This window comes from Terriglobales bacterium (assembly GCA_035691485.1).
Lineage (GTDB): Bacteria > Acidobacteriota > Terriglobia > Terriglobales > Acidobacteriaceae > JAIQGF01.
The window spans coordinates 171,004-228,674 of sequence record DASSIZ010000069.1 but is presented as its reverse complement, the minus strand read 5'-3'; the positions used below and the strand labels follow the sequence as shown (position 1 = coordinate 228,674).

Annotated in this window: 52 protein-coding genes and 2 tRNA genes (2 of these 54 only partly in view); 32 read left to right on the top strand and 22 right to left on the bottom strand. The window is 61.6% G+C overall.

The window, feature by feature from the left end:
* On the bottom strand, positions 1–1,304 hold the 5' portion of the coding sequence (locus VFI82_09465; protein ID HET7184903.1) for a peptidyl-prolyl cis-trans isomerase. 688 nt of this gene lie to the left of the window's left edge; 1,304 of the gene's 1,992 nt are visible here — the first part of the coding sequence; its start codon is at positions 1,302–1,304; the stop codon falls past the left edge of the window.
* A gap of 120 nt (positions 1,305–1,424) precedes the next feature.
* Here VFI82_09465 and VFI82_09460 point away from each other — a divergent pair, with 120 nt between their 5' ends.
* Positions 1,425–2,312, top strand: a complete 888-nt coding sequence (locus VFI82_09460; protein HET7184902.1) for a polyphosphate kinase 2 family protein — start codon at positions 1,425–1,427, stop codon at positions 2,310–2,312.
* Positions 2,313–2,460: 148 nt separating this feature from the next.
* Here VFI82_09460 and npdG read toward each other — a convergent pair whose 3' ends face one another.
* From npdG to cofG, 7 genes are all read right to left on the bottom strand, one after another.
* The gene (gene npdG, locus VFI82_09455; protein HET7184901.1) at positions 2,461–3,138 is read right to left on the bottom strand and encodes an NADPH-dependent F420 reductase; all 678 of its coding nucleotides are present in this window, start codon (positions 3,136–3,138) and stop codon (positions 2,461–2,463) included.
* A 29-nt stretch (positions 3,139–3,167) separates the two neighbouring features.
* Complete coding sequence (gene cofH / locus VFI82_09450) at positions 3,168–4,385, bottom strand: 5-amino-6-(D-ribitylamino)uracil--L-tyrosine 4-hydroxyphenyl transferase CofH (GenBank protein HET7184900.1); 1,218 nt, start codon at positions 4,383–4,385, stop codon at positions 3,168–3,170.
* A 50-nt stretch (positions 4,386–4,435) separates the two neighbouring features.
* On the bottom strand, positions 4,436–5,188 hold the full coding sequence (gene cofE, locus VFI82_09445; GenBank protein ID HET7184899.1) for a coenzyme F420-0:L-glutamate ligase: 753 nt from the start codon (positions 5,186–5,188) through the stop codon (positions 4,436–4,438).
* A gap of 73 nt (positions 5,189–5,261) precedes the next feature.
* Positions 5,262–5,405 carry a hypothetical protein gene (locus VFI82_09440; protein HET7184898.1) on the bottom strand — a complete coding sequence of 48 codons (144 nt, stop codon included), beginning with the start codon at positions 5,403–5,405 and terminating at the stop codon, positions 5,262–5,264.
* A 148-nt stretch (positions 5,406–5,553) separates the two neighbouring features.
* The gene (gene cofC / locus VFI82_09435; protein HET7184897.1) at positions 5,554–6,219 is read right to left on the bottom strand and encodes a 2-phospho-L-lactate guanylyltransferase; all 666 of its coding nucleotides are present in this window, start codon (positions 6,217–6,219) and stop codon (positions 5,554–5,556) included.
* On the bottom strand, positions 6,216–7,157 hold the full coding sequence (gene cofD, locus VFI82_09430; protein ID HET7184896.1) for a 2-phospho-L-lactate transferase: 942 nt from the start codon (positions 7,155–7,157) through the stop codon (positions 6,216–6,218). Before cofD ends, cofC begins: the two co-directional genes overlap by 4 nt.
* A 60-nt stretch (positions 7,158–7,217) precedes the next feature.
* Positions 7,218–9,167: a 7,8-didemethyl-8-hydroxy-5-deazariboflavin synthase CofG gene (gene cofG / locus VFI82_09425; protein HET7184895.1), complete on the bottom strand. Its 1,950-nt coding sequence runs from the start codon at positions 9,165–9,167 to the stop codon at positions 7,218–7,220.
* Between cofG and VFI82_09420 the strand changes: the two genes are divergently transcribed.
* The 4 genes from VFI82_09420 (at position 9,144) to VFI82_09405 (ending at position 11,404) form a co-directional block, all read left to right on the top strand.
* Positions 9,144–10,028 carry an XdhC/CoxI family protein gene (locus VFI82_09420; GenBank protein HET7184894.1) on the top strand — a complete coding sequence of 295 codons (885 nt, stop codon included), beginning with the start codon at positions 9,144–9,146 and terminating at the stop codon, positions 10,026–10,028. The genes cofG and VFI82_09420 overlap by 24 nt on opposite strands.
* A 42-nt stretch (positions 10,029–10,070) precedes the next feature.
* Positions 10,071–10,147, top strand: a tRNA-Arg gene (locus VFI82_09415).
* A gap of 23 nt (positions 10,148–10,170) precedes the next feature.
* Positions 10,171–10,247: transfer RNA gene (locus tag VFI82_09410), tRNA-Arg, on the top strand.
* A gap of 164 nt (positions 10,248–10,411) precedes the next feature.
* On the top strand, positions 10,412–11,404 hold the full coding sequence (locus VFI82_09405) for a hypothetical protein (GenBank protein ID HET7184893.1): 993 nt from the start codon (positions 10,412–10,414) through the stop codon (positions 11,402–11,404).
* On the opposite strand, the gene VFI82_09400 is transcribed toward VFI82_09405, so the two are convergent.
* Both VFI82_09400 and VFI82_09395 read right to left on the bottom strand, forming a co-directional pair.
* Positions 11,323–11,964 carry a hypothetical protein gene (locus VFI82_09400; protein ID HET7184892.1) on the bottom strand — a complete coding sequence of 214 codons (642 nt, stop codon included), beginning with the start codon at positions 11,962–11,964 and terminating at the stop codon, positions 11,323–11,325. The genes VFI82_09405 and VFI82_09400 overlap by 82 nt on opposite strands.
* A gap of 79 nt (positions 11,965–12,043) precedes the next feature.
* Positions 12,044–12,784, bottom strand: a complete 741-nt coding sequence (locus VFI82_09395; GenBank protein HET7184891.1) for a hypothetical protein — start codon at positions 12,782–12,784, stop codon at positions 12,044–12,046.
* Positions 12,785–13,297: 513 nt separating this feature from the next.
* Here VFI82_09395 and VFI82_09390 point away from each other — a divergent pair.
* Positions 13,298–16,234, top strand: coding sequence for a DUF3857 domain-containing protein (locus VFI82_09390; GenBank protein HET7184890.1), 2,937 nt, complete (start codon positions 13,298–13,300; stop codon positions 16,232–16,234).
* Positions 16,231–19,824, top strand: coding sequence for a hypothetical protein (locus tag VFI82_09385; protein ID HET7184889.1), 3,594 nt, complete (start codon positions 16,231–16,233; stop codon positions 19,822–19,824). Before VFI82_09390 ends, VFI82_09385 begins: the two co-directional genes overlap by 4 nt.
* Before the next feature lie 58 nt (positions 19,825–19,882).
* Here the strand turns inward: VFI82_09385 and VFI82_09380 are convergent, their stop codons facing one another.
* Positions 19,883–20,176 (bottom strand): hypothetical protein, encoded by a 294-nt coding sequence (locus VFI82_09380; protein HET7184888.1) that lies wholly within the window; start codon positions 20,174–20,176, stop codon positions 19,883–19,885.
* A 137-nt stretch (positions 20,177–20,313) separates the two neighbouring features.
* On the opposite strand from VFI82_09380, the gene VFI82_09375 reads away from it, so the two are divergent.
* The 13 genes from VFI82_09375 (at position 20,314) to VFI82_09315 (ending at position 31,708) form a co-directional block, all read left to right on the top strand.
* Positions 20,314–22,242: an ArsA family ATPase gene (locus tag VFI82_09375; GenBank protein HET7184887.1), complete on the top strand. Its 1,929-nt coding sequence runs from the start codon at positions 20,314–20,316 to the stop codon at positions 22,240–22,242.
* Complete coding sequence (locus tag VFI82_09370) at positions 22,227–23,039, top strand: GvpL/GvpF family gas vesicle protein (GenBank protein HET7184886.1); 813 nt, start codon at positions 22,227–22,229, stop codon at positions 23,037–23,039. The genes VFI82_09375 and VFI82_09370 overlap by 16 nt, the downstream gene beginning before the upstream one ends.
* Positions 23,039–23,251, top strand: a complete 213-nt coding sequence (locus VFI82_09365) for a gas vesicle protein (protein ID HET7184885.1) — start codon at positions 23,039–23,041, stop codon at positions 23,249–23,251. Before VFI82_09370 ends, VFI82_09365 begins: the two co-directional genes overlap by 1 nt.
* 92 nt (positions 23,252–23,343) lie before the next feature.
* A complete protein-coding gene (locus tag VFI82_09360) occupies positions 23,344–23,988 on the top strand; it encodes a GvpL/GvpF family gas vesicle protein (GenBank protein HET7184884.1) in 645 nt (214 codons plus the stop codon).
* Entirely contained in the window at positions 23,985–24,341 is a 357-nt protein-coding gene (locus tag VFI82_09355) for a gas vesicle protein K (GenBank protein ID HET7184883.1), read from the top strand. Before VFI82_09360 ends, VFI82_09355 begins: the two co-directional genes overlap by 4 nt.
* 268 nt (positions 24,342–24,609) lie before the next feature.
* Positions 24,610–24,930, top strand: coding sequence for a gas vesicle protein (locus tag VFI82_09350; protein ID HET7184882.1), 321 nt, complete (start codon positions 24,610–24,612; stop codon positions 24,928–24,930).
* An 18-nt stretch (positions 24,931–24,948) separates the two neighbouring features.
* Positions 24,949–25,248: a gas vesicle structural protein GvpA gene (gvpA, locus tag VFI82_09345; GenBank protein HET7184881.1), complete on the top strand. Its 300-nt coding sequence runs from the start codon at positions 24,949–24,951 to the stop codon at positions 25,246–25,248.
* A gap of 27 nt (positions 25,249–25,275) precedes the next feature.
* The gene (locus VFI82_09340; protein HET7184880.1) at positions 25,276–27,396 is read left to right on the top strand and encodes an ATP-binding protein; all 2,121 of its coding nucleotides are present in this window, start codon (positions 25,276–25,278) and stop codon (positions 27,394–27,396) included.
* Positions 27,397–27,439: 43 nt separating this feature from the next.
* The gene (locus VFI82_09335) at positions 27,440–27,862 is read left to right on the top strand and encodes a response regulator (protein ID HET7184879.1); all 423 of its coding nucleotides are present in this window, start codon (positions 27,440–27,442) and stop codon (positions 27,860–27,862) included.
* Entirely contained in the window at positions 27,813–28,736 is a 924-nt protein-coding gene (locus VFI82_09330) for a GvpL/GvpF family gas vesicle protein (GenBank protein HET7184878.1), read from the top strand. The genes VFI82_09335 and VFI82_09330 overlap by 50 nt, the downstream gene beginning before the upstream one ends.
* Before the next feature lie 99 nt (positions 28,737–28,835).
* The gene (locus tag VFI82_09325) at positions 28,836–29,171 is read left to right on the top strand and encodes a gas vesicle protein GvpG (protein ID HET7184877.1); all 336 of its coding nucleotides are present in this window, start codon (positions 28,836–28,838) and stop codon (positions 29,169–29,171) included.
* Between the two features lie 36 nt (positions 29,172–29,207).
* The gene (locus VFI82_09320) at positions 29,208–29,717 is read left to right on the top strand and encodes a DinB family protein (GenBank protein HET7184876.1); all 510 of its coding nucleotides are present in this window, start codon (positions 29,208–29,210) and stop codon (positions 29,715–29,717) included.
* An 80-nt stretch (positions 29,718–29,797) separates the two neighbouring features.
* A complete protein-coding gene (locus VFI82_09315; protein ID HET7184875.1) occupies positions 29,798–31,708 on the top strand; it encodes a multicopper oxidase domain-containing protein in 1,911 nt (636 codons plus the stop codon).
* Between the two features lie 141 nt (positions 31,709–31,849).
* On the opposite strand, the gene aspS is transcribed toward VFI82_09315, so the two are convergent.
* From aspS to VFI82_09300, 3 genes are all read right to left on the bottom strand, one after another.
* A complete protein-coding gene (aspS, locus tag VFI82_09310) occupies positions 31,850–33,697 on the bottom strand; it encodes an aspartate--tRNA ligase (protein HET7184874.1) in 1,848 nt (615 codons plus the stop codon).
* Positions 33,698–33,834: 137 nt separating this feature from the next.
* Positions 33,835–35,115 carry a histidine--tRNA ligase gene (hisS, locus tag VFI82_09305; GenBank protein ID HET7184873.1) on the bottom strand — a complete coding sequence of 427 codons (1,281 nt, stop codon included), beginning with the start codon at positions 35,113–35,115 and terminating at the stop codon, positions 33,835–33,837.
* A gap of 141 nt (positions 35,116–35,256) precedes the next feature.
* Positions 35,257–35,775 (bottom strand): gamma carbonic anhydrase family protein, encoded by a 519-nt coding sequence (locus tag VFI82_09300; protein HET7184872.1) that lies wholly within the window; start codon positions 35,773–35,775, stop codon positions 35,257–35,259.
* Between the two features lie 217 nt (positions 35,776–35,992).
* On the opposite strand from VFI82_09300, the gene VFI82_09295 reads away from it, so the two are divergent.
* The 7 genes from VFI82_09295 to VFI82_09265 all read left to right on the top strand — a co-directional run bounded on the left by VFI82_09295 (position 35,993) and on the right by VFI82_09265 (position 43,005).
* Positions 35,993–36,223 (top strand): hypothetical protein, encoded by a 231-nt coding sequence (locus VFI82_09295; protein HET7184871.1) that lies wholly within the window; start codon positions 35,993–35,995, stop codon positions 36,221–36,223.
* 282 nt (positions 36,224–36,505) lie between these two features.
* Entirely contained in the window at positions 36,506–39,208 is a 2,703-nt protein-coding gene (locus tag VFI82_09290) for a TonB-dependent receptor (GenBank protein HET7184870.1), read from the top strand.
* Positions 39,202–39,606, top strand: a complete 405-nt coding sequence (locus VFI82_09285; protein ID HET7184869.1) for a hypothetical protein — start codon at positions 39,202–39,204, stop codon at positions 39,604–39,606. The genes VFI82_09290 and VFI82_09285 overlap by 7 nt, the downstream gene beginning before the upstream one ends.
* Positions 39,607–39,654: 48 nt before the next feature.
* Positions 39,655–40,965 carry a radical SAM family heme chaperone HemW gene (gene hemW / locus VFI82_09280; protein ID HET7184868.1) on the top strand — a complete coding sequence of 437 codons (1,311 nt, stop codon included), beginning with the start codon at positions 39,655–39,657 and terminating at the stop codon, positions 40,963–40,965.
* Positions 40,962–41,330 carry a VOC family protein gene (locus tag VFI82_09275; GenBank protein ID HET7184867.1) on the top strand — a complete coding sequence of 123 codons (369 nt, stop codon included), beginning with the start codon at positions 40,962–40,964 and terminating at the stop codon, positions 41,328–41,330. Before hemW ends, VFI82_09275 begins: the two co-directional genes overlap by 4 nt.
* 69 nt (positions 41,331–41,399) lie before the next feature.
* Positions 41,400–42,491 carry a GntG family PLP-dependent aldolase gene (locus tag VFI82_09270; protein HET7184866.1) on the top strand — a complete coding sequence of 364 codons (1,092 nt, stop codon included), beginning with the start codon at positions 41,400–41,402 and terminating at the stop codon, positions 42,489–42,491.
* Positions 42,492–42,546: 55 nt separating this feature from the next.
* The gene (locus VFI82_09265) at positions 42,547–43,005 is read left to right on the top strand and encodes an SRPBCC family protein (protein HET7184865.1); all 459 of its coding nucleotides are present in this window, start codon (positions 42,547–42,549) and stop codon (positions 43,003–43,005) included.
* 33 nt (positions 43,006–43,038) lie between these two features.
* Here VFI82_09265 and VFI82_09260 read toward each other — a convergent pair whose 3' ends face one another.
* From VFI82_09260 to VFI82_09225, 8 genes are all read right to left on the bottom strand, one after another.
* Positions 43,039–43,512 (bottom strand): chemotaxis protein CheX, encoded by a 474-nt coding sequence (locus VFI82_09260; protein HET7184864.1) that lies wholly within the window; start codon positions 43,510–43,512, stop codon positions 43,039–43,041.
* On the bottom strand, positions 43,509–43,955 hold the full coding sequence (locus tag VFI82_09255) for a response regulator (GenBank protein ID HET7184863.1): 447 nt from the start codon (positions 43,953–43,955) through the stop codon (positions 43,509–43,511). Before VFI82_09255 ends, VFI82_09260 begins: the two co-directional genes overlap by 4 nt.
* 73 nt (positions 43,956–44,028) lie before the next feature.
* Positions 44,029–45,117: a chemotaxis response regulator protein-glutamate methylesterase gene (locus VFI82_09250; GenBank protein HET7184862.1), complete on the bottom strand. Its 1,089-nt coding sequence runs from the start codon at positions 45,115–45,117 to the stop codon at positions 44,029–44,031.
* The gene (locus tag VFI82_09245; protein HET7184861.1) at positions 45,117–47,228 is read right to left on the bottom strand and encodes a chemotaxis protein CheA; all 2,112 of its coding nucleotides are present in this window, start codon (positions 47,226–47,228) and stop codon (positions 45,117–45,119) included. The genes VFI82_09250 and VFI82_09245 overlap by 1 nt, the downstream gene beginning before the upstream one ends.
* Positions 47,225–48,124 (bottom strand): protein-glutamate O-methyltransferase CheR, encoded by a 900-nt coding sequence (locus VFI82_09240; GenBank protein ID HET7184860.1) that lies wholly within the window; start codon positions 48,122–48,124, stop codon positions 47,225–47,227. The genes VFI82_09245 and VFI82_09240 overlap by 4 nt, the downstream gene beginning before the upstream one ends.
* A gap of 6 nt (positions 48,125–48,130) precedes the next feature.
* Positions 48,131–48,589 carry a chemotaxis protein CheW gene (locus VFI82_09235; GenBank protein HET7184859.1) on the bottom strand — a complete coding sequence of 153 codons (459 nt, stop codon included), beginning with the start codon at positions 48,587–48,589 and terminating at the stop codon, positions 48,131–48,133.
* Between the two features lie 9 nt (positions 48,590–48,598).
* Entirely contained in the window at positions 48,599–50,605 is a 2,007-nt protein-coding gene (locus tag VFI82_09230) for a methyl-accepting chemotaxis protein (protein ID HET7184858.1), read from the bottom strand.
* A gap of 23 nt (positions 50,606–50,628) precedes the next feature.
* Positions 50,629–50,946 (bottom strand): energy transducer TonB, encoded by a 318-nt coding sequence (locus VFI82_09225; GenBank protein HET7184857.1) that lies wholly within the window; start codon positions 50,944–50,946, stop codon positions 50,629–50,631.
* Between the two features lie 397 nt (positions 50,947–51,343).
* Here VFI82_09225 and VFI82_09220 point away from each other — a divergent pair, with 397 nt between their 5' ends.
* The 5 genes from VFI82_09220 to VFI82_09200 form a co-directional block, all read left to right on the top strand.
* The gene (locus VFI82_09220; GenBank protein ID HET7184856.1) at positions 51,344–54,070 is read left to right on the top strand and encodes a PAS domain S-box protein; all 2,727 of its coding nucleotides are present in this window, start codon (positions 51,344–51,346) and stop codon (positions 54,068–54,070) included.
* Complete coding sequence (locus VFI82_09215) at positions 54,067–54,459, top strand: response regulator (GenBank protein HET7184855.1); 393 nt, start codon at positions 54,067–54,069, stop codon at positions 54,457–54,459. Before VFI82_09220 ends, VFI82_09215 begins: the two co-directional genes overlap by 4 nt.
* A complete protein-coding gene (locus VFI82_09210; protein ID HET7184854.1) occupies positions 54,456–55,883 on the top strand; it encodes a sigma-54 dependent transcriptional regulator in 1,428 nt (475 codons plus the stop codon). The genes VFI82_09215 and VFI82_09210 overlap by 4 nt, the downstream gene beginning before the upstream one ends.
* Positions 55,884–56,122: 239 nt before the next feature.
* Positions 56,123–56,809, top strand: coding sequence for a histidine kinase dimerization/phospho-acceptor domain-containing protein (locus VFI82_09205; GenBank protein HET7184853.1), 687 nt, complete (start codon positions 56,123–56,125; stop codon positions 56,807–56,809).
* Between the two features lie 109 nt (positions 56,810–56,918).
* Positions 56,919–57,671 carry the 5' portion of a methyl-accepting chemotaxis protein gene (locus VFI82_09200; GenBank protein HET7184852.1) on the top strand. It continues 684 nt past the right edge of the window, so only the first 753 of its 1,437 coding nucleotides appear in the window; the start codon lies at positions 56,919–56,921; its stop codon lies beyond the right edge, outside the window.

Below are 57,671 nucleotides of genomic sequence, written 5' to 3'. Positions count from 1 at the left end.
TTATCCTTGGCCGCCTTTTCCAAGCTGCCAGTCTTGGCCTCGGTCTCCACCTTGTTCGCCAGCGAGTCGGTGCGGGTGGCGGCCTTGTCGGAGGCTAGCTGCTGTTCGATCTGGGGTTTGACCTCATCCAGCGGCTTCACGTGCGCGTCCTGTTTGTCGTCCACGTGAATAATGTGGAATCCGAAGGTCGAGCGCACAATGCCGCTGGTCTGCCCTTTCCCCAGCGAAAATGCCGACTGCTCGAACTCCGGCACCGTCTGCCCGCGCTGGATCCACCCCAGCGATCCGCCGTTGTCCTTGCTGCCGGGATCTTCCGAGTTCTTCTTCGCGATCTCGGCGAAGTTACCGCCGCTCTGCACTTGCTTGAGGATGCCCTCCGCCTTTTCCCGCGCCGCCTTGACCGCCGCCTCGTCCACCTTGCCGTCGGCACCCGGGGTGGGGATCTTGATCAGTATGTGCCGCACGTTCACCTGCTCGGGTACCCGGTACTGGTCGCGATGCGAGTTGTAGTACGTCTGCAGCTCCTGCGGCGTGACTTGCACCTGTTGCTGAACTTTGTTGCTGTCGATTACGACGTAGCGTGCTTGCCGCTTTTCCGGAATTGCGTTCGCATACTGCTGCTTGTGCTGCTCAAAATACGTCTTCAGCTCGGCCTCGCTCGGATGCACCTGCTTGCTGAGGTCCTCCAGGGTGAGCACTGCGTAGTCGAACTTCACCTTCGTGTTTTCGCGGCGGTACTGGTCCTGGAGCTCCTGGTCCGAAACTGTGACGCCGCCTTCGACCGCCGCCCGCAGCTTGCGGATCAGCAGGTCGGCCTTGAGCAGCGACTCGAAATTCTGTACTCCCATCTGGAAATTCTGCTGCACGAAGTTCTCGTACCCGTCCTGCCCGACGAAATTGCCGCCCGGAAACAACGACGGTCCGAACGCGCCATGCTGCAATTCGTCGCGCAGCTCGGCATCGCTGACGCTGAAGCCCATGCGATGCGCTTCATCGATCATTGCCTTCTGGATAATCAGCTGTTGTGCCGCTCGCTGCATCAGGAAGGGCATGAACTGCGAAGGGAAACCGCGCGGAAACTGCTGCTTACCCATTTGTCGCGCTGTGTCCTGTACTTCGTTGACGGTGACCTGCTGATCGCCCACCTTGGCAATCACGTTGCCCTGCGGACTGCCGAAGCCGAATGCGTCGCCCAGGATTCCGCCCGGCACCAGCGTGATGACCATGGCCCCGCAGATGATAACGAGCAGCCCGCCAAGCACGATCTTCTTCGTCTTGCCGGGAGTTTGCAGAAATCGAATCATGTCTCTAGTAACTCCAGATAGGTACGCGTAATTTTTTCATTATAAACGAGAGCCGCAGCGGCGGATGTTTACGGCGGCGTGACTTGCCGCTCCCAAACGCGGTACGATCCCCACCCGCGCATGGCAAGGAAGCTGGGACAACTCGCGGCGCCCTATCGCATTGCCAGGGGTGCAGATTTCCGTCTCAAGGATTACGATCCCGCCCACACCGGCGGGCTCCGTTCCAAGGAGCACGCCGCTGCCGCTCTCCAGCAAGGGATCGAGCGGCTCACCGAGTTGCAGGACAAGCTCTACGCCCAGGACCAGTGGGCCGTTCTGCTTATTTTTCAGGGCATGGACGCCGCCGGAAAAGACAGCACCATCAGGCACGTCATATCAGGAGTCAATCCCCAGGCTGTCCAGGTCTACTCCTTCAAGCAGCCATCAGAGGAGGAGTTGAACCACGATTACCTGTGGCGCACCTCCCTGTGCCTTCCCGAACGCCGCCGCATCGGCATCTTCAACCGTTCTTACTACGAGGAAGTGCTGGTGGTGCGTGTCCACCCCGAACTGCTCAAGCGGAAAAAAATCCCTTTTTCCCTGATCACCAAGGACATATGGGAACAGCGTTTCGAGCACATTCGTTCGTTTGAACAGTATCTGGCCGCTAACGGGATCGTGGTGCGCAAGTTTTTCCTGAACATCTCCCACAAGGAACAAGCCAGGCGGTTCATGGCGCGCTTGGAGGAGCCGGAGAAAAACTGGAAATTTTCTGCCGGGGACGTCCACGAGCGCAAATACTGGAAGGACTACATGCAGGCCTACGAGGACATGGTCCGCAACACCGCCACCGCGGATGCGCCATGGTACGTTGTTCCGGCAGACCACAAGTGGTACGCGCGAACCGTGGTTGCAGCCGCCGTGGTCGAGACCCTGGAATCCCTGCACCTGTCCTACCCTAAGCCTACTCCGAAGGAGCGCAAGGAACTAAAACACGCGCGCCAGCTCCTGGAACAAGGGAAGATCTAGCTACTCAATGAAGTGTCCTGAGCGAAGATGCCCGGTTTGACGATGCGCGCCACCGATGCGCGCCACCGAGTCGAAAGACCTGCTTTCGCTATACGCGACCATCCACAGGCAATCAATTTCGCCGAACCCAAGCCGCAATTTGAAATTCTCAAATTTCCTCAATTCCGGTAATCCTCAGTCCCGCCGAGTGCGCTTTGTGCCGGATGTTGAGGGTAATGAGCAGCGCCGTGATTTGTTCCACGATGCGCGAATTCTCCAGCTTGCCGCCATCGATAGGGCGTACCCCCGGAATTTTCCGTGCCAGTTCGTACGCCACTTCCTTTGCATTGTCGCTGTCCGTACATACGATCACGTCGCATTCGACCGGCACCGCGGTCTCCAGCAGGCTTGCCGAAATGTTCTGAAAGGCGCCTACGACGGTGACGCCCGGCGGCGCCATCTCGGCCGCCTGCTGCGCTGCCGACCCCTGCCAGACCCCGAGCACGCGCGAGCCTTTGTCGCCCACGCCGCTAGCCAGCGGCACTGTTGCGCATACCAGCACCGCGCCCAGACGGAAGTGGCTGCGCAACTGCTTCAGCGTCGCGGCTTGGCCTTCAAACGGGACCGTGAGCACCACCACGTCGCTGGCGCCCACCGCGGCGGAATTCTCCATGCCTTCCACCGCAGTTTCAGTTTCCGAAAGCCTGCCAATCTCCTGCGCCGTCAAGCGCGCCCGGTTCTCGTCTCGCGAGCCGATAATGACGTGCAGCCCCGCTCGCGCCCAGCGCGTCGCCAGCCCGCGCCCCTCCGGTCCCGTTCCCCCGACAATTGCCACGGTAGTGATCATGTTCGAGCCCAGTACCGTCGTCCAGTTCATCATCGGAAACGAGCGACAAAGGTACCCGTTGTATTGCCTGACGGATTAACTTGGTCGAATAATTTCAGTTTGCTGTACGTGGTGTTTCTTTCCGCCGGCACGCGCCCCAACTCACGGATACGCCGGTGGAACTGCTCCGGGCTGAGATACTCGCCCGAGGTCGCTCCCGCCAGTCGCGAGATGTTCTCGTCCATGAGTGTGCCGCCGTAATCGTTGGCGCCGGCGCGCAGGCAAAGCTGCGCAGTCTCCCGGCTGAGCTTGACCCACGAGACCTGCACGTTGCGGATGGAACCGGCCAGCATTACCCGTGCGAGCGCGTGAATTTTCAAGTGCTCCGCCATGGTTGGTCCCGGTCGCGCCATCCCTTCCTGGAACAGCAGCGTGTTCTGGTGCACGAAGCCCAGCGGCACGAACTCGGTGAAACCGCCAGTCTGGGCCTGAATCTCGCGCAGCAGCAGCAGTTGGTTGACCCAGTGGCCGGTTGTCTCGATGTGCCCGTACATCAGCGTCGACGTGCTGCGAATGCCGCACTGGTGCGCGGTGGTGATGATCTCGCGCCAGCGCGCGGTGGAAAGTTTGTTGCGCGAGATCAGGGTGCGAACGTCGTCGTCGAGAATTTCCGCCGCCGTGCCGGGCAGCGTGTTGAGGCCGTTATCGCGAAGCATGCACAGGTAATCACGCGTGCTCATGCCGGTGAGTTCAATACCGTAAGCAACTTCCATCGGCGAAAACGCGTGCGTGTGCATGTCGGGAACAGCGGTTTTCACGGCGCGCAGAATGTCGCGGTAATAAAAAGGAGACAGGTCTCGCGGCAGGCCCCCCTGGATGCAAACTTCCGTGGCACCGCGGTCGCGGGCTTCGCGCGTGCGACGGCCTACGTCTTCGAGCGTAAGAAAGTAGGCGTCGTCCTCGCGCGGGCCGCGGCTGAAGGCACAAAACTTGCAGCCGACGAAACACACATTCGTGAAATTGATGTTGCGATTGACGACGTAGGTGACCACGTCACCGGCGATCGCGCGCCGCACCTCGTCCGCCGCAACGACCAGGGCGATCAGGTCGGTGCCTTCGGCGGAAGCGAGGCGCAGGCACTGCTCGCGCGTGAGGCGGCCGCCGTCGTGCGACGCGAGAACGGTTTCCAAGGACGCGCGAACTTCGGCGCACGTATCCTTGGCTACCTCTTCCCATTTCGCTGCGACGATTGGTTCGAAATTCGTCATTCGATCACATTCGATGCGTGACGTCGTCTGAAGATTGTAATGCCGGCTATTTACCGGAACAGGTCGCGTTCCCGTGCGCGGATCAAGTCCCTTCCGCTGCCCCTTCCCGGTTCGTACTCGAAGCCCCGAATGATACATGCAGGCATGCGCGACAGTTTGCCGCACGCCAGTCCTGCCATTCCGGCCAGTTCGTCGGCCGCGGCTTCCAGGCTGACGCGCAGCGCATAGCCGTAGGGATCGCGCTGCGCGCGGAAGTCGCGGAACGGCTTCATTCCGGCAACGCCGATCGCCACCTCTGCCAGACCTTCGCGCCAAGGACGGCCGAAAGTATCGGTAATGATAACCGGAACGGCGAACCCGAGGCGGCGTCGCAGTGCGTCATGAATTTGTCGAGCGGATTTGTCGGGATCGCGCGGCAGCAGCACGGCGCTGCGTCCGCCATCGACATTGGACACGTCCACGCCGCTATTGGCGCACACCAAGCCGTGCGCGGTCTCGGTGATGAGCACGTTGCGGCGCCGGCGAACGATCCTGGTCGCTTCCGCCAGCCCCAGTTCGACCACGCGCGCGTCGAGCTTGTGCTGCTGCGCGCGGCGCACCGCCGCCGGCCGCGGACGAACCTTGTCGAGGGCAATGATCTGACGCTCCGCCTTGGAAACTATCTTGTGGGTGATGACCAGGATGTCGCCGCGGCGGAAGCGCAGCCGCGAACGCTTCACGGCGTCGCGAATGATGTCAGGTATGGAATCTCCCGGCAGAATGTCGCCGATGCCGGGAATCGGAATGGCGGAAACGACGGGCATAAGCGCCCGATCAATGTATCAGGAGAAGCCGCCGATGGTTGTGGCGCGGCAGCTTGCCGCCGCCGGCAGTTGGCTAGGAATTGGCGCGCCGACGGATGGGCTCTTGCCGTGGCAGACCACAGGCGGTGCACTTGAAGTTTTCCACGCGGTCGGCGATGTAGGTACCGAGATACAGCGTAAAGGCGGAAAGAAAGGTCACTGCCACGACAGAAGCCATGTCCCCCTCCAGGGAAGAACCGCGAATCGAACGCGCCCACGATATCGCGGCACAGGGGTGAAGAATACGTGACGCGGGTAACGCAGCATGACAGAGGTAACAGGTGGGTTCAGCGCGGATCCGGGCTCACGGCCCGGGACTTGTCTTTTCACGCACTTGCTTTGCCGCGCCAACGCTCCGGGAGTTTCCACTCGCAGAGCAGTTTTTGGGTTCGGGTCCGCATGGGAAAACCGAGCAATTGGGCAAGATCGGCGGGGCGATCGATATCAAGCGCAATTCCCGGCAAATCCGCGTTGTCGAGCACAACACACGCTTTGCCGGTGGCAAGCGCCGCAGCATGATGCGGCTGGAAGCTGTCGTTGCCGAAGCGCAGCGGGAACAGGGCGGCGGGACGGCGCAGGACCGCGTTGGTGCCGCGGCCATCGGCGGCGGGCACCAACACCGAACCTTGTTCTGGCATTTTGGCCAGCACCGCTTCGACCTCGGATGAGCGGAGCAGCGGGATGTCGCCGGGCAGCACCAGGGTGAACTCGGCGCCGCGTCTCTGCGCTTCGGCAGTAGCCATGGCGATGGCCTCGCTCTCGCCGAGATTGTCATTGTCCACGATGATGTCGAAACCGTAATGGCGCGCCAGGCCAGCGGCGAATGCGTCGTTGCTGACGAGCGCAATTACGGGCCGTGGCTTCACCTCCGCCAGTGCCGCGCAGATGTCCTTCAGCATGGTACGGGCCAGCGCGGTGCGCTGCTCCTGCGTCAGCACCGAGGCCAGGCGCTGCTTGGCAGTGGACATTTCTTTGACTGGGACCAGGATCATTGCGGCTTGAGCGCTCCTGCGGGCATGACTGAGGCGATCGCCACGCGCGCCAGTTCGGCCTTGGCGTCGTCGGTGGACATGATCGTGTTCGTGAACACGGTCCTGACGTCACAGGGGTCAGAGACCGGTGCCAAACGATCGGCGGTGTCGGCGATCAAAATGTCGAGGAAATCCGCATAGGCTTCCGCCACGCCCGCCATGGAAACCGGAAGATGCTGCGCCTTCATCAGTTCACCCGCGGGACCGGAGACGGCAGCGCCGCCGACGATGGGGCTGACCGCGGCAATCTGCGCCGTGGTCTCACGAAGTGCGTCGCGAATTCCGGGAACGCTCAGGATGGGGCCGATGCTGGTGACCGGATTGCTGGGCGCGATCAGCACCGCATCGGCATCGCGAATGGCCGCGATCACTCCCGGCGCGGGCTGCGCCCGTTCGGCGCCGGAGAATCTCACCCCGGTGGCGGGCACGCGATAGCGCTCGCGAACGAAGTATTGCTGGAAGGTCAATTCGCCGCCGGGCGTGAGCACACAGGTTTCCACGCGATCGTTGGACATAGGCAGAATGCACGTGTGCAGGCCCATTTCCGACGCGAGTTCCGCGGTGGCTTCGGCGAGAGTATGGGAGGCCAGCAGCTCGGTGCGGCGAAGATGAGTGGCCAGGTCGCGGTCGCCAAGTTGGAACCACGACGGCGCACCGAGTCGCCGCATGCGCTCCATGCAGGTGAAGGTATCGCCCTCGACGCCCCATCCGCGCTCGCGGCTCAGCAGGCCGGCAAGCGCGTACAGAATGGAATCGACATCTGGGGAGACATGAAGTCCCCACCAGGTAAGGTCGTCGCCAGTGTTGACGATGACCGTGAGTTCCTCCGGCGCGATGACGCGCACCAAACCCTGCACGAATTTTGCGCCGCCGGTTCCGCCAGTCAGGACGGTAATCATTTCATTTTCAGCTTCAGCCGAGTAGCTAGCGGCTGGTGGCTCGTAGCAACTACAAATGTTTTACGCACTCGCGAGCCGCGTCGCGACAGATGGTGTGATTGCGTAGCCTTCGCTATCAGCAGCAGCGCGAGTCTTGTCCGCCGCAAGACCACCGGCGGTCGCGACATGCGGCAAGAACTCCGGATAGACAGGAAGGCGCTGTCGCAAGACAAAACCGGCGGCACGGGTACGTTCTTCGAGTTCATGCAGATGAGGCCAAGGGCGCTCGGGATTGATGAAATCGGGTGTCAGCGGCGAAACTCCGCCCCAGTCGTTGATTCCGGCCGAGAGCAGTTGGTGGTAATCGGGCGCGGAGAGGTTTGGCGGCGCCTGCAGGTTCATGTTGCGTAGGATGAGCCGCGCCACGGCCACGGTGCGCAACATCTCGCCGGTGGTGGGCTCCGGTTGTCGCGACATGGGAATCTCCGGTTTCACCCGGAAGTTCTGCACGATTACCTCCTGGATGTGACCGTAACGGCGGTGCAGCTCAGCGATGGCGAACAGAGAATTCACGCGGTCGCGCCTGGTTTCGCCGATGCCGACCAGGATTCCGGTGGTGAAGGGAATTGCCTGCCTGCCCGCGGCCTCGATGACCCCAAGCCGCAGCGCCGGAACCTTGTCGGGTGCCCCGCGATGCGCTGCCCCGCGCATCAGTTTGTTGCTGGTGCTCTCGAGCATCAGGCCAAGGCTGGGGGAGACGGCGCGCAGGCGTCGCAGCCACTGGGGGCTCATCAAGCCCGGATTGGCGTGAGGTATGAGACTGGTCTCACGCAGCACCAGTTCGCACATCGCTTCCAGGTAATGCAGGGTGGACTTGTAGCCGAGATGGCGCAGGGCTGCGCGCATCTGGGAGAAGAGAAGCTCCGGCTTGTCGCCAAGGCTGAACAGCGCTTCACGGCAGCCCAGGCGTTCGCCGGCGCGGCAGACGCGCAAGACTTCCTCAGGCGCCATGGTGTGGGCGCCGGTCTGGCCGGGGTCGCGGCGGAAGATGCAGTATCCGCAATAGTCGCGGCAGAGGTTGGTGAGCGGGAGAAACACCTTGCGCGAGTAAGTAATGACGCCAGGGTGGAATTGTTCTTTGACATGAACGGCGGTGGCGAGCAGTTGGGGCAGGTCGCGGTCGTCGCACGCGATGAGGCGCAATGCCATGTCGCGCGTGATGGGAAGACCGGAACGGAGTTCGTCGAGATAGGAACCAAAATGCCCGGAGCCAGTACCACCGGAGCGTGCCACGGCTCTCCGACCCTTGCGACCGCGGGTTGGGGACCCGCGCCACACACTCGGCTCGTATTCGCGAACTCGGGCGCGATACGCGCTGGGGCTGTCGAGGTCGCGCCAGATGGCATCGGTGGAGACGCCCACAAACTTCACCCGCCTGGAGTTCCGATAAACGATGTCGCGCGCGGTGGCGGCCGACTCGAATTCGGCGCGCAGGCTCGCGGAAAAAATCACCGGGTGGCCGCTGCGGTCATGGAATCTTGGGATGGCGATGGCCTGTCGGGCCGAGCGTGCGCGGAAGCCGGTAACCAGCTTTTGAATGATCTTGCGCGTGAGCAGCGGGTAGTCCACCGGGTAGAGCATGAAATCCGCGGCGGGCGGGATTTGGGCGAGCGCGGACTGGAGCGACGACATCTGCCCGGAACGCCAAGCCGGGTTCACAACCACTGTGATGCCGGCGGGCACGTGTTCGCGGATGCGCTTGGCCTCACAGCCGAGAACGACGATCGGCGGTCCCAATCCGGCGCAGTTTCGGAGGGCAATGTCGAGCGCGGTGCTTTCCCCGAACCTGGCGAGCGCCGTGGGAAATCCCAGGCTTGAGGGTCCAGCGGCGAGGATGACCGGGACGATTCTGGAAGCGCCGGGCATGAGAGTCAGGTTAAAGGGGCAAGGCACAAGGCGCAAGGCCAGGGGAATGGGATGGCGACTGGGGGCGGGTTCCAGGCGCCCGTGAAACGCGTCTTTGACTTGCAATACATCATCCAACATAATCGGTGCACGATGGATATTTACCAGGAGATCGTGGGATTGCGGCAGGCGGGCCGGCGCGGGGCGCTGGCCACGATCACCAATGTCCGCGGCTCGATTCCGTCGTTCCAGACCTCGAAGATGCTGGTGCGCGATGACGGCTCCATCGTGGGCACGATTGGCGGGGGATGCGTGGAGGCCGAAGTCTGGCAGGCGGCACGCGAGGTAATGGAAGAAGAAAAACCGCGCACCCTGACCTTCAACCTGAACCAGAATCCGAAGTACGATACCGGGCTGGTCTGCGGCGGAACGCTGGAGGTGTTCATCGAACCGGTGCTGCCTATTCCCGTGCTGTACCTGTTCGGCGCCGGACACGTGGCGTACAACACGTTCAAAGTGGCGCGCGGGGCGGGGTTTGAAGTAGTGATCGTCGATGACCGCGAGAGCTATGCCAACCGCGAGCGCTTTCCCGAGGCGCGCGAGGTGATTGCCGACGACTTCGACCAGGCTTGCGCGCGATTGACGCCGAATGAAAACTCCTACGTGGTGATCGTCACCCGCGGACATCGGGACGACATGCGCGTGCTGCGTTGGGCGGTCACGACGCCGGCGCGCTATGTCGGGATGATCGGGTCGCGGCGCAAGACGATTGCGATCTACAAAGAACTGGAAAGCCAGGGCATGGACGCGGCCTTGTTCGAACGCGTGAATGCCCCGGTTGGACTGGAAATTGGGGCAGTAACGCCGGAAGAAATCGCGGTGGCGATTGTGGCGGAGTTAATCGCGTTCCGGCGGAATTGCGAGACCGCGGTGGCGCGCAAGAAGTTGGAACGAGCGCGGGAAAAAGAAGTGCCGAGCAGCGAGTAAGCGAGACAGGTGCGGTGAGCCGCACGGTATAATTGAAGAAGCGCGCCCGTAGCTCAGCTGGATAGAGCGATTGCCTCCGGAGCAATAGGTCGGGAGTTCGAATCTCTCCGGGCGCGCCATTCCTTGCCTGTGAACTCTCTTTGCGCCCCTAGCTCAACTGGATAGAGCATCAGTCTTCGGAACTGAGGGTTGGGGGTTCGAGTCCCTCGGGGCGCGCCAGTATACTTCTTTGCTTTCCATCCGCAGCCCGCGTACAGCCCCCCGGTTCTCCACCGGAAGGCTAACCCGAAGGGAATCAAGAGCCGCAACCCCTAAGCGGCAATTCAGCGATAGAATTCAAGAAGTTAGGGAAGAGCAGCAAGGTCAAGCGGGCCCTTCGACGAATGCAAACCTCAGGGCCAAAGGTCGCGATCACGCTGTGCGTGGTGCTGAGTGCCGGAGTGTCGCTGGCGCAAAGCCTGGGAGACGTAGCGCGACAAGACCGGGAGCGCAGGTCGCAACTGCCGCAACATGCCCGCGTCATCAGCAATGATGATTTGAAGCAAGAACATATTCTGGACGCAGCCCACCATCAAACTTCTTCCGCAGCGGAGGACCTCGCAACGCAGGATGTTGCGACACCGACGGCTGTGAGCGCCCTTCGTTCGGCAACGTCGGTGGGCGCGAATGTTCCTTTGTGGGGAGTTGCGGAGCAACCCGGGTTCTCACTTGGCGCGTACGCGAGAGCGCTGCGTCAGCAACGAAGCCAGCGTGAACAGCAGAACGCCGCGGTTCAGCAACCTGGATCCGAGCCGGCGAAATCTTTCAGTGCCAGCATTCGTTCAAACAATGAAGCAGGCTCGCCGGTCGTCACGAACAGCCAGAGTGAAAAGTGGAATTCGGCGGAACTTTCGGTGCGGGTCATCCGCAATCACGCAGCGGCTGGGATGAGTGCAGATGGTTCGAAGATCGTGACGCACCCGCTGGAGATTGATCCCGGTCCGCCGCTGGTTCGCGCCGCGCGGGGGGATTCACTGTGGCGCCTGGCGCGAGTGCATCTGGGCGATGGCAGACTGTGGCCGATGTTGTGGGAATCGAATCCTGAAATCCGAAACCCGGGCCGATTGATGATCGGACAACTGCTGCGCATCCCGGCTCGCCAATTGAACTTCGCCAAGCTGCAGGGCGGCAAAAAGCTGGCGGCGGCCAGCAGGCGCGAACTGGTCCGTCGGGCAGGCGTCATTCAAGTCGCACTCGCGCAACGAGTCAACGCCAGAACATCAACATCTCCCTTGGCAGGCTTGGAAGAATACGGCTACTTGCCGACTCGCTCTTCCACCTGGGCCGCCACCGGCCTGGCGACGTTGGTGAAGCCGTCGGAATACCCGACGCGGTAACCCCCTACATAAGCAGCACAAAAACTCTGCTGGTCGATGCCACGGCTGGGCGCCGGCGGGCATTCCGGAAGCAGCGCAGAGAAACTGACGTCGCTGCGTCCGTCCTCCAATCCCCGATGTTGCCCGGAAAAGTAACCCATCGAAAAGCCACGGTCGAAAACCGGGTCGGCGGACGGATTGCCGGTATCGGCTAAGGGTAGCGATTCGACCTGGTCAACGGCGCGAAATGCGCGTCCGGCAAAACCATCTGCGTATCCGACGCGCAGGCCTTCGCGGAATCCGGCTTGGAAAGAATGCTTGTCGCCGAACACGTGGCGGTAGCCTTCCGATTCCTTCGCTTCTTTGGCTCGGCGGATGTCGCGAGCGGAGCGGCCGAGTTGGATATCCACATCGGCGAGATGGAAGCCCTGTTCGTAGCCGTGTAGATAACCGTGGATGAATGCCGACCTGCGCACGATGGCGCCGGTACGAGGACAAGCGTAGTGGGGGTCGGCCGATTCGGCGGCGGTGGCGAGACCTGCTGCCAGGAGTGCAGTAACGAGGAGCGCGGAGCGTAGCATGCGCGATCGAACCTCGACTGCAAGCAATAGATGATGGCGGCGGGGAAAACGGATGTCAGCCCAGCAGCCGATTTGAAAGTTAATCCTTTTGCGTGATGGTGACCGCTCGTCCCTTGCGAAACGTGACCGTGAGAGGGTGGCCGCCATTGGCGTACTTCACGACCTTTTCTTCCGGGACGCTCTGTTCCGGCTGCGGCACGCCCATGCCAACAGCGAAGTCGGCCTGGATTTCATTCATCCCAGGCTTAACCTCGTGGTTACGAATTGCGTCCCAGATTTCAGCCGGCCAGAAATTGTAGAGCTGGTGCGGATCTTCATAGAAGAACATCTGGTCGGCATAGATCTGGAATGAGCCACCGGATTCAGTGCCGACCGGCACAGCATAGCTACGGCCATCATGATCGAAGACGGCGACGATCTGGTGATAGTTAGGCTTATTCGGCGTGGGCTGAGCCAGCACGCTCTTGATGCGCACTTCCTCGATCGGTCCGAGCACGCCGACCTCACGCGAAAAATCGACGCGCCGGCGTGTGGGGTCGAACGGATAGTAGGTGTAGCGGTAGCCCTCCTGAACCCACACCGGCTGCTTCGTCAACTCGCGCGCCGAAGCCAAATCGTAGGCGTGCAGCTTGCGGGGCACTACGTACGCTTCGCGGTTCAACGGGCGCGCGGCGGACCTGGATATTTTCTGGGCGGCCGGCTTCTCGCGCGCGCGGAAGACGAAATAGAGCCGCACCGCGGCGAACGCCAAGGCCACGAGAAAAATGATTTGCAGGATGCGTACTCCGGCTGACGTGCCGCGCTTGCTTCGTCGTGCCATGAAAGTGAGGCTCCCCCGGGGCTGCAGGCCTTCAAGTGGGGCTGCTTCCAAGCCCACCCAAGGGGCCATTGTACCGACGTTCCTAGCTTCGGGCGGGCTAAGGTGTTATTTGAAATGGCCTAAGACATTAGCTCAATTCTCGAATGCCGAGGATCGGGAGAATACTCCCGTCATCGACCCCGGTAAGAGTTCGCGAAGGCTCCTGCACTAAAAAAACCTGGGGGAAACGGTGCAGGGGAAAGCGGAATCAGATGGGGGCTTCCCCGGCGACTTACGGGTTGCCGGGGATTCGTATTAAGAGCTGCTTTGTAGAAGCTGCGGGGGAAATTGCAGCGTCGCGGAACAACGTCCGGCCTCGCGGTCCTGGCCATCCTGCTGGGAATCAGTACCTGTTTTTCTCAAAATCCATCGGCGCACGAACCTTCGGGCGCTGTGCAAAATCCGTACGATACGCGGCTGAGCGTATTGCAAGCGAAGTGGAAGACGCAAACTTCGATCCAACGCGCAGTCGCCGTGCGGCGAATCTACGGTCTCCGGGAATTCGTCAGCTCAACGGATGCGGTGAAGAGCTGGATTGCGGGTGTGGCTCAAGATTTGTCGGAAAGCCGTTCCGTGCGTGACGAGGCGCAGCACTATCGCGCGCTGATGGAACGGCAAGGGGGCCGCATCCAAGAGGGCCGCATCACGGATGTGCCCGCTCTGCCCGCGGAGTTGCTCACGGAAGCCCGGGGTGCGGCGGCACAGGAACCTGATTCGGCCGAATGGAACGAGGCCCTGGGGCTGATCGAACGCGAACGCGGGCTGGGAGCAGCCGGCGAGCACCTGGAGCGGGCGGCGCAACTGGCGCCGACGGCCGAGCGCTGGATGGAAGTTGCGGAGGGCTGTGGCGACAGCACATGCACCTTCGCCGCGCTGAGCGCCGCGTTGCAGGCAGACGCTACCAATCCGGAGGCGAAGATTGCGCTCGCGGAGTATTACGTTGGGCGAAAACAGGATGCGAAAGCGCGGGACCTGTTGCGCGAAGCGGCGCAAAGCGAACCCGGCGATTACGTGTCTCGCAAGCGGCTGGGCGATCTCTACGCTTCGGCGGGCATGGTTGCCGAGGCGCTGGCGGAATATCGCGACCTGGGAAAGGCATTTCCGGCTCCGCTATGGCTGCGGCGGGAACTGGCCTTGTCCTACGAGAGGCTCGGCTTCCTCGGTCGCGCAATGGCGCTGGCGAAATCGGACCTGACGCAGAATTTTGATGATCGCGTTGCGCGCGACATCCTGATCCGCATTTATCGCGCGCGCGGTGATGCCAGCAGCCTGCGCGCGCTCTATGCGGAGTGGATGCGGCTCGACCCCAACGATACGCAGGCAATGGCGCGCATCGCGGAATTGGACGCGGGGCAGGGAGATTTGCGCACCGGCGAGTCGCTGATGCGCCGCGCCATCGCCTTATCCCCTAACGACGCTGTGCTGCGACAGCAGTTCGCCAACATGCTGGCGGCAGAGGGGAAGCAAGTACAAGCGCGCGAGCAATTGGCGAAGGCGCTGCAGACGAATCCGAACGATGAAGAGGTGCGGCGGCGGCTGGCCTACGAACGCGGCGTCGGGGTCACCCGGGATGTCGACGCAGCCTACCTGGTTGACGCGGGGGAACTGGCCCGCGTGGCACAGCGGGCGAAGTTGGACGAAAATTCGCATGCCACCGTGCTCGCCGAGGTCCGCGTCGAACGCGTGCTGGAAGACGGCCTGGCATCGGTACGCGTGCAGCAGATTTTTCAGATCAACACCCAGCAGGGCGCCCGCGACTATGCGAGGCGCGCGGTGCAGTACGCCGCGGGAACACAAGCATTGCGAGTTCTGGCCGCGCGGCTGTTCAAGAGAGATGGCCGCGTGATCGACGCCGAGGATTCGGGCGATACCGCGGAAGAGGGCACGGCCGGGATGTACTACGACGCGCGCTCGCGCATGCTGCGGTTTCCCGGCGTTGAGATCGGCGACGTCCTCGAGTTGGATTACCGGCTCACGCCGGAATCAAAGACGAACCCGTACGGGCGCTACCTGGGGAGCCTGGTGATGTTTCGCTCGTCGCTGCCGCAGCGGCTGCAGCGGTATGTCCTGGTGACACCGGCAGCGCAGAACTTCAATATCGTGGCGGCGAGGATGCCGGCCGCTGAAGTTCGCGAACAGGATGGCCACCGGCTTTACGAATGGGAAATCCGCGACGTGGCAGCTTTGCCGAACGAGCCCAAAGGACCACCGGCCAGCGAAACCGCTCCGTATGTTCACGTCTCCAGTTTTGCGACGTGGCAGGAGCTGGGAAGATGGTATGCACAACTGATTGCGCCGCAATTCGCGCTGGATCATGCGCTGCGCGAGGCACTCGACGAAGTGGTGTCGGACAAGGCGACTGACCAGGAGAAAATTCACGCCATCCACCAGTTCGTGCTGCGTAACACGCATTACGTCGCGCTCGAGTTTGGTGTTTATGGTTACAAGCCCTACCCGGTGAGCCAGGTATTCGAGCGGCGTTTTGGGGATTGCAAGGACAAGGCCAGCTTGATGGTGGCGCTGCTGAGCGCTGCCGGCATTGCAGCCGACATTGCGCTGGTACGCACGCGACGATTGGGGGATATCGGCGAGCAAGCGACTTCAATCTCCGTGTTCAACCACGCCGTGGTGTACGTCCCCAAGTACGACCTGTGGCTCGACGGCACCGCCGAATACGCGGGATCGCGCGAGTTGCCGCTGGAAGACCAGGGCGCGATGGCATTGACAGTTTCTCTGGACGGTAACGCGCAACTGCGGCGAATTCCTGTGGCGCTGCCGATGGAAAACTACACGCACCGCCAAGTACAGGCGAAGATCCTGCCCGATGGCAGGGTGGAATTCAGCGGTTCCGCGTACGTGCGGGGCGAAGACGCGCCCGGGCTGCGCCGGGAGTACGAGGTGACAGAACGGCAGCGCGATTCGGTGCGCAATCGGCTGGCCGAGGTGCTTCCCCGCGTGCGAGTGGATGCGGTGCAGGTGTACGGCGCCAATGACCTGGAGCACGACGTCACGGTGAAGTTCAGCGGGGAAGTGGAAATGTTTGCCGGGCGGCCATCGCTGACGCTGCAGACATCGTGGATGCAGCGCTCGTACGTGCAGAAGCTGGCATCGCTGCCGTGGCGCGCGCAGGACCTGCTGCTGCCGGCGCCTTGGACCACGGAAGAAGAACTGCATTTTGCGCTTCCCGCGGGTGCGCGACTGGATTCTGTGCCGCAGGACAAGACGCTGGAGACGCCGTTCGGCACCGCCATCCTGCGTTACCAGCGCCAGGAGAGCGAACTGATCGTGACCACCTCGGTGCAATTTCGGAAGCTGCGCATCACTCCTTCGGAATACGCAGCATTCCGCGATTTCTGCGCGAAGCTGGAGAGCGCCTTCCGCGCGGAAATTAAGGTGGGCCTGAAGGGATGAGGCGGGGTCTTGCACTGCCGACCCTGTTGGCCTCGGCCGTGGCCTTGGCGGCAGGCGATCTGCCGGCGCACCGGCCAAGCCCTCACGTCGAGGCTGGCGTAGTAAATCCGCTGCTCACGCAGGCGCGCAAGGCGCTGTTCGAAGATTCGCAGCTTGACCGCGCGCGACAACGGGCCCAGGAAGAACTGAGGCAAAACCCAGGCGATGTCGAAGGGCTGTTCGTCGAAATGGAGGCGGCGGCGCTGGAAGTTGACACCACCGCCGAACTGAATGCGGCGCTCAAGCTCTGCGAATCCCGCGCGACGATGCAGCGCGATCCACGCGTCAACATTGCGGCGGCGCGTGTTCTCGACCTGGCCGCGAACACCCAGGATTTTGTTGCCGCTACCCCGCGCATCCAGGCCATGCTGGCACCCGGTGTTCGGCGTGGCCAGGCGCATCCGCAGGCGAGCTACTTGCGCGCGGCACTGGTGGTAGCCGCGGCCGACGGCGCACCGGGGATCAACCTGGAGAAGATGGCACGCGAAGCGGGGCTGATGACCGAGTGGCGGGTCGCTGGTCCGTTCGGCAACTATCCTAACCTGGAATTCGACCAGCACTGGTCGCCGGAGCGCGATTCGCTGCGGCCGGCGGTTTCTGAAGGTCATGCCGTGGAGCGCCTACATTTCGACGACGGCATGTTCCGCCTGCCGTCTTATTTTTCACGCAGCGGCGTTTTCTATGCCGCCGCCGACGCAAACGTGACCGCTGCGCGCGAACTGGTGGTGCGGGTGGAGAGCGCGGGCACGCTGGAAGTTCTGATCGACGGAGCCGTCGTAGTGCGTAAGGACGACCGCTTCCGCGTATCGCCGGAAATCGCCTGGCGCACGGTTGAATTGCGGCCCGGAGCACATCGGGTGCTGGTGAAGTTTCTCGCCTCCGCGGCGCCGTTCCGAGTGGCATTGGTTCCGGCTATGGCTGACGCTCCGCCCAAGGCGCGCGCCACGGCCCCCGATTACGCGCCGGAGAGCACCTACATCGCGTTGGCGCAGAAGTACTGGGCCGGCGATTACGGCGGCGTGATCACCAGTCTGGGCGCGAAGCCACCCGGAACTGCCGCCGTGAATTTTCTGTTGTTCCAGGCATGGGCGCACCTCGCCGGAGACTCCCCGGAAATCGCGGCGATGCTCAATGCAACTTTGGAAGCTGCGCCGGAGGCGCTGGCGGCGGAATACGCAAAGGCGGCGCGAGCGTTCTCGGCCGACCGCACCGACGAGGCGCTTTCGCGGCTGCGGCGAGTGCTCAGCGCGCGCGAAAACTTCGCTCCGGCGCAACAATTGCTCACGGAAATTGCCATCAGCCTGAATTGGCCGGCGCTCAGCGAAAAGGCGCTGGAGATACAGTTGCGAGTGCATCCGTCATGTGACGTGCTGCTCCAGGGCTACAAGTTTTTTGCCGGACATGCGCGCTACGAGCGCGCCCAGGAGTTGCAACGCCGGCTTGCCGATTGTGCGCCCGATTCATTGGCTTACGAGCGCAGCCTCAGCGACTCGGGGGAGCATGCACAGGCCGCCGCTGCGATCGAGGCGGCGGTGAAGCGGCGTCCGCTGGATCGCAGCGCGCGCGAGTTGCTGGTGCACGAGCTTGCCATGGCGGATGAACCGGAGAAGGCTCGCGTAGCGGCGCAGGAACTTGCAACGCTGGCGCCCAATTCTGCTCGTTACCGCCGAATGGCGCAGATCGCGACTACAAATGTTGACGCGCTGCTCGATGAAAACGGTGCGCGCAGCAGGGAGCTTGCCGGCGAGCCGTTCTATGCCAAGTACCGGCGCGATGGCGTGCAAATGGTGCGCAAAACGAACGAACGCAAGTTTTCAGGCGGGCCGGCGCTCGTGCTGCTCAACGATCGAGTCGTGCGACTGTGGGAAGACGGTAGCGTGTCGCTCTACGTTCACAAACTCACGCGCATGCTAGGCCGCGACGGCATCGATCAGTACGGCGAAGCGGCGGTACCCGCCGGCGCCGAGATTCTGGAGTTGCGTACCGTCAAGGCCAACGGCAGCGTTGCAGAGCCAGAACTGACTCCGCAAAAGACGACCGTCTCGATGCCGGCGCTGGCGGTGGGCGATTCGATCGAGGAGGAGTACGTCGTGCACTATCGCGACGGCGGCGGGATCGAAGCGCATGGGGAGGCTTTTCGGCACACGTTCGGGTCATTCGCGGCGCCGATCCTTTATTCGCGCTTTGTAACCATCACGCCTCCGACCGATGCGGTGTTGCGCGCTGAAGCCTCACCGGGAATTCTGCCTCCGCGCATCGAGATTACCGGCAACACGCGGGTGCGCGTCTGGGAGAAGAACGACATTCCACAATCGGTGGAAGAAGCGGCGACTGCGCGCGGCGATGTGATAGCCAGCGCCGGTCTCCAACTCGCGGCGGGATGGGACGGCATTCGAGATAAGTTTCGCAATGGGTTAGTGGATGCGCTGCGGGTCGGGCCGCGGGTGGCTCAACGTGCGGTGCAGGTGCGTGCACAAGAGCCGCAGGCGAAAGCGCACGAAATTTTTCGCACCGTCACGAGCCTGATCCATGCCGGAGGAGGGTTCAATCCGGAGGACATGAAGCCGGCGGAAGAAACTCTGGCGAGCGGCTCGGGATGCCGAACCTTCGTCGTGCTGGCAATCGCTCGCGCCGCCGGGCTCGAAGCCGACCTGGTCTTGGCGCGCAACGCGGGCCAGGTGGTTCGTGACCGCAGCGTTTTCCCGGAGTTTTATAACCGGCCGCTGCTGAGGTTCCATTTCGCGGACGGCCGTGAGATTTTCGCCGATGCCGAAACCGACGGCCTGGCCTTCGGCGCCATCCCGCCGTCCATCGAGCGTCACGATGCGCTGTTAGTTCCGGTCCTACGTGAGCCGATCCCGGTGCAGGTTGCCGCGATCGCGCCCGCGATGGTGCCGCTGCCGGCCAACGCCGAGGAGCAAAGCGTAGCCGACGCTGACGTCACCCTCGAAAGTGACGGCAGTCTCAGAGCCGATGTAACCATCCGCATGGGCCCGTGGCGGGCTGCGCAGATGCGGTCAATCCTGGCCGGCATTGCACCGCAACAGCGAGCGCGCTTCTACCAGCAACTCGCGACCCGCATTTTCCCTGGGGTCGACGAAGTGACGGCCTCCGCGCGCAACGAACACGACCCCGACCGCAAGCTGGAACTCGCGCTTCGCTGCCGCGCCCCGCGCTACGTCAACCCGGGGCAAAGCACAATGGAAATCGACCAACTGGTTCCCGCACTGGGGCTGAAAAAGATGTACGGTGGCGCGCCACGAAAATATCCGCTGTACATCGACACGCCCCTGGTGGAGAGCGCCAACTTCCGCGTGCACCTGCCGACCGGGATGACGGTCGTCCGCGACACGCCCGAGTTGAACGTGAGCGGGGCCTTCGGACGCTATTCGCTGGTGGTGCGCCAGCCTTCGCCCGAGGTGCTCTACATTCAGCGGTCGTTCTCCATCCCCGTGCAGGTAGTGGGACCGGAGCGCTACGCGGAATTCAGCAGCTTCGCCTCGAAAATCGAGGAGGTAGAGCGGCAAAGGATCACGCTGCAAAAGAATTAGGTGGCGACTCCGCGTTCGGAGTGAGACGTGCCCGACCTCAGCTCACAACCACGGCGACTTATCGAGCGTACTCGGCGCTGATGTCGCGGAAGGCTTCGATGGCGCCGCGTCGGCCGGCCTCGTCAGCAAACCGTTCGGCAATGCGTGACAGCGTGGAAAAGATCTGCGTGCCGCGATAAATGTAGTCGGGCGCGTTCTCCCACACCGATTCGAACTTCTCGGGGTACTCGGCAGCGAGCACCGCCAGCCCGACGCTCGCCAGCGCGACTCCCGCCGGTCGATGGCCTTTGATGAACATCAAAGCGCCTGCGCTGAGCGATCCAATGACAAGAGCTTTTCTCCAGTTGGGCATGCGATCCTCCGTCGGCGAGTTCCTGGGACGTTTATTTAGAGCGACACCGAACCCGGTTCGTTGTATTTGTTCCCGAAGTTATCGGTTCCGATTCCCACCACCCTAAACCGAGAAGCCGATTTGAGACAATACCCAGCGTGTCGGCCCTCAGTTTTTTTGTCGGCAAAGGCGGAGTCGGAAAGACGACGGTAGCGTCGGCGTACGCGGTGTACCGCGCGAATTCCAAGCCGCGAAGGCCGGTGCTGCTGCTCTCCACCGATCCGGCGCATTCCTTGGCCGACGTTTTCCAGGTCCGGCTCGGGTCGAAGCTGCGACTGCTACCGCTTGGCGGTTCGGCGAAGCTCACGGTATGGCAGGTGAATGCCGAGCTGCAGTTTCGCAAGTTCCTCGATAGATATCGGGTAGCGATCGTGTCATTGCTGGAAAGCGGCACGCTGTTCTCGCGCGAAGAGATCGAACCGCTGCTGGATACCACGTTGCCGGGAATGGCGGAAATGGCGGCGCTGCTGGCCATTCACGAAACTCTGGAGCGCGGCCGCTATGCCGAAATCGTGGTCGACACCGCGCCCATTGGCCACACGCTGCGGCTCTTCGAAATGCCGGAATATTTCGCGCGCTTTCTCGATCTTTTGGACTTGGCCGGCAGTCGCGACCAGGTACTGGCGGAGCACTTTGGCGGCTCGGTTGCGGCAAGCAATCCGTTCATCGCCGAATGGCGCGCCATGGTGGGGGCGGTGCAGGCGGCATTGCACCAGCGCGAATCACGCATTGTCATGGTCACCACGCCGGAGGAATTCGCTCTGCAGGAATCGGTGCGCACCGCAAAAGCGATGCTCAGCGCGCCCGACCCGCTACATGTGACCGACGTCATCCTCAATCGGGCAGTCCGAAGCGACGGCCATTGCCTGATATGTAAACAAAGTAAAGCCCGCACCAAAGCCGCCGCGCAATTCGTGCAACGCAATTTTCGCGGCATTCCAATGCATGTCGCGGAAGATCTCGGTGGCCCCGCACTGGGTGCCCGCACCCTGCTGGAATTTGGCCGGCACGTGTTTGCCGGCAAGAAGCTGCGTCCGATCGCAAGAACGCCGGCGAAAAAAGATGACGTGAAGCTGCAGCCGACCCAATGGCCTGCGCTCAAGACGCCAATCACATGGACGACGGGCAAAGGCGGCGTAGGCAAAACGACCCTATCCGCTGCGCTCGCGGTCAACCAGCGCAAGCACGCGCCGGCGCGGCCGGTGGTCATTTGCTCGACGGACCCGGCACCCTCGCTCGACGACGTTTTTCAGAAAAGAATCGGCAATCGGCCGGTCAGCGTAGCCGGCGATGCCAAGCTGCGCGCCGCAGAGTTGGACGCCGCCGCCGAGTTCCGCGCCTGGGCTGGTGAAATGAAAGCGAAGATCAACGATGCCTTCAGCTCGGACGTCCGCGGGCTCCATGTCGATCTCTCCTTCGAGCGTCGCGTTCTGACCGCGCTCCTGGACATGGTGCCGCCCGGCGTGGACGAGATTGCCGCGATATTTCGGATTCTTGACCTGGCCGGCGAGAAACAAACGCTGCTCGTGGACATGGCGCCGACCGGTCACGCGCTGGAGTTGCTGCGAATGCCCGGCCGAATCCTGCTGTGGTCGCGGCTTTTATTGAAAAGCCTGGCACCGCACCGTAGAATGTCTCTCGCCCGCGACGTGGCGGTCCAGATCGCGACGCTTTCGCATCGCGTCCGAGAGCTGGCAAACATGCTCAAGGACGGCCGAAGCTCTCGAGTGGTCCCGGTGATGCTTGCCGAACCGCTGCCCGACCGCGAAACCACGCGCCTGCTGGGCGCCTTGGATGACCTGGGGATTTCCACTAGCGAGTTGTTCGTCAACCGCGTGCTGTTCGCAGAGGATGTGAACCACTGTCACCGGTGCCAGGCGGCGCGGGAATGGCAGATGGAGACCTTGTCCAAGCTTCGTCGCCGTCATCGCGGCAAGAATATTTACGTAGTACGAAACCGGGCACGGGAAATAGCCGGCACGGCGGCGCTGAAGTCGTTGATTGGCGAACTATGGCAGATCGTCTGAACCGGCCAAACACGGTGTTATATCTGTACGGCATCACCCGCCAAGCCGAGCGCCTGGCCGCATCTCTGCGCGGAGTGGACGGAGTTTCGACGGTGGAGCCGCTCGAAGCGTCCGGCTTTACCTGCTGGATCAGCCGGGTGGACGCCGGCGAGTTCAGCGACCAGCTTGCCCGCAACATGGAAAACCTGGAGTGGCTTGCCGACGCCAGCGTACGTCACCAGCGCGTGGTGGGCGCCATCCACGAACGCCAGCCGATCCTGCCGACGCGATTCGGCACCATCTTCTTGAACGAAGAATCGCTGTCCGAAGATATTGCTGGCCGAAAAGCCGCTCTGCTAGCTGGTTTCCAGCGAATCGCCGACGCCGACGAGTGGGGCATTCGGGTGTTCGCCCAGCCGCGTCCGGCGCCGGCGGCTTCCCCTGCGCGTACCGGCAAGGAGTATCTGCAGCGAAAGGCGACGCAGTTGCAAGCGAAGCCTCCGCGCGCGTTGGAACCCGAGATCCAGCAATTTGCCGCAGAGATCGTGAAACTGGCGGCGGATTCGGCCGAAGGGGGCAAGGTTGGATCGGGACAGCCGAATCTTCGGTGGCAAACTTCGATCCTGCTGCCGCGTTCCCGGCGCTCAAAATTCGACAGCCTCTTGAATCGTTTTGCGCACAATTTCGCCGATCGCTTCCGCGTCGAGGGTACCGGGCCCTGGCCACCGTATTCGTTCGTCGTCGTCAAGTCGCAAAGCCGTCAGCAAGTGAAGAAGGGGAAGGTGAGCGGCAGTCGCGCCCCTGGAATGGCGCGCTGATGGCCAGCCCCGGCGAAGTCGTCATGATCGGCAGCGATGCGCAGGATGATGTCTCGCTGCTGGATGTCCTGGACCACGTGCTCAACGCCGGTGTCGTCATCCACGGCACCGTCGTCATTTCGTTGGCCGGCGTGGATCTGATTTACGTGGGCGTGAATGTCGTGCTGACCTCGGTCGAAACCGCATTGCGACAGTTGAAGAAGAACGGCTAGAGCCGGTGCCCGCGGGAACTGCGATTGCAGGGCGTCGATTTTGCGTTTCATTCCGGCTGCGTCTGAAATCCTCAATTTCTTGGAGCTGACCCCTGCCGTATCTGCTCTACTGCGTCACCGATGACACCGCGGAACTCGACCCGGCGGTCAGGGGTGTGCAGGGTGAGGCGGTGGAAAGCATGGTTCACGCCAAGCTGCGCTGCTTCTACTCCGCCCTGGACGCTGTCGGCGCGGGCCTGGAGACCCAGAAGCGCGAAGCCCTGGAATTTCACCAGGTAACGCGCTCGTTACTCGCCCAAGGCACGATCATTCCTTTCCGTTTTCCCACAGTGCTGCCCGGATTGACGGAGATTGGGGCACACCTGGAGGCACGCGGGCAGGCTTACAATGCCGCGCTGCATCAATTGCGGAACATGGTCCAGATGGAAATCCGGATCGAATTGGTGGATCGAGAAACGCCAGTCGCAAGCAGCGGTACCCAGTATCTGAAAAATCTTGCGCACAATTCCCGCTGTATGGAAAATGCGGTCGCTACTTGCCGCGCCACGATTAACGAACTAGTGATAGACTTCCAACAACGGGAATTTTCGTACGGGGTACGCTGCTTCGTTCTTATCAAACGGGAAGCAGTGCAGCAGTTCCGAGATCAGATCAAGCAAATACGACTGGAGCGGTCGACAAAGGCCGCGGTAAGCGGGCCTTGGCCGCCCACCGAGTTTTTTCCGGATTTTGCATGAGCGAGACGTTACAGGTTTCTCCGGAGCAAATTGCGGCGGCCGTGGACGGGGTCCGCCGACAACTGGATTCCCATGCCGCCGATGCCGCCCAGCGCATCGACTGTTCTGCCGAGAGCATCGAGCAGGGCCTTGCCAAGCTGGTTCTGAGCTTGATCGAGTTGCTCCGGCGGTTACTGGAACGACAGGCCATCCGGCGGATGGAAGGCGGGTCGCTTAGCGATCAGCAAGTGGAAGAGATGGGACAGGCGCTGATGAAGCTGGAAGAGAAAGTGCACGAAATGGCCGGGCAGTTCGGCCTGAAACCAGAGGACTTGAACCTGGCGTTGGGCCCTCTGGGCAACTTGTTGGAATAGCAAAATTTGGTTGAAAGTGGCTTCCGTTAGGGGTTTGTGGGCCCTATGTAAAAAGGCAACCCCCGCGGGCAGTTTTGAATCAGAGAGCAGCAGTGCTGCTGGTTCTGGGCGGTGGCGATTCGGGGGAGCTACCCACTTTACTCACTCATCGGTGGTTGAATTGTCGCGCCGGACAGTGGGCGAGTGAAATCGTGGTGCCGGCAAGCGTTAGTTCTGGTTCGGAGTTGGGAGCGCTGAGTTCCCAAGGGAAAAAGCGGCGCAGACAGCGATGGAACGAATACCGACTGTTTCAGGCACCACCAATCTGATCGACATCCTGGACCGCGTGCTCGATAAAGGGCTCGTGATCGCCGGCGATGTCCGGGTTTCCCTTGCCAACGTGGAATTGCTCACCATCCGCATTCGCCTGCTGGTATGTTCGGTGGACAAGGCGGAGCAGATCGGCTTGAACTGGTGGAAGTACGATCCCAACCTGACGCAGCAGGCAGTACCGGCGCCGCGGACGCGCCGGCCCTTGCCGCCGCAAGCAGAAATTCTGGCGCCCCCGGCCCCGGCCAAGCGGGCGCGCAGCGGTCGACGCAAGAAGTAGTAAGCAGGAGGACTCTACATGGCTGTTGAACGTGTATCGGGTGGGTCGAGCCTAATCGATGTTCTTGATCGCGTATTGGACAAGGGCATTGTCATTGACGCATGGGTGCGCATCTCGCTGGTCGGCATCGACCTGATCACGGTCGAGGCGCGCGTAGTCGTGGCGTCGATCGATACCTATTTAAAGTACGCCGACGCGGTAGGCTTGACCGGCTTGGTTTCGCGTCCGCAACTGGCGGAGGAGACCGCGCCCGCCGTGGTGGAAACTACGCGCCGCGTCAGCCGCGTACCGGCCCGTGCCGGAGCGGCTCGCCGGTAGCTAACCTGACGTCGGGGACCCATGGGGATGGCCACGCCGGAAATGCGCATTGTCACCGCGCCCGCGGAGCAGGAGCCGTCGACGCGTGCGCCTCGGATGGTCCGGAGCCGCGCCGCACAGCGGCTGCTCGCCGCGGAACGGGCTGACGAAATCTTTCCCGTCCTCCTGGAAGAAATCGTTACCCTCGGATTTCCGCGTGCGGCCAGCCTGACGGTGGATTTCGAAAGTGGTGAGGTCCGCGCTGGCGCCGCTCTGAACTGCTCTTCCGCTTTTCTCCAAGGGCTGGAGACGTCGCTTTGGGCCAGTGAAAACCCGCTGGTTTCCGTGTTGCACAGCATGAAGCCGGCGGTGCTGACCAACGTCAACGGCGGCTCCGCCCTGTACTGCCATCCGCTGATCTATCGCAACCAGAACCTGTGCTGGGAGGCAGAGCGAGAGCGCCGCCACGATTGCCTGGCGGTGGCAAATTTCCGCCACCCGCGCAAGCTTCAGTTGCAGGAGCAGGTGTGCTCCGCGTGCGACATGCGGGCCTACGCCGCGATGGTGATTGTCGGGCTGAAGTCGAAAACGCCAGAGCGCCAGCTCAAGGACGCCGAGGCGCTGATTGAACTGGGCAACCGCTACCTGGCCCGCCTGTTCAAGGTCGAGCACTACTACAACCGGATGCGCGACATGGATACCACCATCTCGCAGATGCAGACGGTAATGGAGAGCATGGCCGACCCGGTGATCTTGACCGACACGCACCACCGCGTCGTCACGCAGAACAAGGCGGCGGAGCGCTTCTTCCGGATCCCGGAAGAGGTGAGCGAAGGCGGCATGCGGGCCGTGGAATTAAACAACATGCTGTTTTCGGCGGCGCTGTCTTCGATGGCGGTGAGCGGCACCGATACTTCCCGCGACCTGACGCTGGTGGACGTGAGCGAGGGCGAAGAAGTGCTGTTCGAGGCGGTATGCGCGCCAACGTACAGCCGCGAAGGCATTCGCACCGGCATGGTCACGGTGATGCGCGACGTCACGGACTTGCGTCGCGCCGACCAGGAAGTGCGCGCCAATCTCGACAAGCTGATGCAGGCCGAAGAAGTCGTGCGCCAGGACCGCGACCGGCTGAACTTGGTCATCGAAAACGTTGGCGACCCGATCGTCGTGGCCGATAGCGCCGCCAAGATCGTGCTCTACGATCCCCTCGCCAAGGAGCTGTTCGGAGTGGGCGAAGCTCCGCGCGAGCCGATCCAGTTCAAGAATTACGCCAAGCTCGATGCCTATCTCACGCGCTTCACCTTCTCCTTCGACGACAAGGGAACAGAGCCACTGCGTCTCTACAACCCGAGTACGAAGACGGAAGTCGATTTCGAGGCGCGCTCAGGGAAGATCTACGATGCGCGCGGCCAAGTTTCCTACACCGTCACCGTGCTGCGCGACTTCTCCACCTGGAAAAAGCTGGAACAGCTGAAGGTGGAGCGCCGCATGCTCGAAATCGAGAAGTTTGCGGCTACCGGCCGGCTGGCCGGCACCATCGCCCATGAAATCAATAACCCCATGGAAGCGATCAAGAATTCCATTTACCTGCTCGACGGGCAAGTCAAACCCAAGGCGCAGCCGATCTACACCGTGCTGAAGAGCGAAACCGAGCGGGTGGCGCGCATCGTCCGGCAAATGCTCGGCCTGTATCGCAACACCGACCAGGTCGGCACGATGGACGTCAACAACGTGATCGAGGACACCATTGCCTTGTTCGCGCGCCAGTTGGAGCGCAGCGGCATCCGTGCGCGCGTGGATCTGGGCAAGCTGCCGCCGATCGTGGGCTCCGCCGACCAGTTCCGCCAGGTGCTCTCGAACCTGGTGGTCAATGCCAAGGACAGCATGCCGAAGGGCGGCCACCTGGTAATCCGCACCCGTCATGTTTCCGTGCCCGACGGCGTTCACGGCTGGGTGCGCATTCTTGTGGCCGACACCGGTAGCGGCATCTCGCGCGATCTGTTGCAGACCATGTTCGAACCTTTCGTCAGCACCAAGGGCGAAAAGGGCACCGGGCTCGGGTTGTGGATTGTCAAAGGCATCATCGAGAATCATGGCGGCAAACTCCGCGTTCGCAGTCGCGAAGGCAAGGGAACCGCGTTCAAGCTTGAACTGCCGGTCGTACGCTGATCTGGACCCGGTTGTTCACCGGCCACAGTGGGTGTTCCAAGGTATGAAGAAGCGGAAACATTCCGTGCTGGTGGTGGACGACGAAGCCTCGGTGCTATTCACCTATCGTGTTTTGCTCGAGCAGCACGGATACGCGGCGACCGCCGTGCTTTCGTCGAAGGAGGCGATTGCCGCGATCGAAAAGACGGCATTCGATCTCCTGCTCTGCGACTTGTCGCTGGAAGAAGGGCATACAGGGTTCGAGGTGCTGGAATTTGCTCGCCAGACCAACCCCGAGATTCCCTGCGTGCTGCTGACCGGCTACGCCAGTTCAGAAGCCGCGCAGAAGGCAGAGCAGCTTGGCATCGATGTTCTGTACAAGCCGATTGAGATTCAGCAGTTCCTGGAAACGATTTCAACGGTCTTGAAGGAGAACTATGAACAGACAGAAGACGGGAAGCGTGCGCACCGCTCCCAAGCCTCGTAAGGCGGAGAAAGTCACGACCGAGGATGTGCACGTCAAGATATCGGAGATGCCTCTGCCTCGCATGGTAGAACGCGGTGGTCCGGAAGTGGCGGCAGCTGCGCCCGCGCCGGGTCTCGGCGGGCGCTACGTTTACGGAATTATCGAAGCGCGCGACGCGGTCAACTTCGGCAAAATGGGCATTGGCGGCACCGGCGAGATGGTGTACACGATCCACTACAACGACATCGCTGCCGTCGTCAGCAAGACCGACGTTTACATTTTCGATCCGACCCGGGAAAACGCTCTCGCCCACGAGCATGTGATCGAGACGGTGATGAAGGCGTTCACCATTATCCCCATGAGTTTCGGCACCGTGTTCCGCACCGACGACGATATTCGCGAGGTCCTGCGCAGCATTTACGTTTCCCTGAAAGATGTGCTCAAGCAGATGGCCGGCAAGGTGGAATTCGGATTGAAGGTCAACTGGGACCGCGACCAGGTGATCGAGGAACTGAAGCGCGAGGACGAGGAAATTCACCGCTTCAATCATGAGATCACGCGCAAACACCTGCAATCCACCTACCTCGCCCGCATGCAACTGGGGCGCATGATTGACAAGGCGATGGTGGAGCGCTCGGCGCAGTACGTCCGCGAGATTTACGACACCCTGCGCAGCGTGTGCGTCGCTTCGCGCGACAACAAGCCGATTGGCGACAAGATGATCATGAACGCCGCCTTCCTGATCGACCGCGAGAAAGAAACCGACTTCGACGAGGCGGTGAACAAAATTGCACGCAAGTTCGGCGACCGTTTGAACTTCAAGTACACTGGCCCTTGGCCGCCGTACAACTTCGTCAACATCCGCTTGAAACTGGAGAGAGGAACGGGATCGTGAGGATTGCAGGATTGCCGAACTGCCGCAATGCAGAATTCAATTTTGGCAATTCTCAAATTCGGCAATTCGGCAACCTAACGTAATGCCGCTGGATCAAACATGCTCTTCATTGACGATCTTCTGCTCGCGCCGATCACCGGGTTCAAGTTCATCCTGCGCACCGTGCAGCGCATTGCCGAGGAGCAATACACCGATGACGCGCCGGTGAAGGAGCGCCTGCTTGAACTCCAGGTGCTGCTCGATTCCGGCGAGATCGCGGAGGATGAATACGTCGAGCGCGAGGGCGAGATCTTGCGCGAGTTGCGGGCCATCGAAAACCGCAAGCGCGAACTCGCGGGCGTTGCTCCGGAAGAGGGGCGCGGTCCGCTGAGCGGCAAGGTCGCCGAAGGCTCGGGGGCCTCGGTCAACCTTACGTATGGCCAGCAGCAGAAATAGAATGGCTTACAGTCATTCCTGGGAATCTCTGACACGATGAACGAGACGCCGCAGCAATATACGGCCCGTATTGTCGGCAATGTCGAGGGCAAAGACCCTCTCACCGTGCAGGCAACAACGCCTCGCAAGCTGGCGCGCCTGATCAAGGGAATTTCCGTGCCGCGATTGCGGAAGCGTCCTGCTCCGGGCAAGTGGTCGGTTGCAGAGATCGTCGCCCACTTGGCCGACGCGGAAATCGTCGGCGGGTTTCGCATCCGCATGATCCTGGGCGCCCCGGGCACCCCGATCGTCGCGTTCGACCAGGACTCCTGGGTCACCAGCGGCCACTATGACAAGCGCAATCCGCGCCAGTGCGTGGAGCAGTTCCGCATTCTCCGTGAAACCAACCTTGCGCTGCTGAAGACGCTCACTCCCGACCAGTGGCAACAGTACGGAATCCACTCGGAGCGCGGCAAAGAGACGGTGGAACACATCGTTCGCATGTTTGCCGGGCACGACCTGAATCACCTGCAACAGATCGAGCGTATCCTGGCTAACTCGAAATAGGCCGCCGGCGGGCTCTTTGGGCCTTGCCTTTGCTTCTGTGGAACGGTGATAATTGCCCAACAACTTCCGGGGTGATCGCTTTGAAAAATATCCGCCTGCGCTTTTGCGCGGTGCTCGTTTGCCTGTGCGCCCTGCCGTCACTGGCGCAGTCCGATGGTCCGCTACCCATTGTCGCCAACCAGAACCGCACGTCCGCCGGCACAATGGAAGCGGGCATCCTCACCGTTCATCTTCAGATTGTCAGCGGCGCTTGGCACCCCGAAGCTGACGATGGCCCAAAGCTGTACGTGCAGGCTTTCGGCGAGGCGGGCAAGCCGGCGCAGATTCCGGGGCCCCTGCTGCGCGTCGCGCAAGGCACCACGGTCCACGTGATTCTCACCAACAAGCTGAAGGTCGCGGCAGCAGTGCACGGTTTCCATACTCACCCGGGCGACACAAAAGATGTAATCGAGGTTCCCGCCGGCGAAACTCGCGAGCGTACTTTTCCCGCCGGCGTTCCCGGAACGTATTTTTACTGGGCGCGCACCACGGTTCCTGTGGCTTACGGGATACTTCCGCCGCTGCCGCGGCCGATTTTTGAAGACGCCCAACTGAACGGCGCCTTCATCGTGGATCCGCTTGGCGCCGTCGTCTCTGACCGCGTGTTCGTCCTCAACGCAATGTTTGTCAAGCCCGATGTGACGCACGATGATTTCGAAGTCGTCAGCATCAATGGCAAGTCATTTCCCTTTACTGAACCGCTGGATTACACGGTAGGCGACACCATCCGCTGGCGCGTCATCAATCCGGCCTTCGGCGAGCATCCCATGCACCTGCACGGCGCTTTCTACAAGCTGCTAAGCCTGGGAAATGAGGAGTCGGACACGCAGTTCGAGGGCGACGACCGTCAATCCGTGGTTACCCAGGACCTCAAGGGAGGCGGCACAATGATGCTGGAATGGTCGCCTGAGAATGCCGGCCGCTGGCTGTTTCATTGTCACTTCCAATTCCACATGTCGACTGACGAGCGCCTGCCCGTATTCGCGCGCGCCATACCCAGCCAGTACGACCCGCAGCCGCCAGCCCCTGGCGCTCACCCGAACCATGCCGGCGCCATGGAAGGCATGCACGACATGGCTGGACTGGTTCTGGCAATCAACATCAAGTCGCGGCCGGGTGCAACACCGGCGGTCTCGAACCGGCCCGCTCGGAAACTCGACCTTATCGTCGAACCTAACGCTGAGGCCGCAGCCGCCGAAAACAGATTCAGTTGTTCCGTGCGCGAGAAAAACAAGTTGACGGTTTCCGCGGATGGGGCTGTTGGGCCACCGATCGTGGTCACGCGTGGCGAATTGACCGAGATTACCGTTCTCAACCGTCTCAAGTCAGCCACCGCTATTCATTGGCACGGGCTCGAACTGGAGAGCTATTACGACGGCGTGATAGGCGGCGGCATCGGCGACCAGGTTACGCCCGCCATTCCGCCGGGCGGCAGCTTTGTCGCTCGCTTCACTCCCACACGGGCCGGAACCTTCATTTATCACACCCACGCGGCCGACCCGGGCCAGCTTACCGGCGGCATCTATGGAGCGCTTATCGTGCTGGAGCCAGGGCAGACCTTTGATGCCGAGCATGACAAGCTGCTGGTCATCGGTTCGCGCGATCCGTTCTTCGATGCCAAGCGCATTACCATCAACGGCATGGAAAAGCCGCAGCCGCTGGCGCTCACCCGCGGCGTGTCCTACCGGCTGCGCTTGATCAACATGGCGCCGAATCTTCCGGCGAACTTCCGCCTCGGCGCCAAGGACAAGCCCGCGACTTGGACTCCTCTCGCCAAGGACGGCGCCATTGTTCCCGCTCGTTTGGCCAAGAGCGGCGACGCGACACTGCACATTGCCTCGGGCGAGACTTACGATTTCACTTTCCGAAGCGATGCGTCGGGCGAAATCCCACTAGAAGTCGAAAATGCCGTTACCAAGGCGAAGCTGATGACCGCCATCGTTGTGCGGTGACGTCCGCGGCGTAAACTACTTATGTAGTTAAATGTCCTCAAGGCGCGCCACCCGCCTCGCCATCCGCGGCGTCTTATTGCCCAAGCCGGAAAATAGTTTTTACTACTACTGTAGTAATTGGCAAAAGCGGGCAGGATGCAGCTAATCTCCCGCGCCCTCTTTCTTCGCTTTTACCTCGAGGCTCAATTCGCGTAATTGCTGGCTGCTCACTGGAGTGGGCGCATCCATCATGAGGTCCACAGCTTTGGCCGTCTTGGGGAAGGGGATGACTTCGCGCAGAGAATCCACGCCCGCCAGGAGCATGACAATGCGGTCGAGACCGAGCGCGATCCCGCCGTGCGGGGGTGTGCCGTAGGTGAGCGCTTCCAGGAAAAATCCAAAGCGCGCCTGCGCCTCGTCGGGTGTCATGCCCAGGGCCTTGAAGATTGTCTGTTGGATATCCTGGCGGTGAATACGAATCGAGCCGCTGCCCAGCTCCGTGCCGTTCAGCACCACGTCGTAGGCCAGCGCGCGCACCGAGGCCGGATCGCTCTCCAGTTTGTCCATGTCCTGCTCGTGCGGCGAAGTGAACGGATGATGGGCCGCGGCCCAGCGCTGGCCTTCTTCGTCCCACTCGAACATCGGGAAGTCGGTTACCCAGAGAAATTGGTACGACGCCGCATCGTTGCGCGCACCTGCAAAAGCATGGTGCCTATCGGCGTATTTCTGCCCCAGCGCCACGCGCAGCGCGCCCGCAGCGGTATATACCGGCATGTCGTGCTGCTTGACCTCCGGCTTGACGCCGCCTTCCGACTTGCGTTCCCCAGGACGTTCCGGCCCCGCCACCAGCACGATCAAATCGTCGGGCGCGGCCTCGGCCAGGTGGCGGACCTCGGCCATCGCTTGCGGCCACGACTTTTCCAGGCGATGGAAGTCTTCGAAGAGCCGCGCGCCCGGACGGGCGCCGAACAGCGGCTTGATGTCGTCGCGCTCCTTGCGCGAAAGCTCCCCGACCTTGGGAATGCGGATGGCCACGACCGGCGCGTCAGGCGAGACTTTCAACTGCGACGCCATTTCCGCCGGCAGCGCCGCGCGGACGTCGGTCATGGCGGGCAGGCGCAGGTCGGGCTTGTCGCTGCCGTAAAAGCGGATGGCCTGGTCATACGTCATCTGCGGAAACGGAGTCGGGATGTTGACGCCCGCCGCCGCAAATCCCGCCTTCAGGAAGCCCTCGGTGACCTCGAAAACGCGCTCCTGCTGGGGAAAGCTCATTTCCAAATCAATCTGTGTGAACTCGAGTTGCCGATCGGCGCGCAAGTCCTCGTCGCGGAAGCAGCGGACAATTTGAAAATACTTGTCGAAGCCGGAGATCATCAGGATCTGCTTGAACAGTTGCGGCGATTGCGGCAGGGCGTAGAATTCGCCCGGATGGACGCGGCTGGGGACCAGGAAATCGCGCGCGCCCTCGGGCGTGGAGCGGGTGAGAAACGGGGTCTCGATCTCGAAGAAACCCCGTGCCGCCAGGTATTCGCGGATCGCCATGGCGACTTTGTGCCGCAGTTCGATGTTGGCCTGCATGGCGGTGCGCCGCAGGTCGATATAGCGGTACTTCAGGCGCACTTCCTCGTTGGGCAGGGTCGTCTCCCCCGGCAAGAACGGGGGGGTCTTCGACTCGTTCAGCAGAAGCAGGTCTTCGGCGACGACCTCGATTTCGCCGGTTGGGATGTTGCGGTTCACCGTGTCGGCGTCGCGCTGCTTGACCTCGCCGACAACCCCGATCACGTACTCGGAGCGCAGAGCGGCGGCCTTGTCGTGCAAGCGGGGGCTGCGCTCGCGGTCGAAAACGACCTGCGTAATGCCGGTGCGGTCGCGAATGTCGATAAAAATCAGGTTGCCGAAGTCGCGCCGGCGGTTCACCCACCCCATCAGCACAACGCGCGTTCCGGCCTCGCTGGCGCGCAGAGCGCCGCAGGTGTGGGTGCGTCGAAGGTCTCCCAGGAAATCGAGCATGATGATTGCGCGCCAGCGAACCGGTTCACAATTCGCCAGCGAATGAACAATTCTACACGCGAGCATGTTGAGGAAGTCAGTCCGCAGGGCTGCGATGTGTCCACATCGTTCGGCTCGTTCCGAAGTGGGCGGAAAAATTATCGGTTTTGAATTCTCGCGGCCAGTTGCGCCCGCGGAACCGTCACCTGCTCTCCGGTGGACAGATTCTTCAGGGCGAAGGCATCGGCCTTGACCTCATTTTCGCCGACGATCAAGACGTATCGCGCGCCGATCTTGCTCGCCGTCTCCAGCGACTTCTTCAGCCGGAAAGTTTCGTCGCCAACCTCGATGACGAGGTCATGACGTCGCAATTGGCGCGCCAGCCTGGCCGCTTCGGCATTCATCCCGGATCCCAGCGGCGCGATGTACGCATCCGGCTTCTTGGCCAGCGCCTCCGCCGTTTCTTTCAGCGACAAGATCAGGCGATCCTCGCCGATTGCAAACCCGATCCCCGGCGCCCGCGGTCCTCCCAGCGTCTCGGATAGGCCGTCATATCTTCCCCCGCCGAGGATCGCATTTTGCGCGCCCAGCGATCCGTGGGTGAATTCAAAGGCGGTCTTTTCGTAATAGTCGAGGCCCCTGACGAGGCGTTCGTTGAGGGTGAAAGGGATATCCAGAGCTGTAAGGATGCGTTGGACTTCCGCAAAATGGGTGCGGCAGGATTCGTCAAGAAACTGGCCGATGGTGGGAAGCGTGGCAATGACAGGCTGGTCTTCCAGGACTTTGCAATCAAAGACGCGCAACGGGTTGGTGACGGCCCGACGCTGGCAGTCGGCGCACATGTTGGCGACCACGGGCGCGAGGGCGGCGCGCAGGGCTTCATGGTAACGCGGACGGTCGTGCACGCAGCCGACGGAGTTGAGCTGCAGCGTCCAACCCTGGATACCGAGACGATCGAGCAGGGTGGCGAGCATTTCCAGGATTTCGGCATCGCGAGCGGGCGATTCGGTGCCGGCGGCGGGCGGCCCGATGGCCTCGGCGCCGATCTGGTAGAACTGGCGGTAGCGGCCCTTCTGCGGGCGCTCGCGGCGGAATTGCGGGCCGATGTAGAAGAGCTTCTGCACGCCGGGCCGCTCCCAAAGCTTGTGCTCGATGAAGGCACGCACGACGCCGGCAGTGTTTTCGGGGCGCAGAGCGAGCCAATGGCCTTTGTCGCTCTCGGCGCGTCCTCGGTCCTGCCAGGCAAACATTTCCTTGCTGACAATGTCGGTTTCTTCGCCGACAGAGCGCTGGAATAAGGAGAGATCTTCGAGGATGGGCGTGCGAATTTCCTGGAAGTTGTAATCGCGGAAGACGTCACGCGCGGCGGCCTCGACAAAGTTCCACAGCGCCGTTTCCGGCGGAAGCAGGTCGCGGGTTCCTCGGACGGACTTGATCATTCTCGGTTCAGTTTCGAGTGAACTCGGGCTGACGGCGTCGCGCAAATCGTGTCGGCCACGGCTGCGACTCAGGCCCGGTCCTATAGCAAAGTACAGCTTGAGCTTCGTAGGAGTTTCGATGCGGAGAAGTTATCAACAAAGTCACCCGCCTCGTTCCCGCAGATATGACTCCTTGTATTCCAGGTAGCGTTTGGCGTAGGCCATGATGTTTTCCTGGTCCTCCGGGCCCAGTTTCTTGCGGAAGCGGCCGGGGACGCCCATCCACAGCGTGCCAGGCTCGACATGAGTGCCCTCGGGGATCACCGTACCGGCGGCAATGATCGAGCCCTTTCCGATGCGCGCGCCGTTCAGGATGATAGAGCCCATGCCGATCAGGCACTTGTCCTCGATCACGCAGCCGTGCAGCGTGACCGAGTGGCCGACGGTGACCCATTCGCCCAGTTCGACCGGCCACTGTTCCTTCATTCCGTGCAGGACGCTGTTGTCCTGGATGTTGGAGTGGGCGCCGATTTTGATGTAGTGCACGTCTCCGCGCAGCACGGCATTCATCCAGATCGAGGCGTGCTCGCCCAAGGTGACATCGCCAATGACTTGCGCGGAGTCGTCCACGAACGCCGTGGCCGGTACCCGCGGGTGGATGCCTTTGTAGCTTCGGATCATGGCGCAAAAGAAAAGAACATAGCATACCCACTCGTGAAACGGGATTTGCGCCGGGGCCGGCCACCGAGGGCACGGGGATGTTAGAGGAGAGTTTTCCTCGGTGGCCTCAGCAGCGAGAACGGTTCCGCTTCGGAACCGGCGCCAAAACAGGCGCGGGCACCTCGAAACAAGATGAAAAAATCTTGGGTGTGAGCTTGCGGCGAGTTACAACACATGCGTGGATGAAACGTTCGTTGAATTGGGGGTCTTCCTCGTGGGCGCCGGCGGTGGAGCTGCCCTAAGTTACCTGAAAGACCGGCGGCTGTTGCATCTGTACTCAGACCTGGTGCGGCAGTTGTCGTGGGCCCAGCAGGAGCAGGTCGCCGCCGGTCCCACGGAGGAAGCGGCAGAACGCGCGCGCTTGCTGCGCGCCAAGGTGGTAGAGATCGAGGAGAAGAATACGTCGTAGCAGCAAGTTGATATGGAGGCCAGCCGGGGGAAGAGGTGGGCGGTGGTGAGCTGCCCGCCTTTTTTTATCCCAGTTTGGGAGGCCGGCGTGGCAAAGTTTTCCGAAGTTGCGTTATCGCAACAATGAGGCGCGGTCCCGGTGCTATTGCTTCCTGTTCCTTTAGGAGAACAGGTGCAAGGCCTAAGACAAGCGGGCCGCCGACCAGGGACCTCGGGCATCCCTCGTTGCCGATGGTTCATAGCGTGCCTGGCGTCAATCGTCCTGTGCGTTTGCCTGCCCGCCGTGTCGATTGCCCAGGATTCGGCCACCGGCACGATTCGCGGCGTGGTGGACGACGCTGCCGGGGCGCGCGTGGCAGGCGCGAGTGTAGTCGTCAGGGTCATCGCTAAAGGATGGACGCGCCGGACGGCGACGAACGACGAGGGGAGCTTTTCCGTTCCCTTACTCGAGCCCGGTGAGTACCTGGTCCGCGTGGAAGCCGCAGGCATGGCGCCGGCGGAACAGGCGGTGAAGGTCGAAGTCGGCGGGGTGATCGAACTCACAGTGAAGTTGCGCCTGGCTATCCAACAGCAGACGGTGGAAGTCACGGGCGAAATGAGCACGGTTGTCGCCACCGAAACCAGCCCTATTTCCACGGTGCTGAATGAAGAAGACATATCCGACCTGCCGCTGAATGGCCGCCGCTTCGCCGACCTGGCGCTGCTGACGCCGAACCTGACCACCGATCCAAGATCGCTGACCTCAGCGACTAACGGCGACCTGGCCTACGGCGGCACTCGCGGCGTGTACTCCAGTTACATGGTGGACGGCGCAGACAATAACAACGCCTTTTTCGCACAGGCGCGGGGGCGCTACCGCGCTCCCTACCAGTTCAGCAATGAGGTGATCCAGGAGTTCCGGGTGTCTTCCAATACCTACGGTGCGGAACTGGGGCGCGCCGGCGGGGCGGTCATCAACGTGGTGACCCGCAGCGGCTCCAACTACCTGCACGGCACGGGCTTCTATTACCTGCGCGACAGCGGCTTCAACGCGACCCCGGCATATGTCGGTTTCAAACCACTCGACCGGCAACACCAATTCGGTGCGACTTTGAGCGGTCCGATCAAGAAGAACCGTGCGTTTTTCTTTGCCGGCTTCGACCAGCACATTTTTCAGGTGCCAACCATCGTTCATTTCCTGAACGGTTCGTCGACGCTGGTGCCGTCGGTGAATGACTACGAGTCCAGCGATTACGGCCTGGTGATGTCGACGGCGGCAGCCCTGTCGCAGATGGGCGGGCAGTTCCGTTCGCGACTGCTGGGCAATGCGGGCTTTGCCAAGGTGGATGTAGCCATCACGCCGCGGCATCACCTGAGCTCCCGGGTAAACACGTCGCGATATTACGGCGCGAATAATGTCTTCTTCGACCCTGCCAGCCCGATTACGACCTACGCGGTGAACGAGAACGGCGAAGAAGACGTGGCGACCGAGACCGCTTCCGTAACCTTGGCCAGCGCGCTTACCAGCAGCTTGACCAGCAATCTTCGCGTGCAGTTCTCGCGCGACCTGCAGCAGTCGTATCCGAATTCCGCTTTTCCGCTGACGCGGATTTACGACGTCATGGACGGCTTCGGCCGTTCCTCGATCCTGCCGCGCACGACGCGCGAGCACCGCCTGCACGCCGCCGAGACCCTTGCCTTCGGGGGGCGGCGGCACTCCATCAAAATCGGCGGCGACCTGCTCAAAACCTGGATCTACAATTTCTTCCCATCGCTGTTCGGCGGCGAGTACATCTTCGACGACGTGACCGTGGACCCCTGGACGTTCGAGCCGGTCACGTACGGCATGCGGATCACGCCACTTCGGGCATACGCGCACATGGTGCCGCATTACTACATCCAGAATTTTGGGACCGCGGTGTCGCATCCGGACACTACCGAGTACGCCGCCTTCGCGCAGGACACGATTCGCGTCACCGACCACTTGGGCGTGACCCTGGGCGTCCGCTACGACTTCCAGGGCTTTCGCACCGACGAGCTGGTATCGAACTCTTACTATCCCGACTCGGGAAGGGTCCCGGTGGACCGCAACAATGTCGCGCCCCGCCTCGGCTTCGCTTACTCCATCGGGGATCGCAGGCCCATCATCGTTCGAGGCGGCTACGGGCTTTTCTATACGCGCATCCCTTCGATGTACACCTCGTCGATCGAAACCCAAAATGGCGCGCAGCAGATGCACCTGATGCTCAGCACCGCACAGCAGGCAGACCGGCCGCTGTTCCCAACCTACCCCTACCCGCTGGTCTCGTGCGCGACCTCGGCGACGAGTTGTACCCCACCGGCGGCGCTGCTGAGCCACACGACGACCGAAATATCGGCGTTCGCGCATAACTTCCAAATCCCGGTGGTACAGCAGAGCAGTCTCAGCGTCGAGAAGGAGATCGGCACTCGCACCGCGGTCGGCGTGAATTACTTGTATGTGCGGGGCATGCACCTGATTCGCGCGCGCGACGTAAACCTGCCCCCGCCCGAGCCGGTGACCTACCCGGTATACGACGAATCGGGAGCGAACCTGCTCGGCTACTACACGATTGATTCTTTCGCGCCGCTGGAAACTGTGCGCTCGTTGAGCTGTCCGTTCCCGCCGTGCGTCGGTGAGGTGCTGCGCCCGATGCCGCAGCTCGGTTCGGTCAACGTATTTGAAAGCGCAGCCACCAGCACGTATCACGGGTTAACCGTTTCGTTGCGCCGGCGCATGCACCACGGCTTCGGAATGCGCCTGGCATACACGTGGTCGCGCGCCATGGACGATGGCCAGGACGCGCTCGTGGTCGGCAGGCCGGCAACGGTGCAGAACTCTTATTCCCCCAACAGCGAGTGGGGGCCGGGCACAAGCGACCAGCGGCACCGCTTCCGGCGGCGTGGACGCTGGAACCGCAGCCCTTTCATCAGGACCGGCCAACGCTGCGATGGCTGTTCAACGATTGGAAAATCGCCGGCGTGGTGACGGTCGGCAGTGGCAGGCCGGTGAGCGCGCGGATCATCGGCGATGCGAACGGGGATAGCAACACTTACAACGATCGCCTGCCGGGATATCGGCGCAACGCGTTTACCGGGCCGGATTACGCTACGACGAACTTGCGGATTTCCCGGCGGTTGCTGGTTCGCGACCGATGGAAGCTGGAGTTCCTGGCGGAAAGCTTCAATCTCATGAACCGCGCCAACCGGCGAGTGGACATTTCCGACGACGGCTTCCTGAATACGGCAGCGACTTTCGTGCAGGGAGACGTAACCGCGGCCGGAAAGCAGTATCCAGCCTCATTTCGGGCGAGCAGAGGCTTCCTGTCGCCCACCAGCGCCTACGCGCCGCGACAGATTCAATTCGCCGTGCGCGCGAGCTTCTAACGGTCAGCAGCCTGCCCAACCATCATCGCGTCTGGGATAATTGAGGTAGTGGCCCTCGGCATCTACATCTCCGTCCCCTTTTGCCGGACCAAGTGCTCGTTCTGCAACTTCGCTTCGGGAGTGGTGTCGCGCGCGGTGTTTGCACGTTACGTAGAACGGGTGTGCGCCGATATCGCAGCAGCGGAGCAACTGGCGGCGGAAGTCGGCGGGAGGTTTGAGCGCGATGTTGATTCCATTTACCTGGGGGGAGGAACGCCAACAGTCCTCGAACCCAGCGGCCTGGAGCGCATGTTTGCCTGCGTGCGCGACAAATTCCGCGTGCGTGAAGGCGCCGAGGTCACCGTCGAGTGCGCGCCCGGCACAATAACGGGGGAGATGCTTCAGGGCCTGGTGCGCTGCGGCGTGAACCGCGTCAGCCTGGGGGTGCAGTCGTTCGTGGACGAAGAATCGGCGAGCGTCGGGCGGTTGCACACGCGTGCGATCGTGTTGGACGACCTGGCGCGGCTGCGGGCGGCGGGGATCGCCAACATCAGCATCGACCTGATTGCCGGACTTCCACATCAGACGCGCCAAAGCTGGGAGTCTTCGCTGTCGGAGACGATTGCCAGCGGCGTGCCTCACGTCAGCGTGTACATGCTGGAGGTAGACGAGGACTCCCGGCTGGGAAGGGAACTGATTGCCGGCGGACAGCGATACCACGCGCACTTCGTGCCGGACGACGACGTCACCGCGGACTTGTACCTGCAGGCGTGCGAGCGGCTGAACGCAGCCGGCGTCCAGCAGTATGAAATTTCGAATTTCGCTCGCGACGGCCGGCAATCGCGGCACAACCTGAAGTACTGGACTCGCCAGCCCTATTTTGGCTTCGGTGTGGACGCGCATTCCATGCTGGGATCGGATTTGCGGCAGGCGCGCGCCGCCATGGAGAGCGAGATCAGTAATTACCTGGAGCACGCGCCGAATTTCGGCGGAGCGCGGGAGTCTCACGATTCCTGTTTCTATGCGCGCATGGGGGTGGAGTCGGTGCGGCTGGCCACTGCAGACACCCTGGAACCGTACCTGAGCGGAACGCCGCACGAGCGCAAAGAAGTGGGGTATGCGGCAGCGCTGGAAGAGGCATATTTCCTGGGCTTGCGTTTGAACCGCGGATTGCATGCCAATGAATTGGCGGAGCGGTACGGTCCGGAGGCGGCGACGATGTTTCGCGAGCAGATCGCGGAGCTGAGGTCGTTGGGGCTGCTTGAGGTCAGCGATGGCGTTACGCGTCTGACGGCGCGCGGGCGCTTGCTGTCGAATGAGGTATTTCAGGAATTTGTGACGACGGAACAGCCGGAAACGCGCGTCGCGAGGAAAACATGAGCAGCGATACGCCGCGCATCATGGGTTTCGAAATCTACTTCGAGCGGCTGCAAGCGGCGAAAGAGTTCTATCGCGACGTTCTCGGCTCGCCGCTCACAGAACATGTCCCCGCGCATCATGCAAAGTTCGACGGCTTGCAAGCGTTTTTGTGCCTGGAACGAAAGGGCGTGGAAACGTATCCGTCGGCCGACAAAGCGGTGGTGTTTATTGAGGTGGCAGATCTGGGCGCAATGCTCGGAAAGCTTGGAGATCGAATTCTGGAAAGCGTTTCCCGCACAACAGGAGGCCCACCCACTTGGGCTGTACTGCACGATCCTGAAGGTCACAATGTCATTCTGATCCAGGCCGCAAGCAAACCACGGTGAACTTTGCATCCGCCCATGCGGATTCATTAGACTGGCCCCTTTGATGTCTGATCACCAACGGGAAATCCCATGAGCAGCATCACCTCGACGACAGCAAAGGAAAACGCCGACCAGCGCGCACGCATAACCACGGTTGACCTGCGCAGCGATACCGTAACCAAGCCGACGCCGGAGATGCGCCGCGCCATGGCGGAGGCGGAGGTCGGAGACGACGTGTACGGCGAGGATCCGACCATCAATCGCCTGGAGCGACGCGCCGCAGAAGTTTTCGAACGCGAAGCCGCGATCTTCGTTCCCAGTGGGAGCATGGGCAACACGATCGCGATCAAGATTCACACGCGGCCGGGGCAGGAAGTGATTTGCGACGAGCGCGGCCACGTCTTCAATTACGAGATGGCGATGATGGCGCATTTTTCCGGCTGCCTGGCGCGGCCGATTTACGGTGAGGATGGCATCCTGCGCTGGCCACAGATCGAGCGCAAGATTTCGCCCAAAACTTACTACTACGCGCAGACCGGGCTCGTGGCGCTGGAAAACACGCACAACATGGGAGGCGGCACGGTGTATCCGCAGGTCATTGCGGACGAGATTTGCGAAGGCGCGCATGCCGCCGGCTTGCCGGTGCACCTGGACGGCGCGCGCGTGTTCAACGCGTCGGTGGCGCTGCGCCGGCCGGTGGCGGATATCACTCGCAAATTTGATTCGGTGATGTTCTGCCTGTCCAAGGGGCTGGGTGCGCCGGTGGGGTCGCTCCTGGTGGGAAGCAAGCAGTTCATTACGCAGGCGCGGGTGTATCGCAAGGCCCTCGGGGGCGGGATGCGGCAGGCGGGCGTGCTGGCCGCGGCTGGACTCATTGCGTTGGAGGAGATGCCGAAGCGGCTGCACGTCGATCATGAGAATGCGAAATTTCTGGCGGAAGGCCTGGCGCGTTTGCCGGGCATCAAGATTGATCCCGCCAAGGTCATGACCAACATTCTGGTTTGCGACATCAGCAGGACCGGAATGACGTCCGGCGAGTTCGCGCGGCGGCTGGCCGAGAAGAATGTCCTGTGCGGTTCGGTGAACAATGAACTGGTGCGGTTTGTCACTCACATGGACGTGGACCGGGCGGCCTGCGAGCGGGCGGTGCAAGCGGTACAAGAAGTGGTCGGGAGTCGGTAGGAGTCAGCGGTCAGGTCTCGGCTTCTGAACAAGTACGGTGGGGGAACTCCGAGCGATGGCAACCAGGTTGGAATACGCCGTGACCGCGAAGTGTAAGCCGGAACACGTCTGGCAAAAGTTTCAGAAGCTGGAAGAGTGGCCGTGGTGGAACCGCGTTGTCGGAAGGGCCAAGTGGATCAGCGGAGCGCCATGGCAGAAAGGCAGCCAGTTCCTGATGGAGTTGGTGTACCCGCGCAAGATCAGCTTCCGGCCAGTCATCATCGAATCGGCAGTGCCTAATAAGATTGCCTGGGTGGGGAAGACCACCGGCTTTACCGGCGAGCATTGGTTCAGCTTCGAGGCGCAGAGCGACGGCACCACTCTGATCAAGACGTGGGAAGACATGTCTGGTTTGGTCGCCGCGCTGTTTGGCAACGGCATGAAGCAAGCGCTTCTCGCCATGCACAAAGACTGGCTGGAAGCGCTGAAGGCGGAAGCGGAAAAGATCGCGCGCGAAGAGATGGCGCGCTCCTGAATCATCGGCGGTGTAAGGAGCAGGTCGCCTGCTCTAGGCGCTTAGCCGCGGGAAGCGCAGTGCGATATTCATGAACACGCTGCCGCCAGGCGTATCGAAGCACATGACCAGCGCCTCGGTATCTTCACTGCCGGCGAGGCCCTCCTCGGCGGTATGCACCTCGGGTGGCTGAATGCGGAAGTGAAATCCCTGGTCATTGAGGCTGGTGATGGCATTGCCGATCACCTGGTTGGCCAGTTCGCAGATGGTCTCGCTCACGAAATTATCGGCATCGCACAGTCCGTCACCCGCCAGAGCCGACGCGACGCGCACCGCCATGTCGCGGTCGAGGTCGAAGACGATCCTGCCTTCGATGTCTCCTTTGATGGTGACGACGGCCGCCAAACCGCGCCGCCGGTACGCCGCCTGCTCCATGCTGACATTGGACACGCGCGTGCTGCATTCCAGGTTCTGAGCCAGCACTGCATCGGCCGCGTTGATAAACGGCTGAATCAGTTCCAGTCTCATAGCGTTGCTCCTGCCGACGCTTCGACGGCGGTGATGGCGTCGTCCGCCATCACGTACTTCACCACGTCGTACAGGACCGCGGGTTTGACCGGTTTCTGCACGAAGTGGCGCGCCCCTTTTTCCAAAGCGGCGATGATGTTTTCCTGGTAGCCCACCGAGGAGACCATGACAATGCGCGCCTGCGGGTGCAGGCGAAGAATTTTCTCGGCTGCCTCGATGCCTTCCATCTGCGGCATGATGATGTCCATCAGGACTACGTCAGGCAGAGTGCGCGTGTATTCTGTGATAGCCGTGCAACCATCGCCGGCTTCGCCGGCCACGCGCCCACCGAAGGACTCGATCATGCGCGCCAGGTTCTTGCGCGCGAAAATGGAATCGTCCACCACCAGATAGCGGATCGGTTGCCTGTCTTTTTTGCGCAGCAACGTCGTGAATTGCTCCATGGTTTACCTCATCGCGCCGCTGGCCGTCGGCCATTGGCGCAGAATCCAAACGAGAAGTCAGGTCACAATTCCTTCACCTCGCCGGCTGAGCAGCCACCGTGCTGGCTGCTTCCGTGCGCCCCAAGTTGCACTGCGCCTGCAAGGCGCTAACCAACCCGTCGAGTGAGAGCACGCGCTCCGCGTGGCCGCGCTCGATGGCCGCCTTCGGCATGCCGAACACGACGCACGATTCAGCGCTCTGGGCAATGGTAAGACCGCCGGCCGCTTTTACTTCGGCCATCGCGTCGGCGCCGTCGTCGCCCATTCCCGTCATCAGGACCGCGATTGCCTTGGGCCCGAATTCCCGCGCAACGCAACGGAACAGCACGTCCACCGAGGGGCGATGTCCGTTTACGCGCTCCTCGTTTCCCAAAATGACGACCGGACCGAGCGGCATGCGTCGCAAGCGCAAATGGTGGTTGCCGGGACAGATCAGCACGCGCCCGGCGGCCAGCAGGTCGCCCGAGCGCGCCTCTTTCACCTCGACGGCGCAGGTGTCATTGAGCCGGCGCGCAAACATCTCGGTAAAACCCTCCGGCATGTGCTGCACAACAAGAATGCTGCCGGGGAAATCGCCCGGAAGCTGCGACAGCACGTATTGCAACGTAGTAGGTCCGCCGGTCGAAATTCCTATAGCGATAATTCGAGTCGGCTCGTGCGTGATCCTGGGGCGGGGCCGCTTGGGGTTCTGTGGCAGGGATGCGATGGCGGGCGCAGCGCCGATCACCCCGGCAGCGATCTTGATCTTGGAAATCAGTTCGGTGGCGATTTCATCCATCTGTGCCGACGCGGCACCGGCCGGCTTGGCCACGAAATCGAGCGCGCCCATCGCCAGAGCTTTAAAGGTCGTAGTGGCGCCCGCAGTGGTGTGTGCGCTGACGACGATCACGGGAATGCGGTGCCGGCGCGTGATCTCGCGCAGGGTCTCGATTCCGTGCATGCGCGGCATTTCCAAATCCAGGGTGATCACATCCGGCTTCACTTCTTCGATCTTGGAAAGCGCGAAGGCGCCATCCATGGCGGTGTCTACAACTCGAATCGAGGCGTCCCGCTCCAGCATTTGCGGGATCAGTTTCCGCATCAGGGCGGAATCATCGACCACCAGCACTCGGACGGGCTGCATCACGCCATTGCCCCCCTGGAGCGGCCGTCCCCGGACTCAGAAATCAAGGCAGTGTTGAGGCGAGTGCGCGCGAATTTCCGAAGAACTTCGCTGACATTGAGGATCAGGACCACGCTCCCATCGCCGAGCACCGAAGCTCCACTCACCAACTCGCTGGCGACGATGGTCTCGTCCAAAGGCTTGATCACGAGTTCTTCTTCGCCGACCAACTGGTCGACCAGCAGCCCGAACTTGCGGCCGCCGTTCCCGATCACGATAACGAACACGCGTCCATCGCTATTGCCGGCCGGCGTCGCCGCCGAAAGCTGGCTCAACCGCACCACGGTCAGCACGTCTTCACGGAGCTGAAGCACCTCGTGATTGTCCACACGGTGGATGTCGGTTCCGCTCGCGCGGGTAATCTCGAGCACCGATTCGAGCGGCATTGCGTACAGGCGGTCGGCGACACGAAACAGCATGGCGCGGATGATGGCGAGCGTGAGCGGCATACGCAGCTGAAAGGCGGTTCCCCGCCCGGGCTGTGTTTCGACGCCGACGCTGCCTTTCAGTTTCTGGATGGCACTCTTCACCACGTCCATGCCGACTCCGCGTCCGGAAATTTCGCTGATTCGTTCGGCAGTGCTGAATCCCGGTTGGAAAATGAAATCGATGGCGCTCGCTTCGGTGGTGCGCTCCGCCTGCTCGGCAGTGATAAGGCCACGCGAGACCGCTTTCGCAAGCACGCCTGCGGAATCAATGCCGCGGCCATCGTCGCTGATCTCAATCACTACCTGGTTGCCCTGGTGGCAGGCGTGAAGATGGATCGTGCCCTGTTCCGGCTTGCCGGCGACGCGGCGTTCGGCGGGCGTTTCGATGCCGTGGTCTACGGCGTTACGGACCAAGTGGACCAGCGGCTCGGCAAGCGCGTCCAGCAACCCTTTGTCGAGATCGGTCTCCTGCCCACTCACCTCGAGCTTCACATCCTTCCCGCACACTCTCGCGACGTCACGCACCAGGCGCGGGAAGCGGCGGAACAGCTGGTCTACCGGCACCATGCGAATCTTCATCGCTGAGCGCTGCAGCCCATTGAGCAGTTGTGATTGGAATGCGAGGGCGTCGGCGAACTTGGCGCGCAGCGGGTCCTTCGGCAAGCGCACCGTGAATTCTTGCAGCAACTGGTGGAGCATGGATTTGCCAATCACCAGTTCACCGACGAGATTGAGCAGATTGTCGATGCGCTCGGCGTCGACACGCAGCGTGCTTTCGGCCGGGGACGCCGCCATCCGATTTACGGCGGCGCTGTGGCTACCCGCCGGCGAAGCCGTCAGTGATGAGCCCACCGCGGAGGTCGCGCTTGCAGTGGTTGCCATGGCCGCGTCCTCGTCGGTGAGTTCCAGCGCTGGCGCAAATTTTTCGATCGCGACTTCTGCCACCACGCCAGGCAGGCGGCATTTGTTGTTCAGCCACTGTTCATCGCGTTCGGTAGCGATGGCAAATTCCATATGGCGGGCATCGGCCCACTTCGATTCCTCGGGGGAGGTCGCTAGCAGCGTACCCGCTTTCTCCAGAACTTTCTTCAGCAGAGCAATGCCAGCCGCGCGCATGGGGCAGTCTGCGGCAATGGCGATGGCAATTTCGAAGACATGAAGTCCTCGTCCCGCCGCTTCGCGCATTGCGAGCTGTTCGTACTCAGACCAGGAGAACCCCGGCTTCAGTTCGGCCGCGGGCCTCACCGGCTGCGAAGCTTGCTGCGCCATGCGCCAAATCATGGCGCGCAGCGGGTCTCCGTTCGGCGGATCCAGACGGGCGCGATAGGCGGCGCATAGCGCGTCGAACATGTCGGCCGCGCTGAGCACGACATCCGGCAAGGAAGGGCCATTGGCGGCGGCGATCTCCGGCGTGAGCACATCTTCCAGCTCGTGCGCCAGGTCGGTGAGTTCCCGGAAGCCGCAAGCGGCGGAGTCGCCTTTGAGCGTGTGCACGATGCGCCGGATTTCTCGCACCGCCTCTGCATTCGACGAATCCTGTTCCAGCGCGAGCCCCTGCTCGTTGAGCGCCTGCAACAGGTCCTGCGCGCTTTGGAAAAACAGGTCCCGCATCTCAGAGGAGCGATCGTCGGAATGGGAGCTCACGCCTGCACCTCATTGCGCTGGTACGCGGTCCCGTTGTTCTGGTGGACCATGCGGAATTTGTCACTCAGCCCAAAAAGCGTTTCGCTATGACCAACGAACAAATACCCGCCCGGACGCAGGCACCGGTAGAGCTTCTCGGCCAGCCGGTTCTGCTCCGGCTCGTCAAAATAAATCATGACGTTGCGACAGAAGATGACGTCATTACCCTGCGGCAGGAAGTCGGCCTTGAGGTTGTGAAAATCGCACTTCACCATCTGCTTGACGGATTGCTTCACCGCGTACCGCGAGCCGATCTTGTCGAAATAGCGGAGCCGGTACATGAAGTCGACGGGCTCCATCTGCTGTTCGCTGTAACTGCCCTCCTGCGCCGTCCGCAGCGCGGCGTAGCTGATGTCGGAAGCGAGGATTTCCACCTTCCACGGCGGCGGAACCAGCGGCTTGGGTGAGGGCATAATGGGACGAGGCACGTTGCACAGCGTGTGATACGCCAGTGCGTCGCACAGCAGCATGGCAATCGTGTACGGCTCCTGCCCGGTCGAGCAGCCCGCGCTCCAGATGCGAATGGAAAAATCGCACTCCGCGTGCTTTTTTCGCAGCAAATCTTCCAGAGTAACCTTGTGAAACAAGTCCAGCTGCGGCTTGTTGCGGAAAAAGCTGGTTTCGTTAATGGTGAGGTTTTCCAGCAAGGTGGCCAATTCTGTCCGGCCTTCGCGGCTGGTAAGCAACCGGTAGTAGCTGTAGAAGGAGTCCAGCCGGCAGGCGAGCAGCCGACGCTGCAACCGGTCCCGCAGAAAATGGGCTCGCCGACGGTCGAAGACCATACCGCATTCCTGGTAAACCAGTGTCTGCAGCAGTTTCAGCTCGGGTTCCGACAACTGGATCGAAGGAGTCGCCATAGTCCGTTACACGCCTGCGTTCGCGGGCAGGCACAATTCACCGGGTTGCAAGATCTTCTTCATGTCCACCAGGATAATCAGCCGCCCCTGGTACTTGGCGACCCCGGTCACGTAGTTGGTGCCGGGATCGGTAAAGACATTCGGCGCCGGCTCGATTTGCGCATCGCTGATCTTCAGGACTTCCGAGGCGCTGTCCACCACCAGTCCGACCGCGCGCGATTCCACCTCCACGACCAGGACGCGGTTTTTTCTGCTTGTCCCCGCCGAGGCGTTGCCGAAGCGCCGCCGGAGGTCGATGACCGGCACGATGCGTCCGCGCAGGTTCATCACCCCTTCCACGTATTCAGGCGCGTGCGGGACGCTGGTGATCTCCGGCGGGCGCACGATTTCGTGGACCAGCGAAATGGGCAGGCCAAACGTCTCCTGCCCGATTCGGAAGCCGACGATTTGAAGTTCCTTAGCCATGGGAACGAACTAGGAGCGCGACACCGCCGCATAGCTCTCCGGCGCTACCCGTTTCGGCTGCTTGGGAGACGGCGGTGAGGGCGCGCTCCCATTGCCGTTGCCGCTATAGCCCTCGAGGACGAAGCGATTCATCGCATCCAGCAGGCTGCTGGACATCTTTGACATCTGTTCCGACGAAGCCGCCAATTCGGTGGAACCCGAAGTTGAGCGTTGCACCAATTCGCGCATGCGGTCCATCGCCTTCACCACCGCCTGCGCGCCGGACGCCTGCTCTTCGACCGCGGAATTGATCTCGTGGGTGATTTCGTTGAGCCGCGTGGTGGCGCGGGCGATCTGCGACGAGCCATGCGACTGCTCGTTGGTGGCGGCGCCGATTTCCTGCGCGAACTTATAAACCTCAGTGACCACGGTGGAAATCTTGCGCAACGCCATGTTCAGGTCGTTCCCGAAGGTGATGCCTTCGTTCACGATGGTCGTGCTCTTCTCCATATTGTCCACGGCTTTGCGCGCCTCTTTCTGAATGCTGGTGATGAGTTCGGCGATTTCCTTGGTGGATTGCGCGGATTTTTCCGCCAGCTTGCGGACCTCGTCGGCGACCACGGCGAAGCCGAGGCCATGTTCACCGGCGCGCGCAGCTTCGATGGCGGCGTTCAAGGCGAGCAGGTTCGTCTGCTCGGCCAAATCGTCAATCACCTCGACGATCTTTCCGATATCGTCCGCCCGCTGGCCAAGCACGGCAATAATTTCGCCCGACGACGAGATCGATCGATTGATGCGGGTAAGCCCGTCGGTCGCCTTTTCCATGGTGCTGATGCCGTTCTGCACCTCTTCCCGCGAGCGCTGGCTGATGTCGAGCAGCACCTTAGCTGTGTCGGCCACGCGCTGGATGGAGGTGACCATCTGGTCGATGGAGGCGGAGGTTTCGCTCACGCTCGACGCCTGCACCTGCGTGTTTTTCACCATGCTCTGCACGTTGATCGTCATCTCGTGCATGGTGCTGCTCACTTCATCGATGGCGGCGGCGGCATTGAGGCTGATCTTGGCCGATTCGTCGGAGGCGCCGGCCACCTGGTTGGAACCGCTGGCCACCTGCGCCGCGCTGTCGCGAACACTGCTCACCAAGGCACGCAAGCCATCCACCATCTTGGCGAATGCGTTGCCCAGGGTGTCGCGCGAGGAGCGCGGCTTGACTTCGACCGCCAGGTCTCCGCCGGCAATCGATTCCGAAACCGCCGCCATTTCGCGCAGGTAGGTCACCATGGAAGTGAAGGAGCGGGCCAGGTCGCCGACTTCGTCGTCGCGCTTGCAGTCCACCTCGTGGGCCAAATCGCCGGATTCGCCGATCTCTCGCGCCACGCGCATCAGCTGTTGCAGCGGATCGGAGATGGATTTCGAAGTTTTGTAGGAAATGAAGACACCAAACAGGATGGCCAATACCGTACCGACGATGCTGATGACGGTGGTTGCCGAAGTGGCTGCTTCGTCCTTCTTGCGCTCCGACTCCAGCAGCTTGGAGTTGGCCGCTTCGCCTTCATCGAGGTAGCCGGTGGAAGTCTTCATCCATTGCGTGGGATTGAGCTGCAGGTAAAAAATCTGGAGCGCCGCCACCGTGGTCGAGCCGCTTTCAACTTCCTTGCGCTTTTGCACCAGGGGACGCGCAAAGCCGGATTCCCATTGCTGCTCCGCACTCTCGAGGCTGTGCAGGGCGTTACGATGGGCCTCGGAATTCACCTGTGAACTCAAGTTCTTCAGCAGGTTGTGCAGTCGCGCGATGCCCTCATCCATCTTGTCCACTTCGCGCGAATCGCCGCTAAGCAGGTAATTGCGCAGGTACAACCGGTTCTGCATCATCTGGAACCGGACTAATTCGCCTTGCTGCGCCAGTTCCAGAGCGCGCGATGCCGAGGCACGAGCCATGTGCTCGCGTTGCACCGCGGTGATATTCACTATGAACAGCACCAGCAGCAGCGCCAGTATCGCTCCGAAATTCAGGTACAGTTTCTTACTGATCGTCATGGCTACTCTCGCAATCGGGCGCGTTAATCGCCGCGGGAAAACTGGAACTCCACGATCACCGTGGTCTCCGGTCCGGGCGCGTAGCGCCATTTGCGCAGTGCATCCGTGGCCGACAGGATCAACAGCGGGTGCCCCCCTAACGGGCGAACGGCCTTCACGGTACCGTTGGCCGTGATCACGGCCTCGATCTTCACCGTCCCGCTAATATTTATTTCCCGCGCCAGTGCGGGATAGGCCGGCTTTACTTTGCTCAGGACCTTGCGTTCGCTTTCGGTCGTCGATGCCGGCGAACATAGCGCCAGGCCGAGAACTGCCACCATCACCCAGCGCCCTTTAGTCATTCCGAACATGGCCGCCCGAGGACAAATTCCACCCGAGTAAATGCACGGTGGCTGCCAGCCCAATTGGGGTCGCGGTGGGAAGTAACAATGGAAATGTAAGTTGCTGAAATCAGGCTGAATAGATCGGCTGCGAAGGCGAGCAGAGGGGGCGGAGACCAGCCGCGCCCGAAGGGATGCAGTCTCAACTTCGGACGAATCGGGCTTCAAGTAGGGTCTCACGCTGAGATTGCGACTTTGGTACTGCGCCTCCATTTGTCTTGACTCAAATTGAGATTACATGGTTCTCTCTGAGCGACAAGCACCTACAGCTCCGTCCATGCAAACTGGGGAAAAGCCGGTGGCCCTCTCGTCCGCACGCGCGGAGGGCCTTGTAGCGTCAGAGCGACGGCGGGGGGAAATGTTGGACGAATACCTGGAAAACTTCGTCCTGCGTGCCACCGAATATCTCCGATTCGCCCGGGCCTTTATCGCGCTCGCAGACGGGGCAACTTACGAAATCCGGTGGATTGCTGAAGACGGAAAGGCCCGCCCAGTGCGCGCGCCACTGCCGCACTTGCTCGAACGCCGGGTCCAGGCCACCGACGAGCCTTTTTGGACCACCGACCTCAGCCAGTGGGCCGAAGGTCTGACTGATCCCTTCTCTTCACTAAATTCGACGCAGTGCCTCGTCATACCGCTACTCGGCTCGAACCGCCAGCCGTTAGGCATTGCCGGCCTGCTTGACCGTATGGATGGCGGCAACATCGCCGCCGAAGACCTCCACCGTGCCACCACTCTGGGGTCAGAGGCAGCCGTCGTGCTGGAAGCAACTTCCAACCTCTACGCCGCCGACCAGCACCGCCGCCGATCGGAAAACTTGATGTCGGCAGCCCTGGAGTTCAATTCCACAGTACGGCTGCCGCAATTCATGGAGAATTTCACGGTGAGGGCGGCTGCGATGCTGGGCGCGCGCGCGGCGGCGCTCGCCATCGTTCAGGGCAAGCACTTGGATACGGTCGTTCTTTACGATCCTGGCGCGCGACACGATTCGGCATCGCATCATCGCTTTGACGTGGCACTCGGCGACTTCGCCAGCCAGCATTTGGACCCGGTGTTTTGCGGTACAGCCGCCGGAGTGTTGGGAGATTCCGTTGCCGCGACGCTTGGCTGGAAGGACCTCACCATCGCTCGTCTCACCGGCGGTGGCGGGGAGTTTATCGGGCTGTTGTGCCTCAGTGATTGTGGCGGACCGCTGTCGCACGATGATCGTCATCTGCTGAAGGCGCTGGCGTCCCACGCTGCCGTGGCCCTGGAAAACGCGCGCTGGTTCACGCGCATGGACCAGGCGAACCGGCACTGGATGGAGATCTTCGACGCCATCACCGACCTGATTGTGGTGCACGATGAGTCGTATCGCGTGCTGCGCGTCAATAAGTCGCTGGCCGACTTCATCGGGGTGCGGCCATCGGAGTTGATCGGAGTCAGCGTGCGGGCGCTGGTTGCCATGGCCGCCGACCAAAGCACCGCGCCTTGTCCTTTCTGTCGCGCCGGATTCGACCTCGCCGATGACTACGTTCACCCGGTGCTTGACCGGACGTACCTGGTCTCGACTTCACGCATTCACGGGGCTGCGAACGAAGGCATGCAGACCATTCACGTGCTCAAGGATATTACCGACCGCCGTGAGGCCGAGCGCCGTTACCGCGAGCTCTTCGACACCATCCAGGAGGGCTTGTTTTTCTCGACGCCCGAGGGGCGCTTCATCGAGGTGAACGACGCTCTGGTCCGCATGCTCGGCTACGATAACCGCGAAGACCTGCTGCAGATCGACATTAGCAGCCAGCTCTACGTCTCGCCGGAGCAGCGCGATCATTTCGTAAGAGAAATCAACTCCAGGGGCGTGGTGCGCAATTTTGAGGAGACCCTGCGCCGCAAGGACGGCTCGCTCATCTACAGCCTGCAAAACGCTTTCGCCGTTCGCGATGCGCAAGGCAAGGTGGTTCAATATCGCGGGCTGATGCTCGACATCACGGAGCTGAAGAACTTCCAGTCGGAATTGCAGCGCCAGCGAGACTTCAACAACAAGATCCTCAACAACACCCAGAGCATGATTCTGGTGGTGGATACCGCCGGGCTGATCAGCTACGCCAACAAGCGCTGCTTCGAAGCAGGCGGTTACACGCAGGAAGACTTGCTTGGCCACAAACTGGTCGAGCTGGTTCCACCCGGCCGGCGCCAGGCGCTGCTCGAAGCCCTGAATGGAACACTGGCGGGCGGCCAGGCGGACAACATGGAGTTGCCGGTCCTGCTGGGGCAGGGCAGGGGAGGGCAGTTCTCGATTAACCTCAGTCCCATGCGGGACGAGGCCGGCAACGTCAATAGCATTGTCGTAGTGATGACCGACATCACCGATGCCGCCATGCTGCAGGCCAAGCTCATGCACACCGAGAAGATGGCCGCCGTGGGCCAGCTTGTCTCCGGCGTCGCCCACGAGGTCAACAATCCGCTGACGGCGGTGCTGGGCTTCACCGACCTACTGCTGGAGAGCCCAGAAATTCCGCCGCATGCCAAGGAAGATTTGCGCGTGATCCTGCAGGAAGCGCAGCGCACCAAACAGATCGTGCAGAACCTGCTCAGCTTCGCGCGCCAGATGCCGCCGCAGCGCGACGCCCTTCGCTTAAGCGTCATCGCGCGCCGCACCCTCGCGCTGCGCGCCTATGATTTCGCCAGCCATGGGGTCGAAGTGGTAGAGCACTTCAATGAGCGGATTCCGGAAGTCATCGGCGATGCCCACCAGTTGCAGCAGGTCTTCCTCAACATTCTGAACAATGCCTACGACGCGGTGCGCGAAACCGGGCGGAAGGGGCGCATCGAGATTTCCACCGCCTGTGTGAACGGCTTCGCCGAGGCGCACTTCCGCGATAACGGCCACGGCATCGCCTATCCCGACCGCATCTTCGATCCCTTCTTCACCACCAAGGAAGTCGGCAAGGGAACCGGCCTTGGCCTCAGCATCTGTTACGGCATCGTGCGCGAGCACGGCGGCGAAATCCTTTGCCGGAACAATGATGATGGATACGGCGCCACCTTCATTGTCCGCCTTCCCCTGGACGCCGCCGCTTCTGCATCGGGAGGCACACGATGATTGCGAACGACGGCAAGCATCCGGTGTTGGTCATTGAGGACGAGCCCGCCGTTCTTTCCTTCGTGAAGGCCGCCCTGGAGCGGGCCGGCTACGGCGTCGTGCCCGTAGGGACGGGGGCGGACGCGTTGCTCATGCTCGCGCGCGAAGACTTTCTGGGAGTGGTATCTGACATGCGCACACCCGGCGGCGTGGACGGCGCCGATGTTCACGCCTGGATTGCCAGCCACAAGCCGGAGCTGGCCACGCGTGTGATTTTCATTACCGGCGATATTGTGAACGAAGAAACAGCGGCGGCCTTGCGCCGGACCGGAGCGCCCTGCGTGGAAAAGCCGTTTCGCGTGCAGCAGCTGATCGGTATGGTCGAAAAAATTTTCGGGGGCCCGAAATGACAGACGATTTTCGCGTTCGTTTCCTCATCGTGGATGACGAGCAGAGCATCCGCAAGCTATGCATGACCATTGGCGCTTCGCTCGGGTTTGAATGCGCCGAAGCGGAAAGCGCCGAGGCGGCGCTGGCGTACCTGGAATCGGAGTCGCCGGATATCATCGTGCTCGATCGGCAGCTTGGCGCGATGAGCGGCGACGATCTGCTGCGACAGATCAAGTCCATGCTGCCGCGCACCGAGGTCGCCATCATCACCGGCCATGGTTCCATTGAATCGGCGGTGGAAGCGATGAAGCTGGGCGCCTACGACTACATCACCAAGCCCTTCGGCGCCGGGCAACTGAAGCTGGTCCTGCAACGCATGAAAGAAAAAGTGCGCCTGGTTTCGGAAAATGAATACCTTCGCGACCGCGTCAGCAACGAGCAGGAGCTCAACGTCATTGACGGCTCCTCGGCGAAGATCCAGGACGTGCTGCGCATGGTCTCGCGACTGAAGGACACCCGCACCCCGGTGTTGATCGCCGGTGAAAGCGGCACGGGAAAGGAATTGGTCGCGCGCGCCATCCATTTCCGCGGTTCCTTCCAGAAGCGCCCATTCGTGGCGGTCGACTGCGGTTCCCTGGTTCCGACGCTGATCGAAAGCGAGCTTTTCGGCTATGAAAAGGGCGCCTTCACCGGCGCGATGAAATCCAAGCAGGGCCTGTTCCAGGCGGCCAATACCGGTACCATCTTTCTCGACGAAATTGGCGAGCTGCCGCTGGAGATGCAGGCAAAACTGCTGCGCGTCCTGCAGGAGAAAGAAGTTCGACCGGTGGGTAGTAACGACAAGGTTAGGGTGGACGTGCGCGTCATTGCCGCCACCAACCGCGACCTCGAGGCGGCTTACCGCAACGGAACCTTCCGCAAGGACCTTTACTTCCGGCTGAACGTGGTCACCATTCATCTGCCGGCATTGCGGGAGCGCAAGTCCGACATGGTGTGCCTGGTGCGTTCCTTTCTGGCCCGCTATGCGCCAGAAGAAAATGTCACGGTCACCCCTGCGGCTATGCATTGCCTGTTCCAGTACGATTGGCCGGGTAATGTGCGCGAGTTGGAGAATTGCATCGAGCGCGCTATTGCTCTTGGCAACCACAGAACCATTGATGTACAGGATCTGCCGGCGGCTATTCGTATGACCGGTCCGTCGCTTCCAGTGCCGGCAGAAGCGCCTTCAGCGATGCCGTCCGCGGCGGCGCCGAATTCCACTGACCTGGAAGACATCGAGCGCCAGACCATCGAGCGTGTGTTTCAGCAGGTAGGAGGGGACAAGGCGCTTGCCGGCAAGATGCTTGGCATCAGCCGCGCCACCCTCTACCGCAAGCTGAAGCGCTATCACATCGAGGCAGCCGGAGCACAGGCCTCGGCCGCTGCTGCCATGCAGAGCAATTAGCTCGTGTGGCCGCGCGGGACGCCCAACGGATTCACCGCCATCCATGCCATATCAGTTGTTGGCGATCAACTGGGCCTGGTTACCGTTACAGTTGAGACTGAGTTTCAGGGTGAGACGGAATCGGCGTTATGGACGCACCACTACTCTCTTGTTTTCAGCGACATACGCAAGACGGCGTTTGGAGTTTTTCGTGCATTGTTTTTGTCGGGTAGCCAAACAGCGCCCGCGGGAGCCGCAACGTGTCGCAAGCATCGGTACTGATCGTCTCGGACGAGCCGGAATTCGCGCCCACCATCATGGCGCGCTGGCAGAGTGAGCGCAGCCTGCCTTCATTTCTCCTGATGACGACGCCGGCTTGGAGCGAGTCGCTGCTGGCGTCTTGTCATGTGGCGGTGATCGCCGGCGTGAAACAAGTGGTCGCGCCGCTGTTCAAGGCGGTGGAGGAATCCGGTAAACCTGCGATCTTGCTGGTTAGCGAAGGGATGGATTTGCAGCACGTTCGCAACGAGTATCCGCGAATGATGCTGGTACGCGAACATGAAGGCTGGGTCGAGGTGCTGGTGGCGCTCGCCACCGAAACTCTGCGGCGTTTGGATGCGAACGCACATGCCCGCCGCGCCGAACAGGCTATGACTCAAGCCGAAGGCCACGCCATGCTGGGCCGCTACATGCTCGATATGCGCCATACTCTGAATAACGCGCTCACCTCGGTGCTGGGAAACGCAGAACTCATGCTGCTGGAGCCGGGCGCATTTTCCGCCGAAGTCCGCGACCAACTGGCGACCATTCACACCATGGCGCTGCGCATTCACGACATTGTGCAGCGGTTCAGCTCTCTGGAGTCAGAAGTCAAGCTCGCCGCAAAGTCAGTCAAGTCTCACTCTGAGATGCAATCTTCTGCTTCGCCTCTCGCTGCTGCACGCTGAGGTGCATGTCCTAAAATCCGTTTCCCGCGACCGCTATAGTTGGGTACAGTACACTGGTCAATCTCTTCAGCCATCGGTGTGATTTCCGAAATTTGTTCCGGAGAATTTTGTGAAGGACCGAGTGAAGTCGCGTGTGTGGTCGCTGGTCGGGTTTAATGCCGGCGCGCTGTTGGTCATTCTGCTGCTCGCTTATGCGGCGGGCTCGCGTTCGGGCGGACTGTCAGTGCTGGACTTTGGCGCGCTGCCGCAAGTGGCGGGACTGGAATTCCTGACGGCGCTGTTGCTGGTCCTGGTGAGCAGCATTGTGCTGCTGGTAAAGCTTGGCCGCACCGTGGTGAAGCCGACCAGCGAATTGCTGGAGATTTCAGAAAAGATGGTCGCCGGGGATTACGAGACGCGCGCCACCATCACCTCGGACGATTTCGGCCTGATTGCGGAAAACTGGAATCGGTTGGCGGAGCTGGTTGCCCAGTCGGCGGCCATCAAAACCGGAGAAGAACTGCTGCGGTCGGACTTGGCGGAACTGGAAAAAGTGATCAACCACGTGTCACGTGGTGAGTTGTCGGCCCGCGCCGCGGACCCCTCGCATCCGTTTCTGACAGCGGTGGTCGAATCGTTCAATGCGCTGGCGGACAATTACGCTCGGCGCATCGAGCGAGTGCGAACCGCGAGCAGCGATATCGCGACCTCGGCAGCACAGGTCTCGACTGCGGCCACCGAAATGGCCAATGGCGCGGCGCAGCAGGAGCAAGCGACGATGGATGCTGCCGCCGCCATCGCGGAGCTCAGCCAGAGTACGCAGCGGGTCTCCACCCATGCCTCGGCCACTGCCGATGCAGCAAAACGCGCGCTCGATCTTTCC

What these genes read in the sequence shown, in the direction of transcription:
- VFI82_09325 (HET7184877.1), top strand. Translation starts at nt 28,836, where the DNA reads ATGCTCTTCATTGACGATCTTCTGCTCGCGCCGATCACCGGGTTCAAG.
- cofC (HET7184897.1), bottom strand. Translation starts at nt 6,219, where the DNA reads ATGATCCTGGTCCCAGTCAAAGAAATGTCCACTGCCAAGCAGCGCCTG.
- VFI82_09335 (HET7184879.1), top strand. Translation starts at nt 27,440, where the DNA reads ATGAAGAAGCGGAAACATTCCGTGCTGGTGGTGGACGACGAAGCCTCG.
- VFI82_09440 (HET7184898.1), bottom strand. Translation starts at nt 5,405, where the DNA reads ATGGCTTCTGTCGTGGCAGTGACCTTTCTTTCCGCCTTTACGCTGTAT.
- VFI82_09395 (HET7184891.1), bottom strand. Translation starts at nt 12,784, where the DNA reads ATGGCACGACGAAGCAAGCGCGGCACGTCAGCCGGAGTACGCATCCTG.
- VFI82_09330 (HET7184878.1), top strand. Translation starts at nt 27,813, where the DNA reads ATGAACAGACAGAAGACGGGAAGCGTGCGCACCGCTCCCAAGCCTCGT.
- VFI82_09320 (HET7184876.1), top strand. Translation starts at nt 29,208, where the DNA reads ATGAACGAGACGCCGCAGCAATATACGGCCCGTATTGTCGGCAATGTC.
- VFI82_09230 (HET7184858.1), bottom strand. Translation starts at nt 50,605, where the DNA reads ATGACGATCAGTAAGAAACTGTACCTGAATTTCGGAGCGATACTGGCG.
- VFI82_09370 (HET7184886.1), top strand. Translation starts at nt 22,227, where the DNA reads ATGGCAGATCGTCTGAACCGGCCAAACACGGTGTTATATCTGTACGGC.
- VFI82_09210 (HET7184854.1), top strand. Translation starts at nt 54,456, where the DNA reads ATGACAGACGATTTTCGCGTTCGTTTCCTCATCGTGGATGACGAGCAG.
- VFI82_09260 (HET7184864.1), bottom strand. Translation starts at nt 43,512, where the DNA reads ATGAGACTGGAACTGATTCAGCCGTTTATCAACGCGGCCGATGCAGTG.
- cofH (HET7184900.1), bottom strand. Translation starts at nt 4,385, where the DNA reads ATGACGAATTTCGAACCAATCGTCGCAGCGAAATGGGAAGAGGTAGCC.
- VFI82_09400 (HET7184892.1), bottom strand. Translation starts at nt 11,964, where the DNA reads ATGCTACGCTCCGCGCTCCTCGTTACTGCACTCCTGGCAGCAGGTCTC.
- VFI82_09405 (HET7184893.1), top strand. Translation starts at nt 10,412, where the DNA reads ATGCAAACCTCAGGGCCAAAGGTCGCGATCACGCTGTGCGTGGTGCTG.
- VFI82_09365 (HET7184885.1), top strand. Translation starts at nt 23,039, where the DNA reads ATGGCCAGCCCCGGCGAAGTCGTCATGATCGGCAGCGATGCGCAGGAT.
- npdG (HET7184901.1), bottom strand. Translation starts at nt 3,138, where the DNA reads ATGATCACTACCGTGGCAATTGTCGGGGGAACGGGACCGGAGGGGCGC.
- hisS (HET7184873.1), bottom strand. Translation starts at nt 35,115, where the DNA reads ATGATCAAGTCCGTCCGAGGAACCCGCGACCTGCTTCCGCCGGAAACG.
- gvpA (HET7184881.1), top strand. Translation starts at nt 24,949, where the DNA reads ATGGCTGTTGAACGTGTATCGGGTGGGTCGAGCCTAATCGATGTTCTT.
- VFI82_09340 (HET7184880.1), top strand. Translation starts at nt 25,276, where the DNA reads ATGGCCACGCCGGAAATGCGCATTGTCACCGCGCCCGCGGAGCAGGAG.
- VFI82_09235 (HET7184859.1), bottom strand. Translation starts at nt 48,589, where the DNA reads ATGGCTAAGGAACTTCAAATCGTCGGCTTCCGAATCGGGCAGGAGACG.
- VFI82_09355 (HET7184883.1), top strand. Translation starts at nt 23,985, where the DNA reads ATGAGCGAGACGTTACAGGTTTCTCCGGAGCAAATTGCGGCGGCCGTG.
- VFI82_09255 (HET7184863.1), bottom strand. Translation starts at nt 43,955, where the DNA reads ATGGAGCAATTCACGACGTTGCTGCGCAAAAAAGACAGGCAACCGATC.
- VFI82_09275 (HET7184867.1), top strand. Translation starts at nt 40,962, where the DNA reads ATGAGCAGCGATACGCCGCGCATCATGGGTTTCGAAATCTACTTCGAG.
- VFI82_09220 (HET7184856.1), top strand. Translation starts at nt 51,344, where the DNA reads ATGTTGGACGAATACCTGGAAAACTTCGTCCTGCGTGCCACCGAATAT.
- VFI82_09350 (HET7184882.1), top strand. Translation starts at nt 24,610, where the DNA reads ATGGAACGAATACCGACTGTTTCAGGCACCACCAATCTGATCGACATC.
- VFI82_09300 (HET7184872.1), bottom strand. Translation starts at nt 35,775, where the DNA reads ATGATCCGAAGCTACAAAGGCATCCACCCGCGGGTACCGGCCACGGCG.
- VFI82_09250 (HET7184862.1), bottom strand. Translation starts at nt 45,117, where the DNA reads ATGCAGCCCGTCCGAGTGCTGGTGGTCGATGATTCCGCCCTGATGCGG.
- VFI82_09215 (HET7184855.1), top strand. Translation starts at nt 54,067, where the DNA reads ATGATTGCGAACGACGGCAAGCATCCGGTGTTGGTCATTGAGGACGAG.
- VFI82_09270 (HET7184866.1), top strand. Translation starts at nt 41,400, where the DNA reads ATGAGCAGCATCACCTCGACGACAGCAAAGGAAAACGCCGACCAGCGC.
- VFI82_09240 (HET7184860.1), bottom strand. Translation starts at nt 48,124, where the DNA reads ATGGCGACTCCTTCGATCCAGTTGTCGGAACCCGAGCTGAAACTGCTG.
- VFI82_09265 (HET7184865.1), top strand. Translation starts at nt 42,547, where the DNA reads ATGGCAACCAGGTTGGAATACGCCGTGACCGCGAAGTGTAAGCCGGAA.
- cofD (HET7184896.1), bottom strand. Translation starts at nt 7,157, where the DNA reads ATGATTACCGTCCTGACTGGCGGAACCGGCGGCGCAAAATTCGTGCAG.
- cofE (HET7184899.1), bottom strand. Translation starts at nt 5,188, where the DNA reads ATGCCCGTCGTTTCCGCCATTCCGATTCCCGGCATCGGCGACATTCTG.
- VFI82_09225 (HET7184857.1), bottom strand. Translation starts at nt 50,946, where the DNA reads ATGACTAAAGGGCGCTGGGTGATGGTGGCAGTTCTCGGCCTGGCGCTA.
- aspS (HET7184874.1), bottom strand. Translation starts at nt 33,697, where the DNA reads ATGCTCGATTTCCTGGGAGACCTTCGACGCACCCACACCTGCGGCGCT.
- VFI82_09385 (HET7184889.1), top strand. Translation starts at nt 16,231, where the DNA reads ATGAGGCGGGGTCTTGCACTGCCGACCCTGTTGGCCTCGGCCGTGGCC.
- VFI82_09460 (HET7184902.1), top strand. Translation starts at nt 1,425, where the DNA reads ATGGCAAGGAAGCTGGGACAACTCGCGGCGCCCTATCGCATTGCCAGG.
- VFI82_09380 (HET7184888.1), bottom strand. Translation starts at nt 20,176, where the DNA reads ATGCCCAACTGGAGAAAAGCTCTTGTCATTGGATCGCTCAGCGCAGGC.